At 75.2% G+C, this 57671-nt stretch carries 50 protein-coding genes (1 of these 50 running past the window's edge); 31 read left to right on the forward strand and 19 right to left on the reverse strand.

All coding sequences use genetic code 11. The annotated features are described in order from the left end of the window. The 6 genes from ACFP3R_RS32270 to ACFP3R_RS32295 all read right to left on the reverse strand — a co-directional run. Positions 1-991 (reverse strand): hypothetical protein (locus ACFP3R_RS32270; RefSeq protein ID WP_380641673.1); only part of this gene is annotated, 991 nt, incomplete at its 3' end. Continuing rightward, positions 988-2682, reverse strand: a complete 1695-nt coding sequence (locus tag ACFP3R_RS32275; protein WP_380641675.1) for a TOMM precursor leader peptide-binding protein — start codon at positions 2680-2682, stop codon at positions 988-990. The genes ACFP3R_RS32270 and ACFP3R_RS32275, both read right to left, overlap by 4 nt. Before the next feature lie 64 nt (positions 2683-2746). Continuing rightward, entirely contained in the window at positions 2747-4408 is a 1662-nt protein-coding gene (locus ACFP3R_RS32280; protein ID WP_380641677.1) for a hypothetical protein, read from the reverse strand. Continuing rightward, positions 4405-5478 carry a lantibiotic dehydratase C-terminal domain-containing protein gene (locus ACFP3R_RS32285; RefSeq protein ID WP_380641679.1) on the reverse strand — a complete coding sequence of 358 codons (1074 nt, stop codon included), beginning with the start codon at positions 5476-5478 and terminating at the stop codon, positions 4405-4407. The genes ACFP3R_RS32280 and ACFP3R_RS32285 overlap by 4 nt, the downstream gene beginning before the upstream one ends. Then, positions 5475-8003 carry a lantibiotic dehydratase gene (locus ACFP3R_RS32290; protein ID WP_380641681.1) on the reverse strand — a complete coding sequence of 843 codons (2529 nt, stop codon included), beginning with the start codon at positions 8001-8003 and terminating at the stop codon, positions 5475-5477. The genes ACFP3R_RS32285 and ACFP3R_RS32290 overlap by 4 nt, the downstream gene beginning before the upstream one ends. Positions 8004-8076: 73 nt before the next feature. Next, a complete protein-coding gene (locus ACFP3R_RS32295; RefSeq protein ID WP_380641683.1) occupies positions 8077-8247 on the reverse strand; it encodes a thiazolylpeptide-type bacteriocin in 171 nt (56 codons plus the stop codon). 339 nt (positions 8248-8586) lie between these two features. Between ACFP3R_RS32295 and ACFP3R_RS32300 the strand changes: the two genes are divergently transcribed. After that, complete coding sequence (locus tag ACFP3R_RS32300; protein ID WP_380641685.1) at positions 8587-9369, forward strand: AfsR/SARP family transcriptional regulator; 783 nt, start codon at positions 8587-8589, stop codon at positions 9367-9369. Positions 9370-9412: 43 nt separating this feature from the next. Here ACFP3R_RS32300 and ACFP3R_RS32305 read toward each other — a convergent pair whose 3' ends face one another. From ACFP3R_RS32305 to fxsT, 3 genes are all read right to left on the reverse strand, one after another. After that, the gene (locus ACFP3R_RS32305; RefSeq protein WP_380641687.1) at positions 9413-9568 is read right to left on the reverse strand and encodes a hypothetical protein; all 156 of its coding nucleotides are present in this window, start codon (positions 9566-9568) and stop codon (positions 9413-9415) included. 164 nt (positions 9569-9732) lie between these two features. Continuing rightward, a complete protein-coding gene (locus ACFP3R_RS32310) occupies positions 9733-11217 on the reverse strand; it encodes a protein adenylyltransferase SelO (protein ID WP_380641689.1) in 1485 nt (494 codons plus the stop codon). A gap of 57 nt (positions 11218-11274) precedes the next feature. Continuing rightward, positions 11275-13545, reverse strand: coding sequence for an FxSxx-COOH system tetratricopeptide repeat protein (fxsT, locus tag ACFP3R_RS32315; RefSeq protein WP_380641691.1), 2271 nt, complete (start codon positions 13543-13545; stop codon positions 11275-11277). A 184-nt stretch (positions 13546-13729) separates the two neighbouring features. On the opposite strand from fxsT, the gene ACFP3R_RS32320 reads away from it, so the two are divergent. Beyond that, positions 13730-14362 (forward strand): restriction endonuclease, encoded by a 633-nt coding sequence (locus tag ACFP3R_RS32320; RefSeq protein ID WP_380641693.1) that lies wholly within the window; start codon positions 13730-13732, stop codon positions 14360-14362. Positions 14363-14375: 13 nt separating this feature from the next. Here ACFP3R_RS32320 and ACFP3R_RS32325 read toward each other — a convergent pair whose 3' ends face one another. Next, positions 14376-14921 (reverse strand): CGNR zinc finger domain-containing protein, encoded by a 546-nt coding sequence (locus ACFP3R_RS32325; RefSeq protein WP_380641695.1) that lies wholly within the window; start codon positions 14919-14921, stop codon positions 14376-14378. Positions 14922-15024: 103 nt separating this feature from the next. Between ACFP3R_RS32325 and ACFP3R_RS32330 the strand changes: the two genes are divergently transcribed. The 18 genes from ACFP3R_RS32330 to ACFP3R_RS32415 all read left to right on the forward strand — a co-directional run bounded on the left by ACFP3R_RS32330 (position 15025) and on the right by ACFP3R_RS32415 (position 33870). Further along, positions 15025-16278 (forward strand): MFS transporter, encoded by a 1254-nt coding sequence (locus ACFP3R_RS32330; RefSeq protein WP_380641697.1) that lies wholly within the window; start codon positions 15025-15027, stop codon positions 16276-16278. A gap of 174 nt (positions 16279-16452) precedes the next feature. Beyond that, complete coding sequence (locus ACFP3R_RS32335) at positions 16453-16692, forward strand: phosphopantetheine-binding protein (protein ID WP_380641699.1); 240 nt, start codon at positions 16453-16455, stop codon at positions 16690-16692. Continuing rightward, positions 16689-19787: a non-ribosomal peptide synthetase gene (locus ACFP3R_RS32340; protein WP_380641701.1), complete on the forward strand. Its 3099-nt coding sequence runs from the start codon at positions 16689-16691 to the stop codon at positions 19785-19787. The genes ACFP3R_RS32335 and ACFP3R_RS32340 overlap by 4 nt, the downstream gene beginning before the upstream one ends. Then, positions 19784-20446 (forward strand): alpha/beta fold hydrolase, encoded by a 663-nt coding sequence (locus ACFP3R_RS32345; RefSeq protein WP_380641703.1) that lies wholly within the window; start codon positions 19784-19786, stop codon positions 20444-20446. Before ACFP3R_RS32340 ends, ACFP3R_RS32345 begins: the two co-directional genes overlap by 4 nt. Further along, positions 20439-21179, forward strand: a complete 741-nt coding sequence (locus tag ACFP3R_RS32350; protein WP_380641705.1) for an SDR family NAD(P)-dependent oxidoreductase — start codon at positions 20439-20441, stop codon at positions 21177-21179. Before ACFP3R_RS32345 ends, ACFP3R_RS32350 begins: the two co-directional genes overlap by 8 nt. Before the next feature lie 7 nt (positions 21180-21186). Continuing rightward, the gene (locus ACFP3R_RS32355; protein ID WP_380641707.1) at positions 21187-22443 is read left to right on the forward strand and encodes a glutamate-5-semialdehyde dehydrogenase; all 1257 of its coding nucleotides are present in this window, start codon (positions 21187-21189) and stop codon (positions 22441-22443) included. Beyond that, positions 22443-22724 (forward strand): acyl carrier protein, encoded by a 282-nt coding sequence (locus ACFP3R_RS32360; protein WP_380641708.1) that lies wholly within the window; start codon positions 22443-22445, stop codon positions 22722-22724. Before ACFP3R_RS32355 ends, ACFP3R_RS32360 begins: the two co-directional genes overlap by 1 nt. Further along, positions 22721-24034, forward strand: coding sequence for a TrpB-like pyridoxal phosphate-dependent enzyme (locus tag ACFP3R_RS32365; RefSeq protein WP_380641710.1), 1314 nt, complete (start codon positions 22721-22723; stop codon positions 24032-24034). Before ACFP3R_RS32360 ends, ACFP3R_RS32365 begins: the two co-directional genes overlap by 4 nt. Beyond that, a complete protein-coding gene (locus ACFP3R_RS32370) occupies positions 24031-25110 on the forward strand; it encodes an acyl carrier protein (protein ID WP_380641712.1) in 1080 nt (359 codons plus the stop codon). The genes ACFP3R_RS32365 and ACFP3R_RS32370 overlap by 4 nt, the downstream gene beginning before the upstream one ends. Beyond that, positions 25107-26699: a class I adenylate-forming enzyme family protein gene (locus tag ACFP3R_RS32375; protein WP_380641714.1), complete on the forward strand. Its 1593-nt coding sequence runs from the start codon at positions 25107-25109 to the stop codon at positions 26697-26699. Before ACFP3R_RS32370 ends, ACFP3R_RS32375 begins: the two co-directional genes overlap by 4 nt. Then, the gene (locus ACFP3R_RS32380; protein WP_380641717.1) at positions 26692-27918 is read left to right on the forward strand and encodes an alanine racemase; all 1227 of its coding nucleotides are present in this window, start codon (positions 26692-26694) and stop codon (positions 27916-27918) included. Before ACFP3R_RS32375 ends, ACFP3R_RS32380 begins: the two co-directional genes overlap by 8 nt. A 37-nt stretch (positions 27919-27955) precedes the next feature. Next, positions 27956-28207 (forward strand): acyl carrier protein, encoded by a 252-nt coding sequence (locus ACFP3R_RS32385; RefSeq protein ID WP_380641720.1) that lies wholly within the window; start codon positions 27956-27958, stop codon positions 28205-28207. Then, the gene (locus ACFP3R_RS32390) at positions 28204-29379 is read left to right on the forward strand and encodes an acyl-CoA dehydrogenase family protein (RefSeq protein WP_380641723.1); all 1176 of its coding nucleotides are present in this window, start codon (positions 28204-28206) and stop codon (positions 29377-29379) included. Before ACFP3R_RS32385 ends, ACFP3R_RS32390 begins: the two co-directional genes overlap by 4 nt. Further along, a complete protein-coding gene (locus ACFP3R_RS32395; RefSeq protein ID WP_380641726.1) occupies positions 29372-30472 on the forward strand; it encodes an acyl-CoA dehydrogenase family protein in 1101 nt (366 codons plus the stop codon). The genes ACFP3R_RS32390 and ACFP3R_RS32395 overlap by 8 nt, the downstream gene beginning before the upstream one ends. Continuing rightward, on the forward strand, positions 30469-31092 hold the full coding sequence (locus ACFP3R_RS32400) for a 4'-phosphopantetheinyl transferase family protein (protein WP_380641729.1): 624 nt from the start codon (positions 30469-30471) through the stop codon (positions 31090-31092). Before ACFP3R_RS32395 ends, ACFP3R_RS32400 begins: the two co-directional genes overlap by 4 nt. After that, positions 31086-31922, forward strand: coding sequence for a hypothetical protein (locus ACFP3R_RS32405; RefSeq protein ID WP_380641732.1), 837 nt, complete (start codon positions 31086-31088; stop codon positions 31920-31922). The genes ACFP3R_RS32400 and ACFP3R_RS32405 overlap by 7 nt, the downstream gene beginning before the upstream one ends. Continuing rightward, positions 31919-33394 (forward strand): amino acid adenylation domain-containing protein, encoded by a 1476-nt coding sequence (locus ACFP3R_RS32410; RefSeq protein ID WP_380641735.1) that lies wholly within the window; start codon positions 31919-31921, stop codon positions 33392-33394. Before ACFP3R_RS32405 ends, ACFP3R_RS32410 begins: the two co-directional genes overlap by 4 nt. After that, on the forward strand, positions 33391-33870 hold the full coding sequence (locus ACFP3R_RS32415) for a flavin reductase family protein (RefSeq protein WP_380641738.1): 480 nt from the start codon (positions 33391-33393) through the stop codon (positions 33868-33870). The genes ACFP3R_RS32410 and ACFP3R_RS32415 overlap by 4 nt, the downstream gene beginning before the upstream one ends. Positions 33871-34111: 241 nt before the next feature. Here the strand turns inward: ACFP3R_RS32415 and ACFP3R_RS32420 are convergent, their stop codons facing one another. Continuing rightward, a complete protein-coding gene (locus ACFP3R_RS32420; RefSeq protein WP_380641741.1) occupies positions 34112-35017 on the reverse strand; it encodes a LysR family transcriptional regulator in 906 nt (301 codons plus the stop codon). A gap of 578 nt (positions 35018-35595) precedes the next feature. Between ACFP3R_RS32420 and ACFP3R_RS32425 the strand changes: the two genes are divergently transcribed. After that, positions 35596-37356, forward strand: a complete 1761-nt coding sequence (locus ACFP3R_RS32425) for a cellulose-binding domain-containing protein (protein WP_380641744.1) — start codon at positions 35596-35598, stop codon at positions 37354-37356. A gap of 80 nt (positions 37357-37436) precedes the next feature. Here the strand turns inward: ACFP3R_RS32425 and ACFP3R_RS32430 are convergent, their stop codons facing one another. Then, positions 37437-38771, reverse strand: coding sequence for a pectate lyase (locus tag ACFP3R_RS32430; protein ID WP_380641747.1), 1335 nt, complete (start codon positions 38769-38771; stop codon positions 37437-37439). 563 nt (positions 38772-39334) lie between these two features. Here ACFP3R_RS32430 and ACFP3R_RS32435 point away from each other — a divergent pair. Further along, positions 39335-41623: an Orn/Lys/Arg family decarboxylase gene (locus tag ACFP3R_RS32435; RefSeq protein WP_380641750.1), complete on the forward strand. Its 2289-nt coding sequence runs from the start codon at positions 39335-39337 to the stop codon at positions 41621-41623. A 34-nt stretch (positions 41624-41657) separates the two neighbouring features. Here ACFP3R_RS32435 and ACFP3R_RS32440 read toward each other — a convergent pair whose 3' ends face one another. From ACFP3R_RS32440 to ACFP3R_RS32455, 4 genes are all read right to left on the reverse strand, one after another. Then, a complete protein-coding gene (locus ACFP3R_RS32440; protein WP_380641753.1) occupies positions 41658-41981 on the reverse strand; it encodes an STAS domain-containing protein in 324 nt (107 codons plus the stop codon). After that, positions 41969-43225, reverse strand: coding sequence for a PP2C family protein-serine/threonine phosphatase (locus tag ACFP3R_RS32445; protein WP_380641804.1), 1257 nt, complete (start codon positions 43223-43225; stop codon positions 41969-41971). Before ACFP3R_RS32445 ends, ACFP3R_RS32440 begins: the two co-directional genes overlap by 13 nt. Further along, positions 43225-44037 (reverse strand): alpha/beta fold hydrolase, encoded by an 813-nt coding sequence (locus ACFP3R_RS32450; RefSeq protein ID WP_380641756.1) that lies wholly within the window; start codon positions 44035-44037, stop codon positions 43225-43227. Before ACFP3R_RS32450 ends, ACFP3R_RS32445 begins: the two co-directional genes overlap by 1 nt. A gap of 76 nt (positions 44038-44113) precedes the next feature. After that, positions 44114-45313 (reverse strand): PP2C family protein-serine/threonine phosphatase, encoded by a 1200-nt coding sequence (locus ACFP3R_RS32455; protein ID WP_380641759.1) that lies wholly within the window; start codon positions 45311-45313, stop codon positions 44114-44116. A gap of 254 nt (positions 45314-45567) precedes the next feature. Here ACFP3R_RS32455 and ACFP3R_RS32460 point away from each other — a divergent pair, with 254 nt between their 5' ends. From ACFP3R_RS32460 to ACFP3R_RS32470, 3 genes are all read left to right on the forward strand, one after another. Further along, a complete protein-coding gene (locus ACFP3R_RS32460; RefSeq protein ID WP_380641762.1) occupies positions 45568-45987 on the forward strand; it encodes an ATP-binding protein in 420 nt (139 codons plus the stop codon). Between the two features lie 144 nt (positions 45988-46131). After that, a complete protein-coding gene (locus ACFP3R_RS32465; RefSeq protein ID WP_380641765.1) occupies positions 46132-47670 on the forward strand; it encodes a PucR family transcriptional regulator in 1539 nt (512 codons plus the stop codon). Between the two features lie 124 nt (positions 47671-47794). Then, on the forward strand, positions 47795-49054 hold the full coding sequence (locus tag ACFP3R_RS32470; protein WP_380641767.1) for an NAD(P)/FAD-dependent oxidoreductase: 1260 nt from the start codon (positions 47795-47797) through the stop codon (positions 49052-49054). A gap of 218 nt (positions 49055-49272) precedes the next feature. Here the strand turns inward: ACFP3R_RS32470 and ACFP3R_RS32475 are convergent, their stop codons facing one another. Together ACFP3R_RS32475 and ACFP3R_RS32480 are read right to left on the reverse strand one after the other, a co-directional pair. Then, positions 49273-50007 carry an aspartate/glutamate racemase family protein gene (locus tag ACFP3R_RS32475; protein ID WP_380641769.1) on the reverse strand — a complete coding sequence of 245 codons (735 nt, stop codon included), beginning with the start codon at positions 50005-50007 and terminating at the stop codon, positions 49273-49275. Between the two features lie 465 nt (positions 50008-50472). Beyond that, entirely contained in the window at positions 50473-51243 is a 771-nt protein-coding gene (locus tag ACFP3R_RS32480; protein ID WP_380641772.1) for a GAF and ANTAR domain-containing protein, read from the reverse strand. A gap of 399 nt (positions 51244-51642) precedes the next feature. On the opposite strand from ACFP3R_RS32480, the gene ACFP3R_RS32485 reads away from it, so the two are divergent. The 6 genes from ACFP3R_RS32485 (at position 51643) to ACFP3R_RS32510 (ending at position 56958) form a co-directional block, all read left to right on the forward strand. After that, complete coding sequence (locus tag ACFP3R_RS32485) at positions 51643-52014, forward strand: STAS domain-containing protein (RefSeq protein ID WP_380641773.1); 372 nt, start codon at positions 51643-51645, stop codon at positions 52012-52014. A gap of 159 nt (positions 52015-52173) precedes the next feature. Next, the gene (locus ACFP3R_RS32490) at positions 52174-52539 is read left to right on the forward strand and encodes an STAS domain-containing protein (protein WP_380641776.1); all 366 of its coding nucleotides are present in this window, start codon (positions 52174-52176) and stop codon (positions 52537-52539) included. A gap of 729 nt (positions 52540-53268) precedes the next feature. After that, on the forward strand, positions 53269-54306 hold the full coding sequence (locus ACFP3R_RS32495) for an iron-containing redox enzyme family protein (RefSeq protein WP_380641778.1): 1038 nt from the start codon (positions 53269-53271) through the stop codon (positions 54304-54306). A 66-nt stretch (positions 54307-54372) separates the two neighbouring features. Next, positions 54373-55065 carry a 2OG-Fe dioxygenase family protein gene (locus ACFP3R_RS32500; protein ID WP_380641781.1) on the forward strand — a complete coding sequence of 231 codons (693 nt, stop codon included), beginning with the start codon at positions 54373-54375 and terminating at the stop codon, positions 55063-55065. A gap of 7 nt (positions 55066-55072) precedes the next feature. After that, the gene (gene dapF / locus ACFP3R_RS32505; RefSeq protein ID WP_380641784.1) at positions 55073-55897 is read left to right on the forward strand and encodes a diaminopimelate epimerase; all 825 of its coding nucleotides are present in this window, start codon (positions 55073-55075) and stop codon (positions 55895-55897) included. Next, positions 55894-56958 (forward strand): pyridoxal phosphate-dependent aminotransferase, encoded by a 1065-nt coding sequence (locus ACFP3R_RS32510; protein WP_380641787.1) that lies wholly within the window; start codon positions 55894-55896, stop codon positions 56956-56958. Before dapF ends, ACFP3R_RS32510 begins: the two co-directional genes overlap by 4 nt. On the opposite strand, the gene ACFP3R_RS32515 is transcribed toward ACFP3R_RS32510, so the two are convergent. Continuing rightward, positions 56936-57671 carry the 3' portion of a DMT family transporter gene (locus tag ACFP3R_RS32515; protein WP_380641790.1) on the reverse strand. Its footprint extends 242 nt past the window's final position, so the window shows 736 of its 978 coding nt (coding positions 243-978); the start codon falls outside the window, past its right edge — the gene reads right to left on this strand; the stop codon is at positions 56936-56938. The genes ACFP3R_RS32510 and ACFP3R_RS32515 overlap by 23 nt on opposite strands.

Below are 57671 nucleotides of genomic sequence, written 5' to 3' on the forward strand. Positions count from 1 at the left end.
CGCCGGCGGCGGCCGCGCACACGTGCTGGGCGGTCGCGCCCGCCGCGCGCAGCAGCGCCCGGTAGCCGTCGGGACCGTCGGCGGCCACCGCGGCGGCCGGGTCGCCGGTCGTGACCAGGGCGAGGTTCACCGAGGCGACGTGGAAGGTGCCGGGCGGGTGCCCGAACACCGGCTGGAGCCGGGCCACCGCCGGTCCGGGCTCGACCAGCCGCAACCCGCCCGTCACGGCGTACCAGCCGTCCTCGACGCCCGCCACGTTGCGCACGGCCAGCCGGTGCCGCAGGTCGTCGCGCGCCGGCGAGCCGGCCGGCGGGTCGTTGACCGCCTCGACCACGGCGTGCAGCGCGCTCGCGGGCAGCGGTCGGGGATCGGCCGCGATGCCGCGCGGCCCGACCCCCGAGCTGCGGCGCGGGAGGGGTGCGGCCGGGTCGCCGGTCTCCCGGTCCGAGGTCACGGTGACGGTCGTGCCGGTGGCGCGGGCCCGCAGGCCCAGGCGGGCCGCGTGCTCGACGAGCGCCGCGGCCACGTGCCCCACCTCCAGCTCGGTGAGCACGTCGCCGAACTCGCGGTAGCCGGGGGAGAGGCGGTCGCGGCGGCGGACCAGCTCGACCCGTGCCGCGCCGTCGGGCGCGGGCGGTTCGTCCCCGACCAGGGCCCGGCGCACGGGGTCCAGCGGCCACCGCCGCGACCCGACCGCCAGCACCAGGTCGACGGTGCCCGCGGCCCGCGCGGAGGGGTAGGCGCGGTGGTCGTTGTACTGGTTCCACGGTTCCCAGCGCAGCGGGGTGGCCACGTCGGTCAGCAGGTGCGCCAGTGCCGCGCCGAAGCGGCCGTGCGCGGCCAGCGCGGTCAGGGGGACGCGTGGTCCCGGCGTCGACCCGGCTCGCGGTGACGCCCCGGGCTCGACGACCCGGCCGGGCCCGTGGGCGTAGGCGGCGGCCAGCGCGGCGTCCCGGGGCGGGGCGTCCGGGTTCACGTCGTCCGGGTTCACGGGAACGGGTGGGGCAGCGGGGGACCGGCCGGGCGCAGCCGGGGGAGGCCGCGCGTGCGCCGGTTCAGCTCGCCGAAGGTCATCGGCACGGTGCCGGGCACGATCACCTTCGCCGAGTGCAGGCCGAGCCGGTCGCGCACCACCGGGTCGCTCTGGTCGACCGCGATCACCTCCAGGTCCAGCGCCGCCCACCGGCGCACGTGGTGCTCCAGCACCGCGTCCAGGTCCTCGCGCGGCACGTCGGGGACCACGGGGTCCACCTCCGGGCCGGGCACGAGGAAGTCGTACCGGTCGACGGCCTCCGGCAGGCCGTTGACGTTGACGTGGTCGTCCATGGTGCGGACCAGCCGCGGGTCGCGCAGCAGCCGCCGCAGCCGGTCCGGGTCGAAGTCCCCGGGCTCGGCGCGGTAGCGCTTGGCCCCGGCCTCCACGTCCATCACCACCTCGGCCGCCGCCGAGCGCATCGCCGCGTCCGGGTCGAGCCCGGCGCCCGCGGCGAAGAACGCCCGGGGCAGGCGCGGCCGCGGCGCGGTGCAGCGGGCCAGCGAGAGCACTGCGGGCACGCCCAGGTCGTTGGTGGCGTCGTAGAGCTCCAGGCGGTAGCCGAGCTGCTCCAGCCGGTCCGCGAGGTGCGCGGTGACCTCGTCGCGCACGCGCAGGCGCGGCAGCCGCACGCGGCCGTACCAGGCCATGAGGAACGCGTCCCGTTCCGCGACCTCGAACAGCCCGTGCAGCACGGCCTCGGTGAGGCTGTTGCCGGTGCCGCAGCCGTTGGACGTCTCGTCGACGAACCGCGACCCCTCGGCCGGGCCCCAGTAGGCCACGTGCTCGGGCACCGCCACCGGCCGGCCGCGGGTGTAGGACCAGCCGTGCACCCAGCGGGTCCGCGCGCCCGGGTGGTACGGCGCCACGTGCGGCGACGCGTGGTCGGGCAGGCCCAGGCGGGCGGGGTCGAGCGCGCGGTCCCCGAGTTCGGCGTACGACGCCTCCAGCACCGTGGTGACGCGCCGGGGCCGCAGGCCCGCGTGCCGCTCCACCGCCTCGTACAGCGCGACGCGCTCGGCCTCGGCGTAGTCGGCGGTGCGGCCGAACCCGGCCTGCCCGCCGACCAGTTCGGCGCTCACCGCCGCCACCGCCAGGTCACCGATGCGGTACATGCCGCCGACCGGGCCGTGCCGCAGGTCGAACAGCTCGCGGTGCAGGGCGTCGCCGCCGGTGCGCGGGTTGGGGCCGCGCAGCGTGCCGGGGACGGCGGGGACGGGCGCGCGGACCACCTCGGCGGCGCCCGGCGAGTCCTCGGGCAGCGGGCCGCACGTCGGGCAGCCGCCGGGCCGGGGGCGCACCCGGTGCTCGCCCAGGGTGGCGAGGTCGGTCCGCAGCGCCAGGCCCCGGTCGCGGTGGGCGTCCCGGTCGGCCAGCACGCGGTCCACCAGCGCCGCCAGCAGGGGCCGCAGCGCGGGGGAGGCGAGGCCGCCCAGCCGCAGCCGACCGTCGCCGCGCGGGGCCGACGCGCCGAGCGCGGCCAGGCGGGCGTCCTCCGCGCACCGCACGCACACGCCGCCGCCGGCACCGCCGACCACCGGTCCGACCAGGACCAGGGCGCCGTCGAACCGCACCGGCAGCACGGGGCCGTCCGCGCCGACCCGGTCCAGGTCGTCGATCGTGTAGTCGACCAGCTCCAGCACCCTCACCGGGTCGCCCCCGGCACGGCGAGGCCGCCAGGCCGGTGAGGTGCGGGGGTGGTTCGAGTCGGGTTCACCGGGTTGCTCCCGGCACGGCGAAGGCCACCAGGCCGGCGGCCTCCAACACCGGCCCGAGGCGCACCGGCTCGGCCTCGCCGACGAGCGCGCGCAGGCCGTCCTGGAAGGCATCCTCGCCGTCCCGCAGCCCGTGGGGCCAGTGCCAGTCGCGGTTGGTCCACGGCGCGGCGGCCCCGTCCGGCGTGGCGAACGGCGCCGCTCCGCACAGCACGACCGGGCCGGGCACCCCGGCTGGTGGCCGGAGGGTCCGTGCCTGCCCGGCCTGTGCCTGGTCGGCTCGGGGCGGGCGGGTCCGTGCCTGGTCGGCCTGCGCCCGCCCGGCGGCGGCCAGCGCGGCGAACGCGACGGCGTCGGCGGGCCGCGCCTCGACGGCCCAGGACAGCTCCTCCCCGGCGGCCCGCACCACCGCCCGGACCACGCCCGGACCCACCCTGGTCACCTCCACCGCGGCGGGCAGCGCGAACCGGAGCACCACGGCCTTCCACCAGCGGCGGGCGGTCGGGTCGGCGGACCACTCGTCCTCGGTGACCGGGGTGCCGGGCAGGTGCCGGGCGGCGGTGCGCAGGGCCAGGCCCAGGGCATGCGCCCGGTCCGCGCCGAGCACCGCGCCCGCCGGCGCGAGTTCCCGGGCGGCGCGCAGCAGGGCGTCGAGCCGCGCGGCGTGCTCGGTCGTGCCGAAGCCGACCGCGTTCCCGGACGCGGCCAGCTTGACCGGCAGCTGGGGCAGGTCGCCGGGCAGCGGGGTGGGCACCGGGCCCAGTTCCCGGTCGCCCAGGACCTCCAGCAGGGTGCCGTTGGGCTCCCGCGGGCGGACCGCCGACAGCCACGGGTGGTACTCGGCGCGCAGCGGGTCCACCCGGGCGACCAGGACCGCCTGGTGCGGCGGCCCGGTCGGGGGGACGTCGCTCCACATGTCGACCACCTCGGTCGCCGGGTCGGGCAGGCCGCCCAGCGCGCAGACCAGCCGGTGCGCGGCGGCCGACCCGACCAGCGCGGCCAGCACCTCCGGCGGTGTCCCGGGAGCGCCCGCCAGCCGGTCGGCCAGCGCCGCCGCGTCGGCCACCACGTCGGCGACGGGGCCCGGCGCGACCGCGAAACCGACGGCGGCGGCGTACCCGGCGGCGACCACGTGCGGGCCGGCGGTCAGGAGCAGGCCCGCGCCGGGGCGGACGGGGGCGACGTCGAGGCCGGCGGCGGTGAGGGCGCGGTGGGCGGCGGCGGCCGGCGCGCCCTCACCGGTGACCACGGCGGTCGTGGAGCGCAGCCGCCGCCACGCCTCCAGCGGTGACGCGGCCACCGACTCCAGCCAGCTCGCGATGTCCGGTGGTGGTGCGCCGAGATCCCGGTGGGACGTGCCGCCGTCACCAGCACCGCCGTCGCCCCACCCGGCGGGCACCTCCACCAGCAGGTCGTGCTCGCGGAGCTGGCCGATGATCAGCTCCAGCGCCCGCGCCACCGCCGGCGACGCGTTCTCCGGCACCGCCAGCCGCTCCGGCGGCACCCCCTCGGCCAGCGGACCGGCCAGGCGCTCCCAGATCGTCCACAGACCCCGCCCGCCGTCGACGGTGAAGCTCGACCGCCACCCCCGCACGTGCAGCCCGGTCGCCGTGGGCGTCGCGTGCGCGATCGGGCGCAGGCGCAGCAGCACCCCGCTCACCGGTCCACCTTCACCATCCGCGCGACGTGCTCGGACCAGCCCAGCCCGGTGATCCGCTGGACCGCCCGCACCACCAGGCTCGCGGCCAGGTAGCGCTCGACGGGCGTCACGTCGCACACGGCCAGCAGCTGGTAGAGCATGTTGGTGCCGAAGCGGTAGACGGTGACGGGCCGCCGGTAGTCCGGGTGGTCGAAGTCGACCTCCCGCAACCTGAGGTGGTAGTCGCTGACCCGGTCCTGGTGGTCGCGGTGCCAGCGCCGGACCGCCTCCGCGCCCAGCTCCAGGGCGCGCTCACCGAGCTGCTCCGGGTAGGCCGTGGGCAGCCCGCCCCGGTCGAACACCTCCTCCACCAGCGCGCGGGACCCCTCGGTCCACGCCACCCACGGTGTGCTCACCGAGCCGTCGGCGACACCGCGCACGGTGCCCACCACCTGGTCGGCGTTGCGCTCCCACACCCGGTCGAACCGGTCGCGCAGCACGCCGTCCGGGTCGCTGTGCAGCAGGAAGTCCTCCAGGTGCGAGAGGAACGAGTGGTAGCCGTTGGCCAGGCCCGCCGGGAACCGGCTCGCGTGGGCCGCCATCGCGACCAGCGCCAGCCGCACGCGGGTCTGGCTGGTGCCCGTCACGGCCACGGCGTCGCGCACCGCGGGCACGCCGAGCCGCAGGCACCGGGTGCGCAGGTCCACCAGCGGGTCGGAGCCCAGCAGCTGCCGGACGGCGGTGAGGTCGGTCGGCTCGACGACCACGGTGTTGTCCGGGTGGATCGGCTCGTAGGGCGGCGGCACGAGCTCGGCGATCCCGTTGCGCTCGGCCTGGGCGAGCAGCCCGGCCCGATCGAAGTCCACGGTGGACGGGTGGTCGGCGAGGTGCGCGCGCAGCCGGTCCGCGACGAGCGCGGCGGTCTCGTCCGGGCCGTCGAGCCGCACCCGCACGTGCGGCCCGTGCAGCCAGTGCCGTTCCACGTGCCCCACCGCGCCGCGTTCCCGCGCCGCCGCGAGCGCGGGCAGCACGGCGTCGCGGAGCAGGGGCGCCTTCACCGGGTCGTGGTAGTAGCAGACGACGTCGATCACGAGGCCCTCCAGTAGGTTTCCGCGATCAGCTCGACCACCCGGCCGTCCGGCGACCCGGTGCCGGGCACGGGCAGCGCCTCGGTCAGCCGCACGCCGTCGGGGAACCGGGCCAGCAGCCGGGGCAGGCAGCGCAGGTGCAGCGGGTCGCCCAGGTCGGCGTACTGCGGCTTGCCCGCCGTCAGCGCCCGCCGGTAGGCGTCGGCCGACACCGGTCCCGGGTCCGGTCCGACGAAGACGTGCTCCGGCAGCCCGTGCCGGGCGCGCAACCGGGCCACGTCCAGCGCGGCCCGCTCCTCCGCGCCGATCGCGGGCGGCGCGGGGAAGTCCCACGACCGGCGCGCCAGCACGACCTCGCCGAAGGTCAGGCGGCCCCGCGCGGTCACCCCCCGGTGCGTCCGGGCGGGCCGCAGCGCGTCCAGGTCCACCCAGCCGCAGGCCAGGTCCGAGTACAGCGGCGCCTGCCGGTCCGGCAGCGCCGGCGCGATCAGGAAACCCAGGTACAGCACGTCGAGCGGGACGCCGCGGTGCGTCACCCGGACCTCGTCGGCGACCGGGTCGTGCCGCACGTCCAGCTCGTCGGCGGGCAGGTCGGCCCAGCGGGCGTCCTCGCCGACCTCGTGGGCCCCGAGCAGCGGGTGGAGGTTGGCGTTGAAGCCCTGCACCGGGCGGAACTGCACCGGGTGGTCGGTGTAGCGGCGAACCTGGCGGGTGACCGCGTCGCGCGCGCCGGGCAGCAGGTCGAGGAAGCGGCTGGTGAACTTCCCGAACCCGGCGTAGACCCGGTTGACCACGAGCCGCCCGTCCGGGGTCGGCTGGGCGAAGAAGCCGTACGAGCCGGCGCGGCCGGTGGCCCACGCGGGCAGCAGGTCGGCGGCGGTCGCCAGCACCTCGTCGGTGACGACGCCGTCGTGGACCTGCCCGGCCAGCTTCTCCCGGATGTTGAGGACCACGCGGACCCCGGGATCGCCCACGGCCTCGGCCGCCCCGGTGCTCGTCGAGTCCTGCCACGCCAGGACCAGCGGCCCGGAGCAGTCGGCCAGGCTCGCGACCCCGCCCTCGCCGAACCGCTCGACGAACCTGGTCCGGATCAGCCGGCGCAGCAGCACGTGCTGGTCGAACGCCGCCAGCAGCGGGGTGAGGCGGGCCAGCGCGGGCGCGGCGCCGGGAGGGACGGGCACCGGTTCGGGCAGCACCACGTCCTCGACCACGGGGGTGACCCCGGTCAGGTCCGCGCCGATCCGCTCCCCGAGTTCGCGCCAGCCCTGGGTCAGGTCCGTGAGCACGGCCGTGCGGGTCGGCGGGTCGGCGGTGGCGAACGCGGCGGTGGTGGCGGCGAGGGAGGTCAGGCGGCGGGCGGTGTCGGCGAAGCGGCCGCTCGCCGGCTCGTCGGCTTGCTCAACGGTGTCGGCCCGCTCACCGGCCTCTTCGGCCGCACCGGCATCCTCGGCGCGCGCGGCGAGCCACGCGGCCAGCGAGCCCAGCGCGTCCGGGTCCTGCGGGTGGACGGGGGACACCGGCACCAGCAGCCCCAGGTCCCGGGTCTTCGCCACGAACCCGCGCGCCGAGCGTTCCGCGTCCTCACCCGTCAGCCGCGCCGCCAGCGCCCCGGCGACCCGGTCCGGCGACACCCCGTCGGGCCCGGCCTCCCGCACGGTCGCGACCACGAACCGCAGCGGCCCGGACGCGGCGAGGTCCACCTCCTCCTCCCGCACCACCACGGCGCGGCCGACGCCCTCCACCGGCGAGTCCCGGCGGAACAGCAGCCGCCCGTCGCGTTCCCGCAGCGCCGGCGCCAACCGGTGCGGCAGCCCGGGACCGAGGGCGTCCACCACCCTGGTCACCAGCAGGCGGTGCGCGGCCGGGTGCGACACCGGCGGCGCGGCGGGCCACGGTCCCTCGCCCCACACGCCCCAACCGACGTGCGTGTACCAGGACAGCGGGCTGGTCTTGGCGGTCGCGCGCAACGCGTACCGCAGCACCGCGGGTTCGACCTTGCGCGCCCGGCGGTCGGGCTCGCCGCGGCCCCGCGCGGTGCGGTCCAGGCCGTGCAACAGGTCCGGGCCGGTCAGCGCGCTCGCCCGCCGCAGCGCGTCGGCCGCGCACACCTCCGCGAGCCACGCCCGGGACGCGGCCAGCTCGCGCGGCCACGCGGTCACCGCCTCGTCCACCGCCCGCACCAGGTCGGCGTGGGCCGCCAGCCAGTACGCCAGCAGCGGCACCCGTTGCGGTAGGTCGCCCAGCTCCGCCACGACCCGGGGTCCGGGCACGCGGCCGTTGTGCACGTCGCGGCGCAGCGGCAGCACCACCCGCCGGTGGAACTCGGCCGGGTGACCGGCGGCGCTGTCGTGCAGGGCGTCGGCCAGGTCCGGCGCCAGCGCCGCCACCCGGGCCTCGGCCGCCACGACCTGGCCCAGCCCGGTCCGGAAGTCCGTGGTACCCGGTCGTCGGTGCGGCAGCGCCGTCACCCGGACCAGCGCGTACGGCGCGAGTTCGGTCGTGGTGCGGCCCGTCGCGCTCCCGGTCATCCGGTGCTCCCCCCGGTGTGGGCCGGGAGCGCCCGCGAACGGGCGCCCCCGGCTCGAATCCGCTCCTGCCCGGTCAGCTCGGCAGGTGCGGCAGCTGCGGCTGCTGGCAGCAGCAGCACGAGGTGCTGCTGCACGAGCACGCCGCCGCCGAGGCGCCGGTCTCGGGCAGCGCGACGGCGTCGCGCATCGCGGTGACGGCCAGGTCACCCAGGTCGAGTTCGGAGTCGTCGAAGGTCAGGTCCACGGGTCGTGTCCTTTCGGGAGTGCTTCGGCGACGCGGCCGGGCGATGTGCCGACCCGGGACCGCCCGCCCTGTCGGGTGGTGCGATCACCCGCCCCGGAGCCGTCCCGGTGACCGGCCCGCCCCGCTCGCGGCGGTGCGGTTCTCCGAATCGGGTTCGTTCGGGGTCAACGGGCACCTCCTCGGGACACGGGCGACGGGCCGGACGATTCCACCTGCCGGTATACGTCCGGTATGCGTTTCCGGGCGAGGTAACGCACTCCGTTCGGTGTGGCGCCGCGCACCTCCGGGTCCGACATACCGTGTGCGGTGACGGGTCGGGCTGAGGTGGGGAGCGCTGGGATGTCGGTTCGGTCGACGGTGCGCGTGCAGCGGGAGGTGGACGTCCGGCTGCTGGGCGGCTCCTCGGTGAGCGGACCGACCGCGGGCGGCGTGGTGCCCGGTGGCGTGAAGACGCGCACGCTGCTGGTGGCGCTCGCGCTGGACGCCGGCACGGCCGTGTCGACCGAACGCCTGCTGGACTACCTGTGGGAGCGGGAACCACCGCGCAGCGCCGTCAAGAACCTCCAGCTGTACGTGTCCCGCCTGCGCCGCTGCCTGGACACCGCGAACACCGGCTTCGCCCGCCTGCTCGTCCACGTCGGCCACGGCTACCGGCTCGACGTGCGCCCGGAGGCCGTGGACGCGCTGTGGGTGGACGGCCTCGCCCGGCGCGGCGCGGCGGCACTGCGGCAGGGCGACCTGCCGACCACGGTGGCCGCGCTGACCCCCGCGCTGGCCGGCTGGCCGGTCGACGGCCTGGCCGGGCTCGTGCCCTCGGGCCCCGCCACGACGGTGACCGCGCTGTGGCGGGAGCGCAGGCTCGCCGCCGTCGAGCACCTGGCGACCGCGAAGACCGAGCTGGGCGCGTGGGCCGAGGCGGCCGACCTGCTGGCGCCCCAGGCGTCCGCCCACCCCGCCCGCGAGTCCTCGCAGGTGCTGCTGATGCGCGTGCTGGCGCACCTGGGCGACCGCACGGGCGCGATCGGCGTGTACCGCCGGCTGTGGCACGTGCTCGACTCGGACCTGGGCATCAAGCCCGGGGTCGAGGCGCGGGCGGTGTACGAGGAGATCCTCGGCGACTAAGCGGTGCCGTTCCCACGGCGGACCGACCCGCCGAGGCGCACCGCTAGCCGCCGCACCTGGTGACCAGGTACGAGGGGCTCATCCGGCGCATCGCGGCGGCCAGCAGCCACAGGCCCGGGAGCACGACGGCCCACGCCCACCACGGGGCGGCGGCGGCGCCCAGGCCACCACCGACGGCCACCCCGGTGACCAGCTGCACGCCTCGACGACGGCTCGCGGTCAGGGGCCCGCACGGAGTGACGGGGTCGGATCGCACACCGCCATCGTCCCAGCTCTCCGCCGACCGGACCAGTACCCCATCGGGCTACCCCCACCGGGTCGTCGCTCGTGCGCGGCCGAACCTCCCGACGCCTGACCGCCGGCTCAGGTCCCGCAGAACGTCCGGTAGTCCGCGCCGAAGTCGGCCGGGGCGGGCTCGGCGTAGCGCTCGAAGCCGGGGCGCTCGTCGTAGGGCGAGGTCACCGCGTCCAGGAGGCGTTCCAGCGGGGCCCGGTCACCCCCGGTCGCGGCGGTCAGCGCCTCCTCGACCAGGTGGTTGCGGGGGATGTGGACGGGGTTCACCCGGTCCATGGCGTCGCCGTCCGGGCCCAGGGCCCGCCAGCGGGCGATCCACGCGTCGATCCCGGCCAGGTCGAGGAACAGCTCGCGCGCCGGCCCGGTGTCGCCCCGGGCCGCCGCGCCCAGGCGGCGGTGGCACGAGGTGTGGTCGACGTGGTTGTCCCGCATCAGCGTCAGCAGGTCGTCGACCAGCGGCGCGACCACCGCGTCCGTCCTGTCCGCCGTGTCCGCCGGGGTTGCGGACAGGCCCAGCTTGGCCCGCATCCCCGCCGACCACGCGGCGTCGTACCGGGGCCGGAACGCGCCGAGCGCCTCGACCGCCACCGCGACCGCCCGCTCCTGGTCGTCGGCGAGCAGGGGCAGGAGGGCCTCGGCCAGGCGGGCGAGGTTCCACTCGGCCACCAGCGGCTGGTTGCCGTAGGCGTAGCGCCCGCCCTCGTCGATGGAGCTGTAGACGGTGGCCGGGTCGTACGCCTCCAGGAACGCGCAGGGCCCGTAGTCGATGGTCTCGCCCGAGATCGTCATGTTGTCGGTGTTCATCACCCCGTGGATGAAGCCGACGAGCATCCACCGCGCCACCAGCGACGCCTGGGCGGCCACCACCGCCTCGAACAGCGCGAGGTACGGGTTGTCCGCCCCCGCCGCCCCGGGGTGGTGCCGGGCGATCGCGTGGTCGGCCAGCCGGCGCAGCAGGTCGACGTCGTCGGTGGCGCGGGCGTACTGGAAGCTGCCGACGCGCAGGTGGCTCCGCGCGACCCGCGCGAGCACGGCCCCCGGCAGCGCGGTCTCGCGGCGCACCGGACGACCGGTCGCCACCACGGCCAGGGAGCGGGTCGTGGGGATGCCCAGGGCGTGCATCGCCTCGCTGATCACGTACTCGCGCAGCATCGGCCCGACCGCGGCCAGGCCGTCGCCGCCTCGGGAGAACGGCGTGCGCCCGGAGCCCTTCAGGTGCAGGTCGCGCGGGTGGCCGTCGGTGTGGGTCAGCTCACCGAGCAGCAGCGCCCGGCCGTCGCCCAGGCGCGGGGAGTAGTGCCCGAACTGGTGCCCGGCGTACGCCTGCGCCACCGGGGTGGCGCCCTCGGGGACGTGGTTGCCGACGAGCAGGCGCACCCCTTCGGGACCGCGCAGCCAGGCGGGGTCCAGGCCCAGCTCCGCGGCCAGGGGCTCGTTGAGCACGAGCAGGTCCGGTGCGGGGAACTCGTCGGCGCGCCAGGGGAGGGCCAGCTCGGGGAGCGCGCGGGCGAAGTCGTTGCCCAGGGTGGTGGTCGGGGGCGGTGCGGTGCTCACGTTCCCAAGGTACGCGCGTGCGCCGACCTGCCCGGGTGGTCGGCGCCGGACCACCCGCTACGGCGGGGGCGCGTCGTCGGGGGACGGGGAGGTGGGGGCGACCGCGTCCGGGCCGTTCGAGCGGCGGGTGCCGGCGAGGTTCTCGCGGTAGAGCTTCGTGTCCGGGTGGTCGGGACCCAGGACGCGTTCGCAATCGGCGACGGTGGATTCGTACAGCGTGATCGCGCGTCGGGGGTCGCCCGCGCACCAGTGGCTGAAAGCGATGTTGTTGCGGGAGGCGAGGGTGTCCGGGTGGTCGGGGCCCAGGACGCGTTCGCGGTCGGCCAGGACGCTCTCGTGCAGGCGGATCGCCCGCTGGAAGTCGCCCACCGCCCGGTAGGAGGTGGCGAGGTTGTTGCGGGTGATCAGGGTGTCGGGGTGGTCGGGGCCCAGGACGCGTTCGCGGTCGGCCAGGGTCGCCTCGTGCAGCGGGATCGCGCGCCGGGGGGAACCCGCGACGGAGTAGGCGCTGGCGAGGTCGTTGCGGGACAGCAGGGTGTCGGGGTGGTCGGGGCCCAGGACGCGTTCGCGGTCGGTCAGGGTCTTCTCGTGCAGCGGGATCGCGCGCCAGGGATGACCGGCGAACAGGTAGGCGGCGGCGAGGGTGTCCTGCGCGGTCAGCGTGTGGGGGTGGTCGGGTCCGAGGACGCGTTCGCGGTCGGCCAGGCACGCCTCGTGCAGGGGGATCGCCCGGTGGAGGTCGCCGGCGAACCGGTAGACGTAGGCGAGGTCGTTGCGGGCGGTCAGCGTGTCGGGGTGGTCGGATCCGAGCAGTCGTTCGTAATCGGCGGCGGTGGATTCCCGCAGCGCGATCGCGCGTCGGAGGTCACCCACGAACCAGTAGGCGTAGGCGAGGTCGTTGCGGCTGGCCAGCGTGTTCCGGTGGGTGTGCCCGAGGATGCGCTCGCGGCCGTGCAGGGCTCGGGTGAAGTAGGCGAGAGCGGTGGCCGAATCGCCCTGGCCGACCAGGTAGCGGCCGAGGTGGGCGAGGAGGTCGCAGGTGTCGCCGGTGTCCGCCGCGGCGGTGCTGTGGTCGAGCAGGGCTCGGGCGTGGGGCAGGACCAGGCGGTGGTGGGGCCAGTCGGCGGGGTCGCGGGGATCGCGCCCGAGGAGGCCGGTGATCAGCGCGGTGGTGGCGGTGGCGCGGGCCGCGTCGATGTCGCGGGTCCGGCGGTGCGGGTCGTGGGGATCGGGGGTGCGCGTGATGGCCTGCACGAGTCGGTGCACCCCGATGGTGTCGCCGGTGAGGGTGATCATGCTGTGGGCGGCCAGCCTGCCGAGCGCCTCCACCAGGTCGGGCTCGTCGGCCGTGCCGTCCAGCAGCGCTCGCGGCACGGCGTCGGGCGCCCACCAGGCCAGCACCCGCAGCACCCGGCCGGCCAGGGGCGTGTCGGCGAGCCGGTCGAGGGTGACGCGCCAGATCCGGGCCGCGGTGCGCTGGGCGTCCCCGCCCTCGGCCGTCGCGGCGAACATCCGCGCCGGGTACCGGGCGAGCAGGTCCCGGTACCCGGTCGGGGGGATGCGCGCCTGGGCGAGGTAGGCGGCGGCCTGCTCCACCGCCAGCGGTAACCAGCCCAGCTCCGCGCACAGCGCGTCCGCGCCCCGCACGTCGGCGTCGGGCCACTCCGCGCGCACGAGCCCGGTCATCAGCTCCACCGCCTCGGCGGGCGGGAGCACGTCCAGCACCACCGTGCCCACCCCGCGCCAACCACCACCCCGGCGGGACGTGATCAGCACGGTCCCGGTCCGCACCCGCTCCAGCAGCTCGGCGGCGTCCGCCGGGGCGGTGAGGTTGTCCAGGACCAGCAGCCACCCGTCGTGGGTGGCCAGCCAGCGGACGCCCAGCCGCACCCGCTCCTCCGGCGGCAGCCGCGCCGTCTCCGGGACCACGGCCTCGGCCAGCTCCGCCAGCCCGGCGTCCAGCGCGGCCGGCGAGTCCGCCGTCACCCACCAGACCAGTTCGAACGCCTCGGCGCGCACCGCGGCGAACCGCGCGGCCAGGGCGCTCTTCCCGACCCCGCCCAGGCCGTGCACGGCCACCACCGCCGCCCGGCCCGCGCCGGCGACGACCGCGCCCAGGCGCGCCAACTCCTCGCCGCGGCCCACGAACAGCCCCGGTGCGACCGGGACCCGCCCCACCGACGGCGGCGGGGACACCGACTCCACCGCGGGCACCCCGCCCACCACGTCACCGTGGACCGTGATGTCCCGGCCCGCCTGGAAGAGGTTCGCCCCACCGGAGGCCGCACCGGACTGGCCCACCCGGCCGGCCGCGCCTGGCTCCACCACCGCACCCCCTCGGATCGCCGCGCCGGCCCCGCGGCCGGACAACCGCCACCACATCCCGCGCCCGCGGCCGGCCGCAACGCACGATTGCGGTCCCCGCGCCCCGGTGCCCCGGCGACTTTCACCCGACGGGACCTGTCGCCGCCCGCCGGCGCCCCCGCACGCTGGACGGGACGAGGGGGAGTGGATGGGGGCGAAACGGCGCACGCGCGCGAAGCCGAAGGCCAAGCGGCGCGGGGACCGGGTGCCGCTGGTGCCCATCGCGGTCGGGGTCGCGGTGCTGCTGCTGTGGTGGTTCGTCCAGGCGTACCCGGTGCTGTCCGCGGGAATCGCGGGCGCGGGGCTGGCCGTCGGGGTGGCGGTCCTGGTGCTGCGGCTGCGCCGGCGCCGGGCCGAGGTGGTGCTCCAGGCGGAACTGGACCGCGCCGTCGAGTCCACCGACGGCATGAGCGGCGCGGACTTCGAGCAGTGGACCGCCCGGCTGCTGCGCCGGTCGGGGTGCGTGGACGTGGAGGTCGTCGGCGGGTCGGGCGACGCGGGCGCGGACGTGGTGGCCACCGCGCCGGACGGCGGCCGGGTCGTGGTGCAGTGCAAGCGCTACAGCCCGACGAACAAGGTGGGCAGCGAGGCCGTGCAGCGGTTCTCCGGCACCGCGCGGTACTACCACCGCGCCGACCACCCGCTGATCGTCACCACCTCGACGTTCACCGGGCCGGCCCGGTCCGTCGCGGCGCAGGTCGGCATCACCCTGGTGGACCGGCAGGGCCTGGCCGCGTGGGCGCGCAGCGGCGTGGCGCCGATCCTGGTCGACTCCGCGTGACCCGGGTCGCCGGTCAGGCGGTCTCCTCCCGGAGGCGCAGCGCCCGCTGCCGCGCCGAGTAGCGCCGGGACTTCGCGCGGTTCCCGCAGACGCGCATCTTGCACCAGCGCCTGCTGTGGTTGCGCGACACGTCCCAGAAGACCCAGCCGCACACGTCGTCCGCGCACCGCTTCAGCCGCTGCGCCTCGCCGGTGGTCACGAGCGCGGACCAGGCGATGGCCAGGCGCGCCAGGGCCCGGTCGGCGACGGGCAGCCCCGGCGCGGGCACCAACCCGCCGGCGGAGAGGCTGACGAGCACCGGCAGGCCCGAGAGCACGGCCTCGCCCGCCGCCAGCCCGCCCGGTTGGACCTGCCCGAGCGCGGACCGGACGCCGGCGCGCAGGTCGAGCAGCCGGCGGTGGTCGTCGGCGCTCAGCGGCACCGGCTCGTCCACCAGCCCCCGGGCCCGCAGCCAGGCGGCGGCCGAGTCGCTCGCGGCGAGTTCGTCGGTCTCGTCCTCCAGGTCGACGGTGTTGGCGAAAGCCCTGGTCAACTCCGCTTCAGGGGAGGGTTCGATCATGTTTCCCACCAGCTAACGCGGTTGATGGTTACCCCGGACTCCTCTAGGGTAGCCGCTGGAGCAGGAAATGACCGGCTAACGCCATAGGTGGTTAGGGGCAGCCATGACGACCACTGCCGTGCCGGCGGGCATCGACCGGACCAGCACCCGCAACACCGGGGTGCTGGTGGCCTTCACCGCCGTGACCAACCTCGCCGACGGCGTGACCAAGGTGGTCCTGCCGCTGATGGCGACCGCCCTGACCAGCTCCCCGCTCCAGATCTCGGCGGTCGGGCTGACCCTGACGCTGCCCTGGCTGCTGGTGGCCCTGCACGTCGGCGTGCTGGTCGACCGGGTCGATCGCCGCCGCCTGCTGTGGGTCGCCAACGGGATGCGCCTGGTGGTGGTCGGCTGGCTGCTCACCGCGGCGGCCGGGGGCACCACCAGCCTGCCCCTGCTGTACGCGGGCGGCCTGACCCTGGGCGTCGCGGAGGTCATCGCGCTGACGTCCGCGGGCGCGCTCGTGCCCGACGCGGTCGCCCCCGCCGGCCGCGAACGCGCCAACACGTGGGTGGCGGGCGCGGAAACCGTCTGCAACGAGTTCTGCGGGCCCTTCGTGGGCGGCCTGTTGGTCGCGGCGGGCGCGTCGGTGGCCCTGGGCGCCACCGCGGCGGCCTACGTCATCGGCATCGGCGTGCTGGTGTTCCTGGTGGGCAGGTTCCGCGTGGCGCGGACCGGGGACCGGGGGGCGACCTCGGTCCACGGCGACATCGCCGAGGGGCTGAAGGTGCTGTGGCGCAGCCAGGTCCTGCGGCTGATGGCCCTGGTGCTCACCGTGCTGTGCGCGTGCTGGGGCGCGTGGCTGGCGCTGATGCCGCTGATCGCCACGACCACCATGGGGCTCGACCCGCGCGGCTACGGCTTCGTGCTCAGCGCGCTCGGCGTCGGCGGCCTGGTCGGCGCGCTGACCGTGCGCCCGCTCAACCGCCTGCTCGGCCGCCGCACGGTCATGTTCGTCGACCTCGTCGGCACGCTGGCCATGGTCGCCGTCCCGGTGCTGACCACCAACGCCGTGGCCGTCGGCGCCGCCGCGTTCTTCGGCGGCCTGGGCGGCACGCTGTGGACGGTGAACTCGCGCACGATCACCCAGTTGCTCGTGGAGCCGGAGATGATGGGCCGCTTCAGCGCCGCCCTGCGGCTGTTCAGCTGGGGCGCGATGCCGGTCGGCGCGGCCCTCGTCGGCGTGCTGGCCGAGTGGTTCGGCTTCCGGGTCGCCTTCGCGGTGTTCGCCCTGGCCACCCTCGCGCTGATCGTGCCGTTCCTGCGCACGTTCACCCCCGCCGTGCTGAACCGCATCTACACCCCGACCGACGCCTGACCCGCGGGCCCGAACGGCTCGGAAAAGCATTTCCGGAAATTATTCCAACTGCTCCTATTCGACCATCGGCCGGTCCTATGGAAGCCCCGATCCTCGGTTGAAAATCCCGTCCGAGGACGCGCATCCTGGATTCATCGCCTCCGGTGTTCCCGGACCCACCTGGGAGTTTGGTCGATGGAGCCTGCCGTGCAGATTTTCGCCGAAGACATTGACGCCACGATCCGGCGGTTCGTCCGCGTGCCTTTCACCGACGCCTCGACCCTGGCCGAGATCGGGCTCGACTCGCTGACGACGCTGCGCGTCGTGGCCGAACTCGTGCCCGATCCCGATCGGGAGATCGACCTCGCGGAGCTGGCCGACCTCAAGACGCTGGGCCGGTTCCGGGCCTGGGTCGCCGGGCAGGTGGCCCGGTGACGGCCGTCATCAGCGCCGCCCCGGTGACCGAGTCGCAGCTCGGCCTGCTGGTGGTGCACCGCTCGGTCCCCGTCGGGAACCTCTACACCGTGCTGGTCGAGCTGCGGCTCGACCCGGACCGGTCCGCCGCCGAGGTGCGCGCGGCGCTCACCGCCGTGCTCAACGCGCAACCGGCGCTGCGCCTGGCGTTCCGCGAGCTGCCCGAACCCGCCGCCTGGTTGCGGGAGCCGTTCACCGAGCAGGAGGTCCCGCTGCGGCACGTGCCGGTCGACCGGGACTTCGGGGCGCGCACCGGGCGCGCGCTGGCGGAGCTGGCCGCCGAGGGCTTCGACCCGGGCGAGGCCCCGCTGCTGCGCGCCGTGCACCTGAGCTCCACCTCGGGCGACGCGTCGACGCTGCTGCTCTCCGTGCACCACACCGTCTTCGACGGGTACTCGCTGCAACCGCTGGTCCGCGACCTCGACGCGGCCCTGGCCGGGACCCTGGACGTGGCGGCGGTGCGCCCGGTGCGCGAGCGGGCGCTGCGGCGGGAACTCGACGCCCAGGTCAGGGCCGCCGCCGAGGCCGCCACCGAGGAGCGGGCCGAGGCGATCGCCGCCCGGCTGCGGGGGACCGCGCCCGTGGTGCTGTACCCGCGACCCCACCGCCCCACCACCACCGACTTCCGCGGCGCCCGCCGCGAGCTGCCGCTGTCGGCCGCGGCCTCCGCGGCGGTGGACCGCGCGATCACCGCGCTCGGCGTCACCCCCTTCACCTTCTTCTCCGCCGTCTGGTCGGCCGTGCTCGCCCGCCACGGCGGGACCGACCGGGTCACCTTCGGCAGCCCGCTGATGGCGCGGCGCACCCTCGCCTCCCACGACCTGTGCGGCTTCTTCGTCAACACCCTGCCGCTGGTGGTGGACGTGGACTGGGACCGGGCGTTCGCGGAGCACGCGCGCACCGCGGTGGACCGCGAGGTCGACGCGGTGCGGCGGGCGGTCACCGTGCCGTTCGGCCGGGTCGTCCGGCACGCCGACCCGGACCGCGACGGCGCCCGCAACCCGCTGTTCTCCGCGATGCTCGCCATGCAGGACTCGACCGCCACCCCGCCCGGCTCGGCCGTGCGCGCGGTGCGCGAGCACGGCACCGGCACCGCGAAGTTCGACCTGTGGCTGGGGGTCACCCCCACCCCGGACGGCTGGGTGCTGGAGCTGGAGCACGACCTCGACCTGCTGCCCGAGCCGATCGCCGGTGCGGTCGAGGACTCCCTGCGGCTCGCCCTCGACCGGGCCGCCGCCGACCCCTCGACCCCGCTGCGCGACCTGTTCGACGACGCCTCGGCGCGGGAGGCGCGCCACACCGACGGGTTCCGCCGGGAACCGCCGTGCGCGGACCTCGACGGCTGGCTGGCCCGGGTCGCCGCCCGGCGACCGGACGCCGTCGCGGTCGAGGAGGAGGGCCGCGCCCTCACCTACGCCGAGCTGGGCCGCGAGGTCGCCGCCGTCGCGGCCGGGCTGCGCGGGCGCGGCGTCGCCCCCGGCCGGGTCGTCGGCCTGACCACGACCACCCTGGTGGACACCGTCGTCGCGGTGCTGGCCGTGCTGCGGCTGCGCGCCACCTTCCTGCCGCTGGACCCGGCGCTGCCCGCCGAGCGCCTGGCCTACGTGGTGGGCAGGGCCGACTGCCGCATCGCCGTCGGCGGGGGAGACCCCGGCGTGCCGGTGTTCCCGGTGGCGGAGCTGCGCGACACCGCGGCCGGCGCCGGCGACCCCGGCGCACCGTCCGAAGAGGACGGTGTCTACGTCATGTTCACCTCGGGCTCGACCGGGAACCCCAAGGGCGTCCTGATGCACAACCGCCCGCTGGTCAACCTGACCGCGTGGCAGCTCGACGCGCTCGACATGGACGAGGGCACCCGGTTCCTCCAGTACGCGCCGCTCGGGTTCGACGTGTCCTTCCAGGAGATCGTGCCGACGCTGGCCGCGGGCGGCACGGTGGTCTCGCGCGACCCGGCCGACCGGCGGGACCTCCCGGCCGTGGCGCGCCGGGTGCTCGACGCCGCGGTCACCCACGTCTACCTGCCGGTCGCGGCGCTGCGGCCGTTCGTCCAGGCCGCCGAGGGGCTGGAGTTCGGGCACCTGCGGTACGTGTGCGTCTCGGGTGAGCAGCTCGTGCTGGACGACGTGGTGCGGGAGTTCTTCGCCCGGCACCCCGGGGTCCGGCTGGTCAACCTCTACGGCCCGACCGAGACGCACGCGGTGACCACCCACCGGCTCTCCGCCGAGGACCCGCACTGGCCGGCGCACGTGCCGATCGGCGTGCCGCTGACCGGGGTCACCGCCCAGGTGGTGGACCGCACCGGCCACCTCGCGCCGCGCGGCGTGGCGGGCGAGCTGCTGCTGGGCGGGGACTGCCCGGCCCTGGGCTACGTCGGCGAGCCGGGGCGCACCGCCGAGCGGTTCGTCCCGGACCCGCGCGGCACGACCCGCTACCGCACCGGCGACCAGGTCCTGTGGGACGCCGACGGCGTGCTGGTCTTCCTCGGGCGCGACGACCACCAGGTGAAGATCCGCGGCCACCGCGTCGAACTCGGCGAGGTCGAGGTCGTCGCCCAGCGGCACCCCGGGGTGCGCCGGGCGGTGGCCGTCGCGCGCGGCGACGGCGCGGACCGCCACCTGGTGCTGTTCGTCCAGGGCGACGTCCCGGACCCGGAGGCCCTGCGGCGGCGGCTGGCCGACGCGCTGCCCCCGTACATGGTGCCGCTGCGCACCTTCACCGCGGCCGAGGTGCCGCTGACCGGCAACGGCAAGGTCGACCGCGCCGCTCTGCTGCGGCGCGCGGACGCGGCGGCCGACGAGCGGGGACCGGACCGGGGCGGGCGCACCACGCCCGACGACCCGCTGGAGGCGGAGCTCCAGGCCCTGTGGGCGGAGCTGCTGGACCACCCCGCGCCGCCGCTCGACCGCTCCCTGCTGGAGGTCGGCGCGCACTCGCTCACCGTGCTGCTCGCGCTCGGCCGCGTCGAGCAGGAGCACGGCGTGCGCGTCCCCTTCCTGGACTTCTTCCGCGCCCCCACCGTGTCCGCGCTGGCCGCGCTGGTCCGGGGGCTCCGATGACCACCGCGCACCGGACGGACCTGCTGGTGCCGCTGGCCGCGGGCGACGGCGCGCCGACCCTGCTGCTGCACCCGGCGGGCGGCGGCGTCGGCCCCTACCTCGGCCTCGCCGCCGAACTGGCCGCCCGCGGCCCGGTGCACGCGGTCCGCGCGGCCGGCCTGCTGCCGGGCGAGCGCCCCGACGACGACCTGCCCACCATGGTCGAGCGCTACGCGGCCCTCGTCGACCGACCACCGGCCCTGCTGCTCGGCTGGTCCATGGGCGGCGTGCTGGCCTGGGAGCTGGCCGCCCGGTTCGCCGAGCGGGGCGCCCGTCCCGCCGTGGTCCTGGTGGACAGCACCGCCGACCCCGAGCCGGGCGACGACCGGCTGCGCGAGCAGGTGGTGGCCTCCGCCGGGTTCGCGCCCACCGAGGACGCCCGCGAGCGCGTCGCCGCCGTCACCGACGCCCACCTGGGAGCGATGAGCCGCCACCGCGTGCGCAGCCGCTACGACGGACCCGCGCTGCTGGTCCGCTGCCCCGACAACACCGACACCCGCTGGCCCTCGCTGGCCCGCGACCTGCGCACCCGGCACCTGGCCTGCGGCCACTTCGAGGTCTTCGACCCCGAGCACCTGGCCACCCTCGTCACCCACGTCAAGGAGTTCCTCGATGGTTGACCGGCTCGCCGTGGTCAGCGGCGGCACCAGGGGCATCGGCCTCACCCTGACCACCCGCCTGGTCAAGCTCGGGTACCGCGTCGTGGCGCTGTACCGGGGCGACGAGGCGGCCGCCGAGCGCCTGGTGGCCGAGCACGGCGACCGGGTGGGCGCGGACCGGGTCGACGTCGCCGACCCGGCGGCGGTGACCTCCTGGGCGCACCGGCTGCTCGCCACCCGCGGGACGCCCTCGGTGCTGGTGAACAACGCCGGCGTCAACGTCGACCGGCCGTTCCTGGAGATGTCCGAGGAGGACTGGTCCACCGTCCTCGCCACCAACCTGTCCGGCCCGTTCCGGCTGACCCGGGCGCTGGCGCCGGCCATGGTCGCGGCCGGCTCCGGGAACGTGGTCAACATCGGCGCGACGACCGGCATCCGGCCCCGGCTCGACGGGGCGAACTACTGCGCCAGCAAGGCCGGCCTGCTCCAGCTCACCAAGTGCCTCGCGCTGGAGCTGGCGCCGACCGTGCGGGTGAACTGCCTGATCCCCGGCATGACCGACACCGACGAGCTGCGGACCCGGTTCCGGCTCGACGACCCCGACCGGCTGGCCGCCGTGCTGGCCGAGATCCCCCGACGACGCCTCGGTTCCCCCGACGACATCGCCGACGCGCTGGAGTTCCTGGTGAGCCCGAACAGCGGCTACCTGACCGGCCAGAAGCTGATCGTCGACGGCGGCCAGTTCATGTGGTGAGGAGACCATGACCGAGCAGTTGCTGAGTTCCGCACGGGCCGCGTTGCGCGCGGCCCCGCCGGTGGGCGACCCGGCTTACCGCCGCTACTGCGGCGCGCTCGCCGAACACCTGACCGACTCGTGGCCGCTGGTGCTCAAGGCCAACGAGGAGGACGTGGCCCGCGCCGAGCGCCGGGGGCTCTCCCCGGTGCTGGTCGAGCGGTTGCGCCTGACCGAGGGCCACCTCGACGGCCTGCTCCGGCTGATCGACGCGGTGACCGCCGAACTGGGCCCGGCGACCGCGCCCGCCCCACCGGTCCCGATCGGGGACTGGGGCGAGCTGCGCAGGGTGGCCAAGCCGCTGGGCGTGGTCTTCATGGTCTACGAGGCCCGCCCTACCGTCACCGTCGAGGGCGCGCTGATCCCGGTGGTCGTCGGCAACAGCGTGCTGCTGCGCGGCGGCAAGGAGATGGCCGACACCGACGCCGCCCTGGCCACCGCGGTGCACGGGGCGCTGGTCTCCGCCGGGCTCCCGGCGGGCCTGGTCTCGGTGGTCGAGGACCCGGACCGCTCGGTGCTGCGCGAGCTGCTGCGCCGGCCGGACGCGGTGGACGTGCTGATCCCGCGCGGCAGCCCCGCGCTGATCGACCACTGCCGCTCGGCCGGCTCGGTGCCGGTCATCGCCAGCGGCGGCGGCGTCAACCACCTCTACGTGCACGGCAGCGCGGACCTCGCGCGGGCCGCCGCGATCGCCCTGGACAGCAAGCTGGCCGAGCCCTCGGCGTGCAACACGCTGGAGCTGGTGCTCGTCGACGAGCACGTGGCGGAGGACTTCGTCGGGGAGCTGGTCCGCACCGGCGCGGACGTCACCCTCAAGCTCGGCGGCGGGCTGCGGGCCCGACCGGGCGGCGGCGTGCGGATCGCCGAGCTGGCGCCGCACGACCTCGGCCGCGAGTTCCTCGAACCGACCATCGGCGTGCTGCCGGTGACCGGGGTGGACGCCGCGGTCGAGCACGTCCGCCGCTACGGGTCGGCGCACACCGAGGGCGTGGTGAGCGCCGACGGGGACGTGGTCGAGCGGTTCACCCGCGGGGTGGACGCCGCCGCGGTCGTGGTGAACGGCTCGCTGCGGCTGCACGACGGCCCGACCCTCGGGTTGGGCTCCGAGATCTCCATCAGCACCGGCCGGTTGCACGTGCGCGGTCCGGTGACCGTGTCCGCGCTGCTCACCCACACCTGGGTCGTCGAGGCACGCGGTGCGCTGCGTGCCGAAAGGGGGCACTGATGTCCGTCGGGGCACTGGACCGCGTGACCGTCACCCGCACGGTCAAGAGCGTGGTGGTCGCGGAATCGCGGCTGTCGATCGACCCGGGCACCGTCCGCGGCGACGAGCCGTTGAGCGGGGAGCTGCTGCGGGTCAACTCGTTCGGCTTCGTCGGGATGCTCGTGCGGCTGGAGGACGAGCTGGGCGTGACGCTGCCCGACGACCTGTTCGTGGGCCGCGCCTTCACCACCGTCGACGACCTGGTGGCCGTCGTGCTCGACGCGGTGGAGGTGGCGCGGTGAGCGCGTGGACCACGAGCTGGCGCAGCGTGCTGCCGCACCTGACCGTCCCGCTGCCCGAGGACCGCTCCCCGGAGACGAGCGGCGGCCACGGCATCGGCGTCAACCTGCCCATGGAGCTGGTGCGGCAGAGCGTGCAGCCGCGCGAGTACTGGCAGATCCCCGAGGAGGTGCTCGACGCCTACCGCAAGTTCCGGCCGACCCCGCTGTGGCGGGCCACCGGCTTCGAGGAGGCGGTGGGCGCGCGGGTGCCCGTCTACGTGAAGTACGAGGGCGGCAACATCTCCGGCAGCCACAAGCTCAACACCGCGCTGGCCCAGGCGTACTACTACAAGCGGGCCGGGGTGCGGGAGCTGGTCACCGGCACCGGTGCGGGCCAGTGGGGCACCGCGCTGGCCGCCGCCTGCGCGCTGTTCGGCCTGCGCTGCACGGTGTTCATGGTCGGGTCGAGCCTGGAGCGCAAGCCCTACCGCGGCGTGCTGATGCGGATGCTCGGCGCGGAGGTGCTGGCCAGCCCGACCGGCACGACCAGGGTCTCCCGCGAAACGCGGGGGCAGGGCAACAGCCTGTCGCTGGCCATCGGCGAGGCGGTCGAGTACGCCGCGGGCAGGGAGGGCGCGGCGTTCTGCATCGGCAGCGGCGAGACCTACAGCATCCTGCACCAGTCGGTCATCGGCATCGAGTCGATCGCGCAGCTGGCCGAGCTGGACGCCGAGGTGGACGCGGTGGTCGGCTGCGTCGGGGCCGGGTCGAACTTCGGCGGCATCGCGCTGCCGTTCCACGCCGAGGCCGCCGCCGGCGGCACCCGGCCGCCCCGGCTCGTCGCCGCGGAGTCCAGCTCCACGCCCAAGCTGACCCGGGGCGTGTACGCCTACGACCAGACCGACGCCACCGGCACCGGTCCGCTGGAGGCGATGTACACGATCGGCAGCTCCTACCCGATCCCGGACTCGCACTCGGCGGGCCTGCGCTACCACGGCGCGGCCAAGCTCGTCTCCGCGATGCGGCACGCGGGCCAGGTCGACGCCGTCGCGGTGGACCAGGTCGAGGCGCTGGAGGCGGGCCGCCGCTTCACCGTGCGCGAGGCGGTGCTGCCCGCGCCGGAGTCCGGGCACGCGCTGGCCGCCGCGGCGCGGCTGGCGACCGGCGGGGCCGAGCGCGGCGTGCTGGTCTGCGTCAGCGGCCACGGCTACCTGGACCTGGGCGCCTACCGGCAGCTGCTCGACGGCGAGCTGAGCGACCAGGCGCCGGCGCCGGAGGCGCTGCTGGCGGCGGTGGCCGGGCTGCCCCGGGTGGAAGGGGCGCGGACGTGACCGCCCCGACCGACGTCGTCGTGCGCGCCGAGCTGCTGGACTGCGTGCAGGCGAACCTGGCGCTGCTGGCGGACCGCGCGCACGGCGCGGGGCGGCACCTCGCCCTCGGGGCGCGGCTGCGGTTCGCGCCCGTGCCCGGTCCGGACGGGCTGCCCACGGTGGAGCGGACCCTCGACGAGCACCTGCTCGACGCGCGCCGCCTGCTCGGCCTGGCCGTGGCCGGCACGTGGCGGGCCGCCACGTCGGCGGACCTGCTGCGGGGCCACGACCTGGTGTACGTGGTCGCGGACGCCTTCCACCTGCCGTGGGTGCCCTACCACGGGCACGAGCACATGGACCACAGCTTCCTGGTGGAGGCGGGGCCCACCGGGTTCGTCGTGCACGACGCCTACCACAACGACACCGAGTGGGGCTCGGCGCGACCGGACCGCCGGGAGCTGTCCGCGGCGGAGCTGTCGGCCGCCCTCCCGGACGGGGCACGGGTGTTCCGGCTCGACCCGGTGGACCCGCCCGCCGGGGTCCGGCCGCGGCAGGACCACGCCGGACCGGAGGTCGTGGACGCCTACGTCCGGGCCTACCGGGAGCACCCGGACCGGGTGGCCGGGCTGCGCCGGCTGACCCTGGAGACGTGGCTGCTGGCCAGGTCCCGGCGGCTGCACGCGGCGTGCCACGAGGAGCCCGCGGTGTTCGAGGAGCACGTCCGTCGCTGGGAGGCGCTGGCCGAGCAGACCTACCTCGCCTACCGCCGGGTGGCGCGGGGCCGGGCGGAGCCGCCCGGCGTGCTGCCCCGGCTGGCCGACCTGCTCGCGGCCGACCGGGTCGTGTTCGACGGGCTGCGGCGGGAGGTCGCGGCCGTGGTGGCGCGGGTGCTGGGCGTGGACCCGGTCGAGGTGCTGCGCGGCGAGCCGTTCCCGGGCTTCCCCTCGTTCTCCTCGTTCCGGGTGGTCGACATCGTGGAGCGCCTGGAGTCCGCCCTGGGCGTCGAGTTCGACGCCGAGGACCTGGTGCCGGAGCACCTGCACCGGCTCGACGACCTGTGCCGTCTCGTCTCTCGCTCCTCCGGAGGACCGGAATGACGACCCTGCTGCACCACCTGATCGACGCGGCGGCGCGGGCCTGGCCGGACCGCCCCGCGGTGTCCACCGCCGCGGACTCGCTGACCCACCGGCAGGTGGCGGAGGGCAGTCGCCGGCTGGCGGCGTGGTTGGTCGCGCGGGGCGTGGCCCGGGGTGACCGGGTCGTCCTGGTCGCGCCGTCCGACCCGGTGGTCCCGGTGCTCGTGTACGCGGCCTCGCGGATCGGCGCGGCGTTCACCGTGCTGCACGAGCAGACCCGCGGTCGCCCGCTGGAGCACGTGCTCGACGACAGCGGGCCCGTGCTGCTGGTCGCGGCCGAGGAGGGGGCGCGGGCCGCGGCGCGGTCCCGCGGCGTCCTGGTCGCCACGCCCGGGGAGATCCGGACGGCGGCTTTCGCCGATGCGCCCGGTCATGCCGACGTACCTGGCCGCGCCGATGCGCCCGGTCACGCCGGCGCACCCGCCTTTGCGGACGTGCCAGCCTTCGCCGACGCACCCGCCGGCGCCGACACGCCCACCCCCGCGCCGGGCCCGCTGGCCGTGGACCCGGTCTGCCTCATCTACACCTCGGGCACCACCTCCCTGCCCAAGGCCGTGGTCAGCACGCACCAGCAGGTGGTGTTCGCGGTCGGGGCGATCCAGTCCCAGCTGGCCTACCGCCCGGACGACGTCGTCTACTGCCCGCTGCCGCTGTCCTTCGACTACGGGCTGTACCAGCTGTTCCTGGGCGCCGCGAGCGGCGCGCACGTGCGGCTGGGGCAGCCGGCCGAGGTCGGGCCGTCCCTGCTGCGCAACCTGGTCGGCGCGCGGGCGACCGTGCTGGCCTCGGTGCCCGCCGTGGCCGAGACGCTGGCCCGCCTGGTCAAGCGCTCCGGCGGTGCCGGCACGCCGCCGCTGCGGCTGCTGACCAACACCGGCGCGGCGATGCCGGTCGAGCCGCTGAACGCGCTGCGCGCCGCGATCCCCACCCTGCGGGTGCAGCTGATGTACGGCCTCACCGAGTGCAAGCGGGCCGCGATCATGCCGCCGGACGGCGACCTGGAGCGCCCCGGCGCGTCCGGCCGCGCCCTGCCCGGCACCGAGCTGTTCGCGATCGACGAGGAGGGCAGGCGGCTGCCGCCCGGCGAGCTGGGCGAGCTGGTCGTGCGCGGGCCGAACGTCATGGCGGGCTACTGGCGGCGGCCCGAGCTGAGCGCCCGGCGCTTCCACCTGGCCGAGGGGCTGTTCCCGGAGCTGCGCACCGGCGACTACGGCCGGCTGGACGAGGACGGCTACGTCTACTTCGACGGCCGCCGCGACGACATCTACAAGCAGCGCGGCTTCCGGGTCAGCGCGACCGAGGTCGAGGCCGCCACCCGGCGCGTGCCCGGTGTGGAGTCCGCGGTGGTGCTCCCGCCGGACGGCGACCGGCCCGCGGTGCTGGTGGTCGTCGGGCGGGTCACCGCGGACGAGGTCACCGCGCTCCTGAAGGACGAGATCGAGGAGTTCAAGATCCCGCACCGGTGCGTGGTGGCGTCCTCGCTCCCGCTGACCGGCAACGGGAAGGTCGACCGCAAGGCCCTGCTGCGGGAGGTGACCAGCGGTGTCTGACGCCGTCGCCACCGCCCTGCGGGAGGGCGTGGAGACCCCCGCCTACGTCTACGACCTGGCCGAGGTGCGCGCCAACCAGGCGCGGCTGCGCGCGGCGCTGCCCGAGCGGTGCGGCCACTACTACTCGCTCAAGGCCAACCCCCACCCCCACCTGCTGGCCGCGCTGCGGGAGGGCGGCGCGCGGGCCGAGGTCTGCTCGCCGGGCGAGCTGGACGCCGCGCTCGCCGCCGGGTGGCCCGCGCACACCCTGCTCTACAACGGGCCGGGCAAGCGGGACGCCGACCTCGTCCGCGCCCTGCGGCTGGGCGTGCGCGAGTTCTCCGTGGACTCGCCCCACGCGCTGGACCGGCTGGACGCGGCGGCGCGCGCGGAGTCCGTCCGGGCCCGCTGCCTGCTGCGGATCAACGACGACCAGCCGGAACCGGGCCAGGGCCTGACCATGACCGGGGTCACCTCGCAGTTCGGCGCGGACGTCGCCTGGGTGCTCGCGGAGCCCACCCGCTTCGGCGACCGCGAGCACGTCGAGGTGGTCGGCCTGCACCTGTACATGGGGACCAACCTGGCCGGCGTGGACGACCTGCTCGCCCAGTTCGGCCGCAGCCTGGCCACCGCGGCGAAGCTGCGCGCCGAGGGCTTCCGGGTCGACGTGCTCGACCTGGGCGGCGGGTTCGGCGCGCCGTTCGGCCGGGCGGGCGGCGCGGTCGACCTGACCGGGCTGCGCGAGGGCCTCCACGACCTGCTCGACGAGCACGCGCCCGGCTGGCGCGGGGGAGGGCCGGAGGTCGTCTTCGAGTCCGGCCGCTACCTCGTCGGCACCGCGGGGTCGCTGGTGACCGCCGTGCTCGACGTCAAGCGGTCGCACGGCCGGGACGTCGTCGTGCTGGAGTCGGGCATCAACCACCTGGGCGGCATGTCCGGGCTGCGGCGCCTGCCCCCGCTCAACCCCACGCTGGTGCACCCCGCCGCCGCCGTCGACGCGCCGGTGACGCCCACGGTGGTGACCGGACCGCTGTGCACGCCGCTGGACACGTGGTCGCGCGCCGCCCCGCTGCCCCCGCTGCGGCCGGGTGACCTGCTCGCCGTGCCCAACGTCGGCGCCTACGGCCTGTCCGCCTCCCTCCTCGCCTTCCTCGGTCACCCCTGTCCCGCGGAAGCCGTGGTGGACGGCGACCGGGTGGTCCACACCTCCCGCCTCGCCCTGACCCGAGTCCCGAACTGAGTTCCGAACCGCGTCCCGAACCGAGAGGACCGACGCCATGGACCCGCGCTTCACCGCACTGCTGACCCGTTTCCTGCCCGCCCGGGGCGACCGCGAGCTGACCCCCGAGTCGTCGCTGCGCGACCTGGGCCTGGACTCCATGCAGTCCATCGAGCTGCTGTTCGCCATCGAGGACGAGTTCCGCGTGTCGCTGGCGGACGACGACCTGACCGACACCACCTTCGCCACCGCCGGCAACCTGTGGCGGGCCGTCTCCGCTGCGGCGCGACCCGAGGTCGGTGCGGTGTGACCGCCGCCGCGCCGCCGCGGACGGCGGACCTGGGCGCGCTGGCGGACGCCGTCGCGGAGGTGGTGGCCGAGCACGCCCGTCAGAGCGACGCCGAGGCCGCGTTCCCGGTGCGGGCGCTGGACGGGCTGCGCGCCACCGGCCTGCTCGGGCTGCTGGTGCCGGTCGAGCACGGCGGCCTGGGCGGCTCGGTGGCCGACGTGCTGACCGTCAGCACGCGGCTGGGCCGGGCGGACATGTCCGCGGCGATGATCTTCGCGATGCACTGCCAGCAGGTCGCCGCGGTCGTGCGCCACGCCGGCGACCGGCTGCGCGACCAGCTCCTGCCCGCCATCGCGCAGGGCGAGCTGTACCTGGCCTCGGTGACCACCGAGGCGGGCAAGGGCGGCCACCTGCTGACCGCGCGGGCCGAGCTGCGCGACGACGACGGCGAACTGGTGGTGGACCGGTTCGCCCCGATCGTCACCGGCGGCGCGCACGCGGACGGCTTCCTGGTGACGATGCTCGGTCCGGGCGCGACCTCGGCGAACCAGGTCTCCCTCGTCTACGCCGCGCGCGACCAGCTGGAGGTCGTCCCGGTCGGCGAGTGGCAGCCGCTGGGCATGAGGGCCAGCTCCAGCGGCGCGCTGCGGCTGCGCGGCCGGGTGCCCGGTCACCAGGTGATCGGGCGGCACGGCGGCTTCCGCGAGATCGTCACCACCACGTTCGGCCCGCTGGCGCACCTGGGCTGGTCGGCGTGCTGGCTCGGCACCGCCAGCGGCGCCCTGTCGCGGGTGCTCGGGCTGCTGCGCGACCCGGCCGCGCGCGGGTCGCTGGACCTGGGCTCGGAGCTGCTGCTGACCCGCCTGGCGCGGTCCCGGCAGCGGCTGGAGGTGGTCAACGCCCTGCTGTGGCGGGCGGAGGCCGTGGTGGCGCGGGAGGACGACCTGTCCCGGCCGCGCACCCAGCTCCTGCTCAACGAGCTGAAGATCACCGCGGCCGAGGAGTGCTACGCCGCGGTGGACGAGCTGGTGGACGCGGTGGGGCTGCGGCACGGCTACCTGCGCGACTCGCCGACCGGGCTGGAACGCGCGCTGCGCGACCTGCGCTCGGCGGCGCTCAACTACGGCAACGACCGGCTGTACCTGGCGGACGGGCGGTTGGCCCTGCTCGACCAGGAGGTGCGCTTTGCCTGAGCCACCGACCGCACTGGACTTCGCCGGGCAGGTGGAGCGCGCCCTCGCCGCCGTGCCGGCGCTGCCCGACGCGGCGGCCTGCTGGGCGGCCCTGGGCAAGGCGGGCGTGCTCGCCGCGGTCTACCGGGACGGGCGCCCGGAACGCGGCGTCGACCCGGACCGGTTGGGCACCCTGCTCGCCGCGCTGGACGCGAGGGGCCTCAACGGGGTGACGCTGGCCGCGTGCGTGCAGCTGGCCACGGTGCTGCCGCTGCTCGCGGAGGAGGCGCCGGGCTCGGAGGCGTTGCGGCGCACGCTCGACGGCTCCGCCACCACCGCGCTGGCCGCCACGGACGAGGCGCCGGGCTCCGACCTGACCGCGCTGGGGACCGAGGTCCGGTCCGACGAGGACGGGCTGGTGGTGCGCGGCGCGAAGCGGTGGATCACCAACGCGACCGGCGCGACCTGGCTGCTGGTGCTGGCCCGGCGGCGGCCGGGACCGCACTTCACGAACTTCTCGTGGGTGCTGGTGCCCGCCGACGCGCCCGGCGTGGTCGTGCGGCCCGCCGACACGGACCTGTTCGCGGGCAGCGGCGTCGGGCACGTCCGGTTCGACGACGTGCGGGTGCCCGCCGACCACCTGGTGGGGCGACCGGGCCGGGGGCTGGCGGGTTTCGCGCGGCACATCGCCGTCGAACGGCTCGCCGGCGCGCTGTGGGCGGTCGCGCTGTGCCGGCGGGCGCTCGACGCGGCGAAGCGGTCGCTGACCGCCCGCGAGGGGCTGTGGCAGCTCGACGGCGTGCGCCGGCGGTTCGCGACCTGCCTCGTGCAGGTGCACCAGCTCAACGCCCTGGCCGCGGTGTTGGGCGGGCGGATCGCCACCGACCACGACGGCACGGCCGCCGCGCTGCTCAAGGCGTCGGTGGGGCTGACCGTGGACCGGGTGCTGGCGGAGTGCGCGCACCTGCACGGCGCCGACGGGTTCGCCGCCGGTGGCCCGCACCTGCTGCGGGCCGAGGCCGGGGTGTTCGGGGTCGGGGGCGGCGTGACGGAGGTCGTGCTGGGCGGGGTGGCCGACCAGGCTGACCGGCTGCTCGCGGAGCTGGGTCGATGAGCGCCGTGCCGACCGGGACCGCGAACCTCCGGCTCCACCAGGACGTCTGGGTGCGCCTGGCCGACACCCCGGCGGGGCCGCCGCACCCGGCCGACACCCGCGCGGCGGCCGGCCTGCCCCCGTGGCGGGCGCGGGAGTTCCTCGCGGGCCGGGGCGTGCTGCGCGACCTGCTCGCGGCGGTCGCCCCGTGGGCGCGCGACGCCGAGCTGACCCCCACCGCCACCGGCAAACCGGTCCTGGCCGGCGCACCGGACGTCGGGGTGAGCGTGTCGCACGACGGCGGCCTGGTCGCCGCCGCCGTCGCGCTGCGGCGGGCCGTGGGCGTCGACCTCCAGCAGCCGCCCGCCGACCTGCCGGAGGGGGTCGTGCGCCGCTGCCTGCGCGAGCGGGCCGCCGAGCTGGACCGGCTGCCGGCGGCCGAGCGGGCGGTGGAGTTCGCCCGGGTGTGGACGGTGCAGGAGGCGTGCGTCAAGGCGGAGGGCACCGGGCTGGCCGGGCGGCCGTGGGCGATCGACGTCCCGGCGCGGCCGGTGTCCGGTCGGTGGGGCCGGTTCCGCTGGGTCGCCCTGCGCACCACCGCCGTGCCGTTGAGCTGCGCGTTCGAGGAGTGGACATGCTGAGCTGCTACACGACCAACCTGGTCGACTGCCTGCGCCCCGACCAACCGGACGTCGACCGGCGGTTCGCCGAGGCGGTCTCCCTGTCGGTGCGCGTGGACCGCCCGGACAGGGTGGCGTTCACCCACCACGCGCCGCTGGACCCGGAGCTGGGCTACCGGTCGGCCGCGGACTGGTCGGGGGCCGCGGCGGGCCTGCGCGAGGAGTTGGCCGGCGCGGGCCGCGCCCTGGCGGTGGCCAACACCCGGAACCTGCCGTGGGCGCCGCCGTCCGACGAGGACGTCCCGCACTGGGTGCTGGTGACCGACCACGCCGACGGCCGCTGGCTGGTCGTCGACGGCTTCGAGGCGCTGCTGCCGCACGGCGAGCAGCGCCCCCACCGGGGCTGGTTCGACGACGACGCGCTGCGGGAGCTGCTCGCGCCGCTGCCGCCGCTGCGCCCGGAGGTGCACGACCGGGACGTGCACGCGCTCGGCGTGCCGGTCGAGGTGCCGGGTCCGGGCCGGTACCGGTGGCTGTCCAGGCGGGACGTCCCGCCACCGCCGGCGGCGCGGGGCACGTGGGTGACGGGCACCGGGCCCGCCCTGCGGCACCTGGTCGAGCACGTCGCGGAGGACCCGGCGGCGCTGGCCCGCCACGCCGAGGACCTGTGGGCGGCCGCCAGGCACCACCGGTTCAAGCACGCCGACGACCCGGTGGCCGCGGCGGCGTGGGCGGAGCTGCCCCGGGCCGTGCGGTTCGCCGTGCAGTCCGCCGAGCGCGGACGACCCCGCCCGACCCTGGTGGTCCGGGCCCTCGAAGAAGTCATCGCGGTGGAGAGGCGGAACGGATGAGCAGGTCCCTGTACGACTGGTTCGCGGGGTCGGTGGCCCGGTTCGGCGACCACGTCGCGCTGGAGGTCGGCGACGAGCGGTTGACCTACGCCGAACTGGCGGGGCTGGCCGACCGGATCGCCGCCGGGCTGGCCCGGGGCCCGCACGAGCGGGTCGGGTTGCTGGCCGCGCGCAGCGCCTTCACCTACGCCGGGTACCTGGCGGTGCAGCGCCTGGGCGGCACGGTGGTGCCGCTCAACCCCGAGTTCCCGGCCGCCCGCAACGACGCCGTCGCCGCGGCCGCCCGGCTCGACCGGGTGCTGCGGGAGGGCGACGAGGTGCCCGCGTCGGCCGAGGGCCTGCGGCCCCGCACGCCGGACCCGGACGACCTGGCCTACGTCCTGTTCACCTCCGGCTCGACCGGCACCCCCAAGGGCGTGCCGATCCGGCACCGCAACGCGTCGGCCTACCTGGAGCACGTGATCCCGAGGTACGAGGTCGGGCCCGGCAGCCGCGTGTCGCAGACCTTCGACACCACCTTCGACGTCTCGGTGTTCGACATGTTCCTCGCCTGGGGCTCGGGGGCGACGCTGGTGGTGCCCACGCGCAACGAGGTGCTGGCGCCGGTCCGGTTCGTCAACGCGAAGCGGATCACGCACTGGTGCTCGGTGCCGTCGGTGATCTCCTTCGCCCAGCGGCTGCGGGCGCTGCGGCCGGGCAGCATGCCGACCCTGCGCTGGAGCCTGTTCGCCGGCGAGGCGCTGACCCTGCGGCAGGCCGAGGCGTGGCGGGCGGCGGCGCCGGGCAGCAGGCTGGAGAACTTCTACGGGCCCACCGAGCTGACCATCACCTGCACCGGGTACGAGCTGCCCGCCGACCCGGCCGACTGGCCGCGCCCGGCGAACGGCACGGTGCCGATCGGCACGGCGTACCCGCACCTGGAGCACGTGGTGCTGGACGAGCACGGCCGCCCGGCCGACGAGGGCGAGCTGTGCCTGCGCGGTTCGCAGCGGTTCCCCGGCTACCTCGACCCGGCCGAGGACGCGGGGCGGTTCCTGGCCTTCGACGGCGACGTGGCGGTGGTCTACGACGGCACCGCGCCGTTGACCGGGGCGCACTGGTACCGCACCGGCGACCGGGTCCGCCGCGAGGACGGCCTGCTGGTGCACCTGGGCCGGCTCGACCACCAGGTCAAGGTGCGCGGGTACCGGATCGAGCCGGGGGAGGTCGAGGCGGCGCTGCGCGACCGGCCGGGCGTGCTGGGCGCGGTCGTGGTGGCGGTGCCCGGCGGTGACGGCGAACCGGACCTGGAGGCGGTGTGCACCGGGACCGACCTGGACGGCGAGGGGTTGCTGGCCGCGCTGCGCGACCGGCTGCCCGGCTACATGGTGCCGCGCGGCGTGACCGTCCTGGACGAGCTGCCGCTCAACCCGAACGGCAAGACCGACCGCAACGCCCTGGTCGCGCTGCTGGCCGAGCGGGTGGCGCGGTGACCGCGGTCGAGGTGGTCGACGCGGACGCGTTCCGGCGGGCCATGGCGCAGCTGCCGACGTTCGTCACGGTGATCACCACGCGGAGCCCCGACGGGCCGGTGGGGTGCACGGTGAACGCGGTGGTGTCGCTGTCGCTGGAGCCGTCGAGCGTGGTGGTGTCGCTGCGCACCGGTGGTCGGACGCTGGAGCACCTCCGCGCCACCGGGGCGTTCGCGGTCAACGCGCTGGCCTGGGAGCAGCGGGAGCTGTGCCGGCGGTTCGCCTCGGGCGACCCGGCCCGCCGGTTCGACGGCGTGCGGCACGTGCTGCGCGACGGCGTGCCGGTGCTGCCGGGCGCGGTCGCGGTCGTGGGCTGCGTGCTGGAGGACGCGCTGGAGGTGCACGACCACACGCTGGTGGTCGGCCGGGTCGTCTGGTCCACCAGCGGGGAGCAGCCGGCGCTCGTCCTGCGGGCCGGCGAGCACCACCGGTGCTGAGGCCGCCGGGCCGGGAGGACGGCCAGGGCGGCGGAAGCCGGGGTGGGACCCCCGGCGGCGGGGCCCAGGGCGGGCCCCAGCGGTGGGACCTCAGCGGTGGGACCCGAGGCGGGACCCGAGGCGGGACCCCGGGCGGTGGGACCCGAGCCGAACCCCGGCGGCGGGACCCGGGCGGGAACCCCGGGAACACCGCCCGGTCCGGGGGGCCCGCAGCGGGAAGACCCCCGGACCGGTGGCCGGGTCAGGCGTGCTCGGCCACCTGTTCGCTGACCACCCGGGTCGCGGCGGCGGTCAGCGCGGCGAGGGCCGCGTCCGGCGGGCTCCCGCGCCGCCGGGCCAGCTGCGTGTAGACCCGGAAGGGGAAGGACCACGGCAGGCGGTGCAGCCGGCCCGCCGAGACCTCCGCCCGCACCGCGACCGAGGGCAGCAGCGCCACGCCCAGGCCGGACGCCGCCGCCCGCTTGGCCACCTCGACGGAGTCGAGGGCCAGCACCGAGGAGCGGTGCTCCGCGCCGCCCAGGTCGAGCAGCCGCACCAGCCGGTCGTGGTGGGAGACCCCGTCCTCCACCGTGATCAGGGTGACGCCGCGCAGGTCGGCGTCGGTGACGGTCGGGCGGCGCGCCAGCGGGTGGTCGTGGCCCGTGACCAGGACCAGCGGCTCCTCGCACAGCACCGTGACGTCCAGGCCGTCCCGGTGCTCGACCCCGTCGGTGAAGAACGCGCAGTCCAGGTCGCCGTCGCGCACCGCCGCCAGGTTGCCGGGGGTGTCGCGGGAGCGCAGGGACAGCCGGATGTCGGGGTGCCGCCAGTGGACGTACTCCACGAGCGGGAACAGGCGGTACTCGGTGAGGCCCTGGGTGGTGCCGATGACGATGTCGCCCCGGGGTTCGTCGCCCGCGGAGTTCACCCTCAGCGCTTTGTCCGTGAGCTTGATGATGTCGGCGGCCAGCGGGAGCAGTTCCGCGCCGGCGCGGGTTAATCGGACGCCCTGGCGCAACCGCCGGAACAACGGCGCGCCGAGCTTGTCCTCCAGCGTTTTTATCCGGGCGGTGACGGTGGGCTGGGAACAGCTCAGCACTTCGGCTGCCTTGGTGAAACTGCCCGTCTGCGCGACGGTGGCGAAGGCGAGAAGGTGACGGGTCTCCAAGGTGTCCTCCAGCCGAATGCGCGATCCCCGTTTTCGTCGTGCGGCATTCCGATCCCGGTGGTGCGCCGGCCTTTTCGGCGGCTCGGGAGCAACTTGTACGGTGCAACTTGCGCAAGCCCGTGAACGTTACCCGTTCGCCGGTCCTTTCTTGTGATGCGCGTCACCATGGCCGGGGTGCGGACCCGGTGGACCACCCGTCGGCGGCCCGGGGCCGGCCCGCACGGGGGTGTCCGCCGTGCCGGCCGCCAGGTCTTCGAGGGGTCGGGCTCGCGGGCCGCCCACCCCGCCGGATGCATTGTGATATTTCCGGCCGAACTCCTGCCGCGAATCTTTTCGCAAAATTGCGACAATGTTGACAAGTTCGCGGGGTCGGCCGAACACTGGCCGCGTCGACAAGGTTTCGACATCCGAACCACCCCGGTGCCGCCCCGGGTGCAGGCACACCGCCACCCAAGGGCAGCGACAACGGGAAGAACAGGGTGCGCAGCCCGGCGCCGAGGCGACCGGGCCGACCCCGGTACCACCCGCGCGATGCCCGAGCCGCAGTTCAGAGCCGGTCTCATCTCGTGGAGGGCAGAATGCACCTCAGCAGACACCGATCACGATTGCTGGCCGTCGTGGCGGTCGCCGCGGCGACCGCCGGTGGCGGAGTGGTCGCCGCGCAGGCCGCGGCCGCCGGGTGCGGCGTCACGTACTCGGTCACGTCGCAGTGGCAGGGCGGCTTCACCGCCAACGTGAACGTCACCAACCTGGGCGACGCGGTCAGCTCCTGGACGCTGAACTGGGAGTTCGCCGCCGGTCAGCGCGTCACCCAGGCGTGGAGCGCCACCGTGACCCACAGCGGCAACCAGGCCACCGCGCGCAACGCGAGCTTCAACGGCGCCATCGCGACGGGCGCCACCGCGTCGTTCGGCTTCAACGGCTCGTGGAACGGGAGCAACCCCGCGCCCGGCGGCTTCGCCCTCAACGGCACCGCCTGCACGGGCTCCCCGACGAGCAGCCCCACCTCGTCGTCCACCTCGTCGTCCACGTCGTCACCGACGACCTCACCCACGACGTCGCCCACGAGCACCCCGCCGGCCGACAACCCGGCCTGGGGCAGGTCGCTGCCGCCGGCGAACGCGGCCACCGGCATGTCCTACGACCTGATCACCTCGGGCGCCGGTTACTCGCCGCGCGGCGGTGAGTGCGCCGTCGAGGTCCACGCGCGGTACTGGATGTACGGGCCGGACGGCAAGGTCTACCCGACCTGGCACCCGCCGCGCGACCCGAGCGGCTGCGCCTTCGGGCACGAGCACGGCGACGACCCGCGCACCTCGGACCTGTTCACCACCGCGAAGTGGCCGCCCTTCGGCTACACCAGCGAGGTGATGATGAGCGCCAACCCCGGCGGCGTCCACCGGCACGAGGACCACGTCGGGCACAAGGTGCTGGCGGTCAACAACTCCAACGTCATCCAGGGCGACAACGGCACCAGCTTCTTCCCGCCGCAGGGCAGCACCATCGCCGTGTGCGACGTCCTGCTGAAGTTCCACCAGGGCACGCACTCGACCGACGCGTTCACCAACAACGCGCACGAGCTGATCTACCACAACCGGTGCTCGCACAACGACAACGGCCAGATCAGCGAGGCGCGCTTCACCGGGCTGATCCCCAACGGCCGGCCGGGCGGCTTCAGCGCCACCGACTGCCCCGGTCCGAACTTCACCGGCAGGTTCACCTCGGTCGGCCAGGCCGTGCCCGCGGACTCGCCGTCCGACACCCGCTCGCTCGGCCGGCTCATCACCGCCGCGGACTGCGTCCAGGCGATCCGGGAGGGCAAGACCCACTACGAGGTCATCCAGGGCAGGGAGGTCCCGTTCGACACCAACGACCTGCACGAGTTCTGGTTCTCGGACTTCTCCGTCAGCACGTCGCAGCTGTCGTTCACCATCTCGCCGCTGTTCTACGTGCTGAACCCGAGCCGGTACTACGACGCCTCGGCGCCGAACCGGCTCGCCCGCCAGGTCGACCTCTGCTACGACAACATCCGCGGCGACTACTGCGACCAGGTCCGCCGGATCACGCAGCAGACCGGGCAGCGGGTGGCCTGGGACGACCCGCGTTCCCCGTTCAAGGGCACGCTGCGCGAGTTCCGGCCGGGCGGGTTCACCGTGCGCAACTCCGGGCCCACCACCGTCTACACCGACGTGTACGGCCGCAACGCGTCGACCACGCCGTTCAACGGCTCGATCCAGCAGCACTTCTCGGGCAACCACGCTCCCGTGACCATGTTCGTCCGCGGCGCCACGAGGGACTACGCGGCCAACGCCGCCGACCAGATCCACGCCCCGAACTGACGCCCGACCGACAGGGGGAACCCCGCGGACGACCTCGTCCGCGGGGTTCCCGTTCGTCCGTGCCCGACCGCCGGCAGGTGCTAGCGGTAGGTGATGTCGGACGTGGAGTAGAAGCAGTTCTTGCCGTCGGCGCCCTCACCGATCTTCTTCGGCTCGGAGCCCTTCGGCACGCCCTGGTACTTCTCGCAGATCGTGGCGCTGCCGTACACGGTGATCCGGGAGAACCGGGCGGTGTCGCCCCAGTTGGTGTTGATGCCCGCCAACACCTTGGTCGAGCGCACCGTCACGCCGTCCATCACCAGGTGCCGCTGGTAGGACGACGAGCAGTTGCCGCACGCCCGGTACAGCTTGCCGGCGCTGTGCGACTGGAAGTTGCGGATGGTCACGGTGCCCGCGCCGTTGTGCTGGAACACCTTGTCCGAGGCCGACTTCGCGCCGCCGCCGTCGACCAGGTAGGTCGCCGAGGAGCTGGAGGACATGAACGTGGCCGCGTCCTCGCCGACGTCGTTCCACCAGACGTTGCGGATGGTGCAGGAACCCGAGCAGTGGATGCCGTCGCCGGCCGGCGCGTCGATGATCACGTTCTCGATCGTGCCGCCGTTGGCCACCACGAACATCGGGTCCTGGCCCTCGCCCTGACCGCCGTCACCGATGCCGTAGTACCGCTTCATCCCACCGTTGAAGTAGGAACCCACGTCCCGCGTGGTGGTCTGGTGCACGCTCCCGGTGTCCGACGGCCACGAGCCGCTGCCGTCGCCACCGCCCGGCTGCTGGGACGTCGTCGTGGTGGTGGTGGTCGTCCTCGTCGTGGTCGACGTCGACGTGGTGGTCGAGGTCGGCCCGCCGGAGGTGGGGGAGAACGTCCACTGCTTGGTGGCGGCGCTGTCGCAGGAGTTGGTCTGCACCGGCGCGCCGGCCGAGGTGGAGTTGTCCTTGGTGTTCATGCACTTGCCGCCGTTGGTGTCGACCACGCGGTAGTTGCTGCCGCTCTGGGTCAACGACCAGGTCTGCCCGGCGGAGCCCGTGCACGAGGTCTGCTCGATCACCTTGCCCGCCGAGGTCGACCCGTCCCGGACGGCGACGCACAGGCCGTTGGCGGCGGAGGCGATGCGGAACCCGCCGCTGACCGAGGTCAGCGTCCACCGCTGGCCGCCGGCCCCGGTGCACGCCGCCTGCTGGAGCTGCACGCCGCTCGACGCGCTGGCACCCGGCACGTCGAGGCACTGCCCGCTGCCCGCGTTGGTGACCGTGTAGGTGCCCGCGCCGACCGCGGCGTCCGCGGCCGGGGCGCTCGGCCAGGCGACCAGGGCGGCGGCCAGCGCCGTGGCGCCCGCGGCCGCCGTCAGGCTCAGGCGCCACCGGGCGTCACCCGGGCGCCCGGTCCGCGTGGTCGGTGATCGGTCAGGTGTGCTCATGACGACTCCACTTCTCACTTCCCCGGAGGTCGGGGCCGGTGGTGAATTCCTCTTTCGGCGAGGTGCTCGCCGAAATCCGTTTCGCGCGGCAACGGGGCGGACGCCTTTGTCGGCTCGCTCCCGGAAATCAGGTACCGGCGGGAACGGGGTGGGTGGCCACGCGGCGCCTCCTGGGGTGCTTCCTTACCTCGTCGTACGGAAACCGCTTTCCGAACGAATGCTAGGTGGCGGGGAAGCCGCTGGTCAACCATGGTTCCGAGGTGCTCCGGGCGGCGGGTCGTCGAAATCCGTCGAACACCGAGGTGGTGGCCGTCCGGATTGATCATCCACCGGGAAAGGCCCGGTGCGGGTCAATGCCGGCGGTCACATTCGTGAACGGAATCCGCGGCCCCCGGTCACACTCGTGAACGACGGGCGGCGGTGCGGCGGTGCGGCGCGGGCCGGACTTCCACTTCCAGGGGGAGTGCGTCGCCACGAACCGGTGATTTTCGGACCGCCGCGCGCGGAGTTCCCTATTTTCGCACCGACGGGTCCATTCGGACCGAGGAAGAGGGAGCCGGACCATGTCGCAGTCGACCGTCCTGATCGTCGCGGAGCGGGCGACCGCGGACCGCTCGGTGCCCGCGGCGAAGGTGGAGCAGGTCCGCGCCCACCTGTGCGGCTGCGGCCACGACGTGGTGCTGGTCCACTCGGCGGGCGACGCCGCCTCGGTGGTCGGGTCCGACGCCGACATCGCCGCCGCCGTGGTGAGCTGGGAACTGGTCGCCGCCGTGGTGCGCTCGGGCGACGGCGGCGTCCTGCGGCTGCTGCTGGACCGGTTCTCCGCGCGGCTGCCCGTCTTCCTGCTCACCACCGGCGAGTACGACGACGAAGCGCCGCTGTGGGTGTCGGAGGTGGTCAACGGCTGGATCTGGCTGCTGGAGGACACCCCGGACTTCATCGCGGGCCGCATCGACTTCGCGGCCCGGCAGTACCTGGAGCACGTCCTGCCGCCGTTCTTCCGCGAGCTGCGCCGGTTCGACGACACCCACGCCTACTCCTGGCACACCCCGGCCCACGCCGGCGGGGTCGCCTTCCTGAAGTCGCCGGTGGGGCGCGCGTTCCACGACTACTACGGCGAGCGCCTGTTCCGCACCGACGTGTCGGTGTCGGTGGGCGAGCTGGGCTCGCTGTTCGAGCACACCGGTCCGGTGGGGGAGGCCGAGCGCAACGCCGCGCGCGTCTTCGGCGCCGACGAGACCTGCTTCGTGCCGCACGGCACCTCGACGTCCAACCGCATGATCGTCCACAGCGCCGTCGCCGACGACGAGGTCGTGCTGCTCGACCGCAACTGCCACAAGGCCGTCAACCACGGCGTCGTGCTGACCAGGGCCCGCCCGGTCTACCTGGTGCCGACCCGCAACGGCTACGGGACCACCGGCCCGGTCCCTCCCGCGAGGCTGACCGCCGACGCGGTGCGCGACCGGGTCGCGCGGACCCCGATCACCGAGGGCGCGGCCTCCCCGGGCCCGGTGTACGCGGTCATCACCAACTCGACCTACGACGGGCTGTGCTACGACGCCGTGCGGGTGGCGGAACTGCTCGGCGTTTCGACGGCGGTCCTGCACTTCGACGAGGCGTGGTTCGCCTACGGCCGCTTCAACCCGCTCTACGCCCGGCGCTACGGGATGGCCGTCGAAGGGGCGCGGGGCCCGACCGTGTTCGCCACCCACCCCTCCCACAAGCTGCTGGCCGCGCTGTCCCAGTCCGCGATGATCCACGTCAAGTCCGGCGGCGGGGTCCTGTTCGACCGCGCCCGGTTCGACCAGACCTACATGATGCACGGCACCACCTCGCCGCTGTACCCGATGATCGCCTCCTGCGACGTGGCCGCGGGCATGATGGACGGTCCGGCGGGGCGCTGGCTGACCACCGAGGCCATCACCGAGGCGATCAGGTTCCGGCAGGCCGCGGTCCGCCTCGGGGCGCGCCTGGCCGCGGCGGGCGACCGGCCGCCGTGGTTCTTCGGCGTGTGGCAGCCCACCGAGGTCACCGACCCGGACACCGGGGAGCGGGTCGCCTTCGAACGGGCGCCGCTGGACCTGCTGCGCACCCGACCCGACTGCTGGACCCTCGAACCGGGCGCGCCGTGGCACGGCTTCGACGGCCTCGAACCGGGTTTCTGCCTGCTGGACCCGGTCAAGGTGACGATCACCTGCCCCGGCGTCGACGCCCTCGGCGCGGTGTCGGACTTCGGCATCCCCGCCCGGGTGGTCACCGCCTACCTGGAGACGCGGCGGATCGTGGTGGAGAAGACCGACGTCTACACCTTCCTGGTGCTGTTCTCCATGGGCATCACCAAGGGGAAGTGGGGGACGCTGCTCGACGCCCTGACCGACTTCAAGAACCTCCACGACCGCGGGGCGCCGCTGGGCGAGGTGCTGCCGGACCTGGTCCGCGCCCACCCCGCGAGGTACGCGGACCTCACGCTGCCCGAGCTGTGCCGGGAGATGCACGACAGCCTGGCGGGCAGCGGGGTCATCGCGCTGCTCAACGAGGCGTTCACCAACCCGACACCGCCCGTCGCGGCGATGACCCCCGCCGAGGCGCACCAGCACTTCATCCGGGGCCGCACCGAGCTGGTCGGGCCGGCCGACCTCGCCGACCGGGTCGTCGCCACCCAGGTCACCACCACCCCGCCCGGCATCCCGGTGCTGGTGCCCGGCGAGCGCGTCGGCCCGGCCGACGGCCCGCTGCCGCGCTACCCGCGCGCGCTGGAGGGCTTCGACCGGCGCTTCCCGGGGTTCGCCGCCGAGACCCACGGCGTGCACCACGAGGACGGCGGCTACCGGATCACCTGCGTGACCGGGTAGCGATCGGGTGGCCGCGGGCGGGTCGACGGGTCGGTCAGCCCGTCGCGGCGGTGTCCCCGGTGCCGAAGACCGGGTCGAGCCCGGTGAAGCGCAGCATCCTCGTCACGCCCCTGGGCGGGTCGGCCAGGGTGATCGCCGCGCCCGCGCCGGAGGCGACCTCGTGCGCGACGAGGAAACCGCCGAGCCCGCTGGAGTCGCAGAAGGTCAGCCCACCCAGGTCCAGGACGAGCCGGCCGCCGCGCGCGAGGCGCAGCCCCGCGAGCGCCTCGTGCAGCCGGGGCGCGGTCTGGTGGTCGAGCTCGCCGACGAGGGCGAGGGTGCAGGTGGTCCCGCTGGTGGTCGTGGTCAGCGAGAGCACGCCGCCTCCCCGGGGTGGCCGATCGCGAGCACCGCGGTGTCGTCGGACGGCGTGCCCGACCACTCGGTCAGCAGGTCCACCAGCGACGCCACCACGCCGTGGGCGCCCCGGCCCGCGAACGCCGCGGCGGCCTCGGCCAGCCCCTCCTCCTCCAGCATGGTCCCGTCGCCGCGCCGCGCCTCGGTCAGGCCGTCGGTGTAGAGCACGAAGACGTCACCGGGGGCCAGGCGGGTGGAGGCCCCGGTGAACCGGGGCTCGGGCAGGGCGCCGACCAGCTGCCCGCCCGGCGTGTGCAGCACGTCCACCTCCCCGCCGGCGCGGATGACCAGGGCCGGCGGGTGCCCACCGCCCGCGAGGTCGACGGCGAACCCGTCGCCGTCGGGCCTGAGCACGCCGAACACGACCGTGCAGAACCGCGGCGCCCCCGGCGACCGCTGCTGCCGCAGCACCTCGTTGAGGGTGGTCAGCACCGCCGCCGGGTCGGCGTCGCGGACGGCCGCGGCGCGCAGGGCGTACCGGGTCATCGAGGTCAGCACGGCGGCCTCGGGGCCCTTGCCGCACACGTCGCCCAGGAAGAACCCCCAGCGGTCGCCGCCCAGCGGGAACACGTCGTAGAAGTCGCCGCCGACCTGGTCGCTGGACGCGGCCCGGTAGTGGGCCGCGACCTCCAGGCCGTCGATGTCGGGCAGCGCGTCGGGCAGCAGGGTGCGCTGGAGGGTGCCGGTCAGGCGCTGGAGCCGTTCGCGCTCCTGCTCGGCCTTCCGCTTGGCCGCCAGCAGCTCGCGCTCGTAGGAGCGGCGCTCGCGGGCGTCGAACACCGTGACGCGCACCAGCAGCGGCTGGCCGTCCTCGGTGCTCTTCACCACGGCGGTGAGCAGCACGGGCAGCCGGCGACCGGCCGCGGTGACCAGGTCCAGGGCCAGTTCGCGGGCCTCGCCGCGCAGGCGCAACATCGGCGCGTAGTGGGTCTCGTGGTAGAGCCTGCCCGCCGTGGTCAGCAGGTCGCCCAGGCGCCTGGTCCCGACCAGCTCCTCCCGCCGGTACCCGAGCCAGTCCAGCAGCGTGTCGTTGACCTTGGCGATCTCGCCGTCCATCAGGGTGGACAGGTAGCCGCAGGGCGCCCGGTCGTACAGCTCCTCGGGGCTGTCCTCCAGCAGCGAGGAGAACACCGCCCGCGGGTCGGTCCCCGACCGCTCGCCGTCACCGGGCTCCTCGGGGTCCAGCCGGTTCCCGGCCGCGCACATCACGGCCGCGCGCCCCGCCGCGCGGTGAAGTCCAGGATCACCTCGGCGGTCGCCTCCGGCGCGCTCAGGTGCGGGCAGTGACCGGTGGCGTCGAGCACCACCAGCTCGCTGCCCGGGATGCTCCGGTGCACGAACTCGCCCACCCGCTGCTCGGCGATGACGTCCTCGCGGCACTGGAGGACCAGCGTCGGCACGGTGACCAGGGGCAGGTCGGCGCGGTTGTCCGACAGGAACGTCACCCGGGCGAAGTGCCGGGCGATGTCCGGGTCGGTGCGGCAGAAGCTCTCGGTCAGCTCCTCGCCCAGCTCCGGGCGCTCCGGGTTGCCCACGATCGCCGGGGCCATGGTGGCGGACCAGCCCAGGTAGTTGCTGTCCAGGGACTCCAGCATCTCGTCGATGTCCTCGGCGGTGAACCCGCCCCGGTAGGCGCCGTCGTCGACGTAGCGCGGCGACGGCCCGACCAGGACCAGGGCGCCGAACCGCGACGGGTCCCGGTTCGCGGCCAGCACGCCGATCATGGCGCTCACCGAGTGCCCGACGAACACCACGTCCCGCAGGTCGAGCTCGTCGAGGAGCTCCAGCACGTCGCCGGCGTAGCCGTCGAGGGTGGAGTAGCGCTCCGGCAGCCACGCGGACAGGTCGGACCGCCCCGCGCCCACGTGGTCGAACAGGACCACCCGGTGGTCGCGCTCGAACGCCGGGACCACCGACCGCCACATGTTCTGGTCGCACCCGAAACCGTGCGAGAACACGACGGCCCGCCCGTCCTCGCGGCCCGACACGGTCACGTGGTTCCTGCTCAGCACGTCCACCGCGGCAGTATCCCACCACCGCGGCCCCGGGCCGGCACCACCGCGGCCGGTGTCGGCGGTCGGGACCCGGCGCGGCTCAGTCCGCCCCGGGGCCGGGGCTGTGCCGGAGCACCACCAGGGCGACGTCGTCGGTGGCGGGCTGGTCGCCGACCAGGGAGGCCATGATCCGGACGCAGGCCGTTTCCGGCGCCGCGGGCGACACGGACAGCCGGAGCTGCTCCAGGCGGCTGTCCAGGTCCGTCTCGTGGCGCTCCACCAGGCCGTCGGTGTAGAGGACGGCGAGCGCGCCCGGCGGCAGGTCGACGTGGGCGCTCACCCGGCCGGTGACGGCCAGGTCGTAGCCCAGCGGCGGGCCGACCGGGGCGTCGGCGAAGACGGCCTCCCGGCCGGGCAGGGCGAGCACGGGCGGCAGGTGGCCCGCCAGGGCCAGGTCCATGCCGTGGGCCGCGGGGTCGATGACCGCGTAGGCGACCGTGGCCATGGTGTTGGTCTCGAAGTGGCTGGCCTTCCGGTCCAGCCTGCCCAGCACCTCCGCGGGGTCGTCGAACTCCAGGGCGTAGGCGCGCAGCGCGCTGCGCAGGCGGCCCATGACGACCGCGGCGGGCAGCCCCTTGCCCACCACGTCGCCCATCACCAGGCCGATGCGCCCGTCGGGCAGGTGAAACACGTCGTACCAGTCGCCGCCGACCCCGCTGTCGGTGCCGGGGACGTAGCGGGCGGCCATCTCCCACCCGTCGGCGGTGGGCAGGACGCCGGGCAGCAGGCTGTCCTGGAGCATGGCGGCCGCGGCCCGCTCGGAACGCGACCGGTGCACGTGCGCCGCCATCGCGAGGCGGTCGGCGACCAGCTGGAGCAGGTCGACCTCCGCGTCGGTGAACCGGCGGGGCTCGGTGCTGCCGACGTGCAGGACCCCGGCCAGGTCGCCCTGGGCCAGCATCGGCACGCCCAGCAGGACCCGCAGGCCCCGCTCCCACAGCAGGGGGTTGACCACGGTGGACTCGTCGACGTGCTCGATCAGCACCGGTTCCCGGGTCTGGGCCACGCGCCCGGCGAAGCCGGTCCCCACCGGCACCCGGACTCCCTGGAAGACCTCCTCCTCCAGGCCGGAGGCCGCCTTGGCGACGAGCTGCCCGCCGGCGGCGTCGACCAGCAGGACGGTGGCGGTGTCGACCGCGAACAGGTCGCGGACCCGCCACAGCATCACCTCCAGCAGCTTGTCCAGGTCGAGCTCCCGGAGCGCGCTGTCGGTGATCGCCTCCAGCACGCGCAGCCTCATCCCCGAACTCCGCGTACCACCCATCCGTCAACCCCGTCCAAGTCCCGACCACGCGCACCGAACGACCGGCACGAGCGTAGGGCGGGTGCCGTACGAGCCGGCGTCGAGCGAACGAGCGTACCCGGAACGGCGGTCCGCCGGGCGAGCCGCACCCGGCCCCCCGGAACCGCCGATGGGCGTCGGGCGCATGACCGGGGCCGCTCCGGGGTACCAACCGCACGAAGCAGGCGTCTTGAACGGGAGGGTGCGGCACCATGGACGACTCCGAGGCGCCCGGACCGCTGGCACTGGACCTGGCCGCCGACGTCCCACCGCTGGTGCTCGTGCGCCGGTGGGCGGCGGACGCGCTGGCCGATCTGACCGACGACGAGCTGGGCGACTGCGTGCTGGTGGTGACCGAGCTGGTGGCCAACGCCTACGACCACGGCTGCGTGCCCCGCCGGGTGATGCTGCGCCGGTCGGTCGACCCGTGCGCGGTCCACATCGAGGTGGAGGACGGCTCGTCCGGGGAGCCGACCCTGGGCAGGTCGCGGCTGGGGCCGCAGCGGGGCCGCGGGCTGGTCATCGTCGACCGGTTGAGCAAGGAGTGGGGGACGGTCCGGCACGCGGGGGGCAAGACCGTCTGGGCCCGGGTGCCCTGCGCCTCGTCCTCGTGGGATTGGTCGGCGGCGTGACCGCGGCGGCACCCCGCGGGTCCGCCCGGTCCTGAGGGGGCGGCTCCCCGGCGCGCGCCTCCGGCGGGGTCGCCCGATCCGGCGACCTCGGCGGTCCGGTGACCGGCGATTACCGTGGGTCGTCGGTGTCGGACAGGGGTGCTCATGATCAGGCTGGACCGCCTGGTGAACGTGCTGGGCGGCTACGGGGTGCGGTTGGCGTGCTGCCCGGTGCCGCGCGACGCCGAGCTGCGCAGCGTGGTGATGCGCGAGTCCACCGAGGTCCGCGCGGTCGACGGCGACGTGTTCCTGGCCGTGGGCGCGGGCTCGGTGGCCGAGGCCGTGGGGTGGGCGGTGGCGGCGCGGGCGTGCGCGGTGCTGGTGCACGGCGACGCCGGGGGAGCGGAGGCGGAGGGCGTCGCGCTCGGGGAGTCCGAGGGCGTCGCGGTGCTGGTGGTGGAGCCGGCGGTGTCGTGGAGCCGGCTCGCCGGGGTCGTCTACGGGCTGGTCCTGGAGGGCCGGGAGACCGAGTCCGGTCGGGGCCCGACCGACCTGTTCGCGCTGGCCGACAGCCTGGCCGGCGCGGTCGGCGGCGCGGTGACCATCGAGGACCGGCTGTCGCGGGTGCTGGCCTACTCCAGCTCGCAGGAGGGCGCCGACCCGGCGCGGCTGGCGACGATCCTGGGGCGGCGGGCGCCGGACCCGCTGCGCGCGGTGTTCGAGGAGCGCGGGGTGTTCGCGCACCTGGCGGCCCACGACGGGCCGCTGTTCGTGGAGCGGGACCCGGAGCACGGGCTGACCGGGCGCATGGTGGTGGCGGTGCGCGCGGGCCGGGAGCTGCTGGGCTCGGTGTGGGTCACCTGCGGGAGCCCGCTGACCGGCGCGCGCGGCGCGGCCCTGGCCGACGGGGCGCGCACGGTGGCGCCGCACCTGCTGCGCCGGCAGGCCAGCGCGGACCTGGAGCGGCAGGTCGAGTCCGACCTGGTGATCCGCCTGCTGGAGGGCACCGCCGACGCCGCGACCGTGCTCAGCAGGCTCGGACTGCCGCCCGGCGCGCTGCGGGTGGTGGCCGTGCGCGCGCGCATCGCGGCCGAGCGGCACGCCGCGCTGCTGCTGGCCTTCGAGCGGGCCACCACCGGTTTCGGCTGGTCGAGGCCCGGCCGCAGCGCCCTGTCGGGCAACACCCTCTACACCGTCCTGCTCGGCGACGGGGTGGCCGCGGCCCGGGAGTGGGTGGACCGGCTGCGCGCCGCGCTGCCGGCCCGGGTGGCGGTGACCGCCGGCGTCGGCGGCCCGGCGTCGGCCGCCGACCTGCCCGCGAGCAGGCAGGAGGCCGACGAGTGCCTGGCGCTGCACGAGGCGCGCGCACCGGGCGCGGAGCCCCCGGCCTACGACGAGTCGTGGGACGACATCCTGCTGCAACGCCTGCGCGCCGCCGCGCGGGGTGGGCGGACCCCGGCCCGGGGACCGGTGGCCGAGCTGCGCCGCCACGACGGCGAGCACGCCACCCACTACGTGGCCACGCTGCGGGCGTGGTTGGAGGCCCAGGGCGACCTGGCGCGGGCGGGCTCCCGGCTCGGCGTGCACCCGAACACCATCCGCTACCGGCTGCGCCGGATGACCGAGGTGACCGCGCTCGACCTGGACGACGCCCGCAAGCGGCTCGCCATGATCATCGACCTGGCGGCGGCCGGGGACGACTGACCACCCCGCTGTCGGTTCCCGACAAGAACACCCGCCGAGGTTGTCGGCGGCGGACAACGGGACCGGGCGCGCCCCGGGCGATGCCGGCCCCGTCAGCGGTATTCGTCCCGGTGTGGAGGTGGTCATGGCCGACGTCGAGCGCGTCGACGGCGGACCGCGGTCGGCGGTCGTGGTGGGCGCGGGCATCGTGGGGCTGTCGACCGCCTGGTTCCTCCAGGAGCGCGGCGTCGAGGTGACCGTGGTCGACCGGACCGGGGTGGCGGCCGGGGCGTCGTGGGGCAACGCCGGGTGGATCGCGCCCGGCCTGGCGATCCCGCTCAACGAGCCCTCCGTGCTGCGCTACGGCCTGCGGTCGCTGCTGAGCCCGACCGCGCCCCTGCACGTCCCGCTGTCGGCCGACCCGGAGCTGTGGGCGTTCCTGGCCAGGTTCGCGGCCCAGTGCCGGTGGTCCTCGTGGACCCGCGCGGTGCGGGCCAACCTGCCGCTCAACGAGGAGAGCGTCGAGGCGTTCGACGTGCTCACCGCCAACGGCGTGGACGCGGCCGCGGTCGCCGCGCCGATCACCGCCGCCTTCGCCACGCCCCGGCGGGCCCGGGGGCTGCTGCGGGAGCTGCGCCGGATGGCCGACGCCGGCCAGCCGGTCGAGCACGTCGAACTCAACGCCGACGGGCTGCGCGAGCACGTGCCCCTGGCCTCGCCCGCCCTCGCGGCGGGGGTCCGCGTCGACGGGCAGCGCCACGTCGACCCCGGCGCGTTCGTGCGGGCGCTGGGCCGGTCGGTGGTCGCCAGGGGCGCCACGATCCAGGTCTTCGAGGTCGACGGCATCCGCACCCACAGCAGGGGCGTCACGGTCCACCCCCGCCGGGGCAAGGCCGTGGCCGCCGACGTCGCGGTGGTGGCGACCGGGGCGTGGCTGTCGCGGTTGGCGCGGCGGTGGGGCGTGCGGGTGCCGGTGCGCGCGGGACGCGGGTACTCGTTCACCGTGCCCGTGGACCGCCCGGTCCCCGGCCCGGTGTACCTGCCCGACGTGCGCGTGGCGTGCACGCCGTACCAGGACGGGCTGCGGGTGGCGGGCACGATGGAGTTCCGCGACCCGGACGCCCCCGGTTCCCCGGCCCGGGTCGACGCGATCACCGCCTCCGCCCGCCACCTGCTCGACGGCGTGCGCTGGGACGAGCGCCGGGACGTGTGGGTCGGCCCGCGCCCGGTCACCCCGGACGGTCGGGCGCTGATCGGCGCGGTGCGCGCCCGGCACGTCTACGTCGCGGGCGGGCACGGCATGTGGGGGTTGGCCCAGGGGCCGGTCACCGGGCGGTTGCTGGCGGAGCAGATCACCACCGGCAAGCAGCCCGAGGCGCTGCGGCCGTTCGACCCGCTGCGCTGAGAGCCGGCGTGCCTTGCCGAGACCTGGCGCGCCCCGCCCAGACTCGGCGCCCCGCCCCGCCGCGCCACTGCACGACCTGCCGAGACCACGCGTGGCCCCGGCCACCAGCCCGTCCGCGGAACCGGCGCAGACCGAACACCCGGCGCCGTGGACACCTCCGCCGTCAGGGCGGCCACTCCTCCCGGGCCGCCCTGACGGCACCACCCGACCAGGAACCCCTACGCCGTCGAGGCGGTCCGCGACCCGAGGGCGAACCGCACCGCCGCCTCCGCGTGCAACCGGGTGGTCGGGAACACCGGCACCGGCGCCGCCGACCCGTTGAGCAGCAGCTCGATCTCGGTGCACCCGTAGACCACGCCCTGCGCGCCACGCGCCACCAGCCGGTCGACCACCGCCAGGTACTCGCGCCGCGAGTCCTCGGTGAACACGCCCCGGCACAGCTCCTCGTAGATGATCCGGTGCACCGCCTCGCGGTCGCGCGCCCCGGGCGTGATCGTCTCCACGCCGTGGTCCGCGAGCAGCTCGCGGTAGAAGGACTTCTCCATGGTGAACGCGGTGCCGAGCAGCCCGACGCGGCGGACCCCGGCGGCGAGCACGGCCCGAGCCGTCACCTCGCCGATGTGCAGCAGCGGCACCGGCAGCCGCTCCGCCAGCCGGGGCGCGAGCAGGTGCATCGTGTTCGTGCACAGCACCACCACGTCCGCGCCGGCCCGCACCAGCGCGTCCGACGCCTCGACCAGCGGCGGCAGGGCCTCGTCCCACCGCTGCGCGGCCTGCGCCGCGGCGACCGGGGCGAAGTCGACCGAGTACAGCACGCAGCGGGCCGAGTGCAGGCCGCCCAGGCGTTCGGCCACCAGCTCGTTGACCAACCGGTAGTACTCGGCGGTCGACTGCCAGCTCATGCCGCCGAGCAGGCCGATCACCCGCTGCTCGGGTGCGGGTTCAGTGGACATGCGCCGGACTGTAGTCGACAATTCGTCGCGTTCATCCCGGTTTTCGCGCCGCCGAACGGTTCGCGCAGCCTCCACAGTGGACTTCCCGGGCACCCGCCCGCGCGCGTCTCCGGTCTGCTGCTGACCACCGACACGGTGACCACCGCGCTGGAGCTGCTCATCTCGCCGGCCCGGGAGACCTTCCCCGCCTCGGACGGGGCCGGCCTCACGACGACTGGCCGGTCCTGAACACCGACGGCATCACCGACGTCCTCGACGACCCCTCAACCCACGCGCGGCTCGCCGGGTTCCTGCGCCGCGAGGCGGCCGAGGGCCACCCGCCGCCCGAAACCGCCCGGCGGCTCCCGCGCACCCCGCGCCCCCGGCGCGACGGCGGCCTGCGGGAGGCCGCCGCCGTGCTGCTCGTCCGCTGGACGGGTCCGCGCGCTGCTCCCGTGAGGACGGCCGGTCGCGCCCGGGTCCGGTTCAGGTGCGGCGGCGGGGCCCGGTCGGCATCTCGCCGGTCCGGGTGAGCTGCTCGGCCAGGTCGCGCAACTTGGTGTTGGCGCGCTGGCTGGCCCGCACGAGCAGGGTGAACGCCTGGTCGGCGGTGAGCTTGTGGCGCTCCATCAGGATGCCCTTGGCCTGCCCGATCAGGTCGCGGGTGTGCACCGCCTCGGCCAGGTGGTCCCGCTTCTGGGCGGAGGCCAGGGCCACCGCGGCGTGACCGGCGAACAACAGCCCCACGTGCTCGGACTCCTCGTCGAACGCGTGCGGCTCGGGGGCGTACATGTTGAGCGCGCCCAGGTCGTCGTCCTGGACGAACAGCCGGAACGACAGCATGGACGCCACGCCCAGCGCCAGCGTCCGCTCGGCGAACACGGGCCAGGGGTTGTCCGCGCCCAGGTCGGGCACGTTGACGATCTTGTGCCGGTAGAGCGTGTCCAGGCACGGGCCCTGGCCGGTGTCGTACTGGGCCTGGTCCACGCCCAGCGGCACGTCGTCGGTCGTCGCCACCGTCCGGACCTCGCGCTTGCCCACGATGGCGGTGATCCCGGCGTGCCGGGCGCCGGGGATGGTGCCCACCGCCGCGCGCACGATCTCGTCCAGCGTCCCCTGCTCGTCGCCCTGGTGGTGCAGCGTGCGGGCGACCTCGTTCAGCCGCACCGCCAGTTCGTCGCCCCGGTCGGCCTCGTCCAGCGCGACCCCCACGCCGTCGCCCTCCCGCCCGGTCTTCCCGGCTGTGCTGTCGACCATGAGCCCACCCTCCGCCGGTTGTCCGCGATCGTGTTCCGCTTGACCGCCCATCGTGCCCTACCGGGTCGCGCGGGTCGTGATCGAGCCCGGGAGCCGCGCCCGCCGGTGCCGGGGACCGGGGTGGCGGGACCAACCCCGCGCCGACAGGATCGCGGTCTCGTCCAGGAGAGCCCTTCCCCGTCCGGGTGGTTCGCCCGCGTTCGACAGGCGCGCTCTGTCATCCCGACAGGTGAACATCCCCGCTGTGTTCCCCGCTTCGGGTTGGTGTTTCACCGTGACGCGCCGTAACGTCGAGGTGTCCCTGACGAATGCAGGCATTCGGTGGAGCGATTGTCCCGGGCCGAACAGCGCGCCCGGGTGGACCACATCCCTCCGTCTCGTGGCGAGGAGTGCGCAACCGTGGACCGGACCTTGGAGATCGGGGCGTTCGCCATAGCCCACGCGGAGCACGACGGGGTGCTGGTCACCACCGTGACCGGGGACGTGGACCACGGCAGCGTCGAGGTCATCGACACGGAGCTGTCCGCCCGGCTGGACCGGCGGCCGACCGCGCTGGTGGTCGACCTGGACGGCGTCGAGTTCTTCGGCTCGCTGGGCATCACGGCGCTGCTGCGGGCCCACCAGCGGGCGGCGCGGCTGGGCGTCGGGTTCGCCGTCGCGGTGAGCCGGCGGCCGGCGCTGCGGACCCTCGAGGTGACCGACCTGGTCGAGGTGCTGCGGGTGCGCCGGACGCTGCGGGAAGCGGTCGACCTGGCCCGCGCGGTGGCCTGAACAGAGGTTGGGAAAATTCGTCCGGGGGCAGTCCTCCCGGCCGCACGTACCGTTGACGGACCACTGGGCGAACGCCGAAAGCCGCGCAGGAACCGCTTCGGGTCAAACAGCGTGCTCGAACGATGCGGCTCCGTGGTCTCCGACGAAGAGGAGAGCCCCATGAACGAGCACGCTCCCGGCACGCACACCACCGAGGTCGATGGTGGCATCCCGCTGATCCGGGTGGTGGGCGCCCTGGACGCGGTGTCGCACCGGGCGGTCGCGGCCGAACTCGACGCCGTGGTCGAGCGCCGCCCGGCCGCGGTCCTGCTGGACCTGCGCGAGGTGGACTTCATGGGCTCGGCCGGCATCGCCGTGCTGATCAACGCCCACCACCACGCGAGCAGGTTGCACGTCCCCTTCGCCGTCATCGCGGACAACCGCTGCGTGCTGCGGCCCCTGCGGATGAGCCAGGTGGACGCGGCGCTGTCGCTGCACGCCACGCTGGAGCACGCGATCGCCGCGGTGCGGGTGGTCACGGCCTGAGCCCCGGCCGCCGCGTTCGCCGCCGCGCCGCCATGGTTCCTGGTCGGCGCGGTGGGGATGCGACGCGGGGGGAGGTGGAGCCTGGTGGAGGCTCCTGCCCGCGGCAGTTGGATCACCGCGGGTGAAATGAGAATGTCGGGAGCCGCCGGACGCGGTTCAGTGCCGTTGAACGCGTCCGGCGGCTCCGTTCTGCTTCCACGATCAACCGGGGTGAGCACCACCGGACGGGACCGTTGAAAGGCGGGCCGAAAAGCGCTGCGGCGCACTGTCGTCGGTGCCTGCGCCGGTCGAGGGTAGCAGTTCTTCCTCGGGGCGCCAGTGCCGGAGGCGAAGCGTCCGGGGTCGTGTGCGGACCTCCGAACTTCGGCCCGCGGCACCGTTGACCGATAACTTGGACTTTCCGGCCAGGCCGTTCGTTCCCTCACCGATTCAGTTGTCACCGCAGTGGGCCCGACGGCCATCGGTCCTGGTCGTGGCAGCGCTCCTGGGTGCGCCTTCCGTGCTGCTCGCCCGGTTGACCTGCGCGGACGGGACCTGCGGGGGTGGGTTTTCGGCGGCCGGACCGCATCTGTGCGGACAATGCGGCCGAATGGTGGATGTTGGGTGCCTCCGGCTCTGGGTAATCATTGTCGCCAACCGTGGGCCCTATTGGTCAAAAAGCACTCCGCCGCGCGGTTGAACTCTCTTCGATTGCATCGAACATGTCGTGGGAAGACCAATCTGGGCAAGGTGGAGCCGGTGCTGCGTAATGGGGTTGCGCTCGTCGAGGAAATAACGTCGTGGCTTCGGCTGCCCGCAGAGGAGCTGGATGCCCGGGTCATCGGGGAGGAGGCGCATCGGGTCCTGCTCGACGTGGCCGCGCTCAACGCGGCCGCCGCGGCGGGTGACCAGGAGGCGTTCCGCCTCCAGCAGTTGCTGCTGGCGCGCATCTACGACCTGTTCATGAAGATCCCCGACGAGCCGACCGCCGAGGGGTCGGTGGTGGTCAACGGGGTCCTCACCGCCCTGGAGCGGGCGACCATCGCCGCGGAGGACGCCGCGGTCGACTGGGCGGTGGTCGACGCGGCGCCGACCACGCCCGCGGAGTACCTGTCCTGGCTCAAGCAGAGCGCGCGCGGGCACCGGGTGTTCAAGCACCCGTACTACATGAAGTTCATCCGCAACCACGCCACCGCGGCGCACCTGCGCAAGTACGTCATCCAGGAGTCCGTGGTCGACGGGCGGTTCGACGACCTGCTGGCGCTCATGCAGGTGGGCACCGCGGGGCCGGCGAAGATGGAGATCGCCAACAACTTCTGGGACGAGATGGGCAACGGCAGGCCCGACGAGGTCCACACGACCCTGTTCAACCAGCTCTACGACGTCTTCGACATCACCCCGCAGGAGCTGGAGGACTCGCTCACCGCGACCGCCCTGCTGTCGGGCAACCTCGCCGTGCTGCTGTGCCGCTACCGCCGCTTCTACCCCGAGGCCGTCGGGTTCCTGGGCATGACCGAGTGGCTGGTGCCGGACCGCTTCGTGCAGGTCGTCGGCGCGTGGGAGAGGCTCGGGCTCCCGGAGGTGGGCATCGTCTACCACCGCCTGCACATCACCGTCGACTCGCAGCACGCGGCGGGCTGGTTCCACAACATCGTGTCCCCGTCCGCGGGCTCGGCCTACATGCGGCGCGGCATCGCCCGCGGCACCCTCTGGCGGCTGAACTCCTCGGCCCGCTACCTCGACGAGCGCCTGGCCGAGGTCGCCGACCTGATCACCGCGGGCACCTGAACCACCGCGTGCACCTGATCACCGCGAGCACCCACCACCCCGCCGTCGAGCACGGAAGGACCTGACATGTCCCTGAACGACCAGCGGTTCGCGATCGTCGACCTGCCGGAGATCCCCCAGGAGATCCTGGACAGCTACGACCGCTGCCCCGTCGACGAGTACATGGGCAACGGCACCCGCTTCAAGCGGTTCAGCCAGTACCGGCTGCACCACGACGAGGCGCGGGGCTGGCAGTTCGGGCTGCTGGAGCACCGCGACTACACGGCGTTCACCAAGTTCAACCCGGTCGGGGGCGGCATCAAGCGCAAGTACCTGCCCATCGAGGCCGACTTCACCCCGCTGATCCGCGCGGGCATGGAGGGCCTCGGCCTCGACGAGAGCGAGGACTGGCAGATCAACGTCCACCAGAACCGCACCCGTGCCGAGGGTGACCGGGTGGGTCCGCTGACCCCCGAGGGCGTGCACCACGACGGCCACGAGTTCGTCATGATCGCGATCCTGCGGCGCAACAACGTGGGCGGCGGCAAGACCCGGCTGTGGCGGCCGGGCGCGGACGCCCCGTTCTGGGACGGCACGCTGGAGGCCGGTCAGGCCGTCCTGCTCGACGACCGCGCGTTGCAGCACGACGTCACCGACGTCACCTCCGCCGACGGCGGCCCCGGCCACCGCGACATCGTCATCGTGGCGTTCTCGCGGTGGAAGGAGAAGTGGTACGGCGAGGAGCACGACAAGGCGGCCCTCACCGCGGACGCGATGTAGTTCCCCGGTGGCCGACTTCGCCAAGTACCAGGCGCTGGGCAACGACTACCTGGTGATCGACCCCGCCGAGACCGACCTGCCGGTCACACCCGCGGCCGTGAGGCTGCTGTGCGACCGGCGGTTCGGGGTCGGGGCGGACGGGGTGCTGCGCCTGCCGCACGGGCCGGTCGACGTCGGCCGGCCCGTGGCGCTGCACGCGGTGAACGCCGACGGCAGCGCGTGCGCGCGCAGCGCCAACGGTGTCCGGATGGTCGGCCTGCACCTGGCCCGGCGGCACGCCGGCGTGGACCGCGTCGTCGTGCTCACGCCCGCCGGCGAGTCCGTCGTGGAGGTCCACGACGCGGCGGCGGGGCTCGTCGAGGTCGAACTCGGTCCCGCTCGCGTCGACCCCGCGGGGGAGTTGACCGCGGCGGGCGAGCGGTTCGACGTCAGCGTCGTGGACAACGGCAACCCGCACGCGGTGCTGTTCCTCGACGGGGTGGACGCCGCGCTCGCCCGCGCCTTCGGCGAGGCCGTCGCCGGGCACGAGCGCTTCCCCGACCGGGTCAACGTCGAGTTCACGACGGTGCTCGGGCCCGACGCGCTCAGGATCGAGGTCCACGAGCGCGGCGCGGGCTACACCCCCGCCTCCGGTGCGGGCGCGTGCGCCGCCGCGTCCGCCGCGCACGCCCGCGGGCTGACGGGTCGCCGGGTGCGCGTGGAGATGGCCGGCGGTGTGGTGGAGGTCGCCATCGGCGACGACGGCGCGGTGAGGTTGTGCGGTGAGGTCGAGCAGGTGTGCACGGGTGACGTGTCGCCCGCGCTGAGGAGCAGGCTGGAGGAGGCAGGGTGACCGCGGCGCTCTACCCGATGCGGCAGTGGGCGTTCGAGGACACCCCCGGCCGCTACGAGATCGACCTGGGCAACAGCTACGTCCCGGCCCGCGACCTCGCCGACCTCGGCGTGCCCGCGAGCCTGACCCTGGGCTACGGCTCCGACACCGGCACGCGCAGGCTGCGCGAGGCTGTCGCGGCGCGCTATGGCGGGAGCGCCGACCCGGACCGCGTGCTGGTCACCCACGGCGCCGCCGAGGCGCTGTACCTGCTGTTCACGACCCTGCTGCGGCCGGGTGACCGCGTGGTGACGTTCCTGCCGGGGTGGCTGCCGTCGGTGGACGTGCCCGTGCACCGGGGGTGCCGGGTGGAGACCGTGGCCCGCACCGAGGACATGGGCGTCGACCTCGACGCGGTGCGCGCCGCCGCGGGCCCGGACCTGCGGCTGGTCTACCTGGACTCGCCGGGCAACCCGGGTGGCAGGCGGGCGACCGACGAGCAGGTCACCGCCCTGGCCGACCTGCTGGCGGAGACCGACGGCTACCTGGTGCTCGACGAGGAGTACCGCATCGACCTGGCGGGTTCCGCGGCCACGCGGCACCCGCGCGTGGTGTCGGTGTCCGGGCTGGCCAAGGTGTACGGGCTGCCGGGCCTGCGGATCGGCTGGCTGCACGGCCCGGCCGACGTGGTGGCCGGGTGCGCCCGGCACAAGCACTACACCTCCATCGCCAACTCCGTGCTGTGCGAGGAGTTGGCGGCCGGGGTGCTGGACCGGCACGAGGAGTTCGCCGCGGCCTACGACGCCGCCGTCGGACCGGGCCTGGAGGTGGTGGCCGAGTGGGCGGGCCGGCACACCGACCTGGTCCGGGTGGTCCTGCCGGAGGGCACGCCGTTCGCCTGGGCGTCGCCCACCTCCGGCGAGCCGTCGCTGGCGCTGTGCCGGCGCGCCCTCGACGCCGGGGTGCTGCTGATGCCGGGGGAGACCCTCGGCAGCGATCGCGGGTTCCGCCTCGGCTTCGCCCGCGACCCGGCCACCGTCGCCGAGGGCCTGCGCCGGATCACTCCGCTGCTCCGCCCCTGACCGCGCCGCCGGCCGCCGAGGTGCCCACCGGGGGCGCCGCGGCGGCCGGCTCCCGCTTGGGCGGTCGGGTCAGCAGCACGCCGCTGATGATGAGCAGCGCGCCGAGGACCGTGTTCCAGTGCAGCACCTCGTCGAGGAACAGCACGCCGATCAGCGCCGCCCACATCGGCGTCAGGAACGCCACCGTGGACGCCACGGTCGAGCCGACCGCGCGGATCACGTTCAGGTTCCACATGTAGGCGACGCCGGTGCCGATCGTGCCCAGCACGACCATGGCGAGCATCGGCCCGGCGCCCGGCCAGATCGGCAGGCTCGGCGACCCGGTGCTGAACGGTGCCACCAGGGCCAGCTCCACCGTGGCCAGGCCGATCTGCATCGCGGTCAGCGTCAGCGCCGGCGAGTCCACGTCGGAGAGGTACTTGCGGGTGTAGGTGTAGCCCAGGCCGTAGGAGGCCACCGCGACCAGGCAGGCGATGCTGCCCGCCAGCATCGAGGAGTCCACGCCGTCCCACACGCCGAGCACCACGAGCGCGCCGGTGAACCCGGTGACCAGGCCCGCCAGCCTGCGCGGGGTCGGCTTCTCCGAGGGCAGCACGACCAGCACCCACAGCAGGGTGAACAGCGGGATCATCGCGTTCCACACGCCGGCCTGGAGCGAACTGATGTCCTGCTCGCCCAGGGCGAACAGGACGAACGGCAGCGCGTTGAGCACG

It is taken from the genome of Saccharothrix lopnurensis (assembly GCF_042658445.1).
Lineage (GTDB): Bacteria > Actinomycetota > Actinomycetes > Mycobacteriales > Pseudonocardiaceae > Actinosynnema > Actinosynnema lopnurensis.

Excerpts from the sequence above, each read along its gene's own strand:
- ACFP3R_RS32360 (WP_380641708.1), top strand. The coding sequence starts at position 22,443 with ATGTCCGTCGGGGCACTGGACCGCGTGACCGTCACCCGCACGGTCAAG.
- ACFP3R_RS32355 (WP_380641707.1), top strand. The coding sequence starts at position 21,187 with ATGACCGAGCAGTTGCTGAGTTCCGCACGGGCCGCGTTGCGCGCGGCC.
- ACFP3R_RS32435 (WP_380641750.1), top strand. The coding sequence starts at position 39,335 with ATGTCGCAGTCGACCGTCCTGATCGTCGCGGAGCGGGCGACCGCGGAC.
- ACFP3R_RS32335 (WP_380641699.1), top strand. The coding sequence starts at position 16,453 with ATGGAGCCTGCCGTGCAGATTTTCGCCGAAGACATTGACGCCACGATC.
- ACFP3R_RS32465 (WP_380641765.1), top strand. The coding sequence starts at position 46,132 with ATGATCAGGCTGGACCGCCTGGTGAACGTGCTGGGCGGCTACGGGGTG.
- ACFP3R_RS32445 (WP_380641804.1), bottom strand. The coding sequence starts at position 43,225 with ATGTGCGCGGCCGGGAACCGGCTGGACCCCGAGGAGCCCGGTGACGGC.
- ACFP3R_RS32350 (WP_380641705.1), top strand. The coding sequence starts at position 20,439 with ATGGTTGACCGGCTCGCCGTGGTCAGCGGCGGCACCAGGGGCATCGGC.
- ACFP3R_RS32455 (WP_380641759.1), bottom strand. The coding sequence starts at position 45,313 with ATGAGGCTGCGCGTGCTGGAGGCGATCACCGACAGCGCGCTCCGGGAG.
- ACFP3R_RS32500 (WP_380641781.1), top strand. The coding sequence starts at position 54,373 with ATGTCCCTGAACGACCAGCGGTTCGCGATCGTCGACCTGCCGGAGATC.
- ACFP3R_RS32470 (WP_380641767.1), top strand. The coding sequence starts at position 47,795 with ATGGCCGACGTCGAGCGCGTCGACGGCGGACCGCGGTCGGCGGTCGTG.
- ACFP3R_RS32385 (WP_380641720.1), top strand. The coding sequence starts at position 27,956 with ATGGACCCGCGCTTCACCGCACTGCTGACCCGTTTCCTGCCCGCCCGG.
- ACFP3R_RS32405 (WP_380641732.1), top strand. The coding sequence starts at position 31,086 with ATGCTGAGCTGCTACACGACCAACCTGGTCGACTGCCTGCGCCCCGAC.
- ACFP3R_RS32300 (WP_380641685.1), top strand. The coding sequence starts at position 8,587 with ATGTCGGTTCGGTCGACGGTGCGCGTGCAGCGGGAGGTGGACGTCCGG.
- ACFP3R_RS32330 (WP_380641697.1), top strand. The coding sequence starts at position 15,025 with ATGACGACCACTGCCGTGCCGGCGGGCATCGACCGGACCAGCACCCGC.
- ACFP3R_RS32345 (WP_380641703.1), top strand. The coding sequence starts at position 19,784 with ATGACCACCGCGCACCGGACGGACCTGCTGGTGCCGCTGGCCGCGGGC.
- ACFP3R_RS32480 (WP_380641772.1), bottom strand. The coding sequence starts at position 51,243 with ATGGTCGACAGCACAGCCGGGAAGACCGGGCGGGAGGGCGACGGCGTG.
- ACFP3R_RS32490 (WP_380641776.1), top strand. The coding sequence starts at position 52,174 with ATGAACGAGCACGCTCCCGGCACGCACACCACCGAGGTCGATGGTGGC.
- ACFP3R_RS32425 (WP_380641744.1), top strand. The coding sequence starts at position 35,596 with ATGCACCTCAGCAGACACCGATCACGATTGCTGGCCGTCGTGGCGGTC.
- ACFP3R_RS32290 (WP_380641681.1), bottom strand. The coding sequence starts at position 8,003 with ATGACCGGGAGCGCGACGGGCCGCACCACGACCGAACTCGCGCCGTAC.
- ACFP3R_RS32430 (WP_380641747.1), bottom strand. The coding sequence starts at position 38,771 with ATGAGCACACCTGACCGATCACCGACCACGCGGACCGGGCGCCCGGGT.
- ACFP3R_RS32410 (WP_380641735.1), top strand. The coding sequence starts at position 31,919 with ATGAGCAGGTCCCTGTACGACTGGTTCGCGGGGTCGGTGGCCCGGTTC.
- ACFP3R_RS32460 (WP_380641762.1), top strand. The coding sequence starts at position 45,568 with ATGGACGACTCCGAGGCGCCCGGACCGCTGGCACTGGACCTGGCCGCC.
- ACFP3R_RS32375 (WP_380641714.1), top strand. The coding sequence starts at position 25,107 with ATGACGACCCTGCTGCACCACCTGATCGACGCGGCGGCGCGGGCCTGG.
- ACFP3R_RS32400 (WP_380641729.1), top strand. The coding sequence starts at position 30,469 with ATGAGCGCCGTGCCGACCGGGACCGCGAACCTCCGGCTCCACCAGGAC.
- ACFP3R_RS32475 (WP_380641769.1), bottom strand. The coding sequence starts at position 50,007 with ATGTCCACTGAACCCGCACCCGAGCAGCGGGTGATCGGCCTGCTCGGC.
- ACFP3R_RS32325 (WP_380641695.1), bottom strand. The coding sequence starts at position 14,921 with ATGATCGAACCCTCCCCTGAAGCGGAGTTGACCAGGGCTTTCGCCAAC.
- ACFP3R_RS32320 (WP_380641693.1), top strand. The coding sequence starts at position 13,730 with ATGGGGGCGAAACGGCGCACGCGCGCGAAGCCGAAGGCCAAGCGGCGC.